The 51,627-nt window shown below is 62.6% G+C and carries 49 protein-coding genes (1 of these 49 running past the window's edge); 13 read left to right on the plus strand and 36 right to left on the minus strand.

Annotated elements, in window-relative coordinates; genetic code table 11:
- Positions 1 to 693: the 5' portion of a glucarate dehydratase family protein gene (locus AWB78_RS24570; RefSeq protein WP_062608590.1), read on the minus strand. The gene continues 582 nt to the left of window position 1, outside the view; the window shows 693 of its 1,275 coding nt (coding positions 1-693); it begins with the start codon at positions 691 to 693; its stop codon lies off the left edge, out of view.
- A gap of 162 nt (positions 694 to 855) precedes the next feature.
- On the opposite strand from AWB78_RS24570, the gene AWB78_RS24575 reads away from it, so the two are divergent.
- Complete coding sequence (locus AWB78_RS24575) at positions 856 to 1,560, plus strand: GntR family transcriptional regulator (protein WP_062608591.1); 705 nt, start codon at positions 856 to 858, stop codon at positions 1,558 to 1,560.
- Positions 1,561 to 1,576: 16 nt separating this feature from the next.
- Here AWB78_RS24575 and AWB78_RS24580 read toward each other — a convergent pair whose 3' ends face one another.
- From AWB78_RS24580 to AWB78_RS24635, 12 genes are all read right to left on the minus strand, one after another.
- A complete protein-coding gene (locus AWB78_RS24580; protein ID WP_062608592.1) occupies positions 1,577 to 2,833 on the minus strand; it encodes an aromatic ring-hydroxylating oxygenase subunit alpha in 1,257 nt (418 codons plus the stop codon).
- A gap of 118 nt (positions 2,834 to 2,951) precedes the next feature.
- Complete coding sequence (locus tag AWB78_RS24585) at positions 2,952 to 3,914, minus strand: LysR substrate-binding domain-containing protein (RefSeq protein ID WP_062608593.1); 963 nt, start codon at positions 3,912 to 3,914, stop codon at positions 2,952 to 2,954.
- 9 nt (positions 3,915 to 3,923) lie between these two features.
- Positions 3,924 to 4,925 carry a LysR family transcriptional regulator gene (locus AWB78_RS24590; RefSeq protein WP_062608594.1) on the minus strand — a complete coding sequence of 334 codons (1,002 nt, stop codon included), beginning with the start codon at positions 4,923 to 4,925 and terminating at the stop codon, positions 3,924 to 3,926.
- A gap of 82 nt (positions 4,926 to 5,007) precedes the next feature.
- The gene (locus AWB78_RS24595; RefSeq protein WP_062608595.1) at positions 5,008 to 5,778 is read right to left on the minus strand and encodes a pyrroline-5-carboxylate reductase; all 771 of its coding nucleotides are present in this window, start codon (positions 5,776 to 5,778) and stop codon (positions 5,008 to 5,010) included.
- A gap of 16 nt (positions 5,779 to 5,794) precedes the next feature.
- Entirely contained in the window at positions 5,795 to 7,288 is a 1,494-nt protein-coding gene (locus tag AWB78_RS24600; RefSeq protein ID WP_062608596.1) for an aldehyde dehydrogenase, read from the minus strand.
- 17 nt (positions 7,289 to 7,305) lie between these two features.
- On the minus strand, positions 7,306 to 8,637 hold the full coding sequence (locus AWB78_RS24605) for an NAD(P)/FAD-dependent oxidoreductase (protein ID WP_062608597.1): 1,332 nt from the start codon (positions 8,635 to 8,637) through the stop codon (positions 7,306 to 7,308).
- Between the two features lie 11 nt (positions 8,638 to 8,648).
- On the minus strand, positions 8,649 to 9,536 hold the full coding sequence (locus AWB78_RS24610) for a dihydrodipicolinate synthase family protein (protein ID WP_062608598.1): 888 nt from the start codon (positions 9,534 to 9,536) through the stop codon (positions 8,649 to 8,651).
- A gap of 49 nt (positions 9,537 to 9,585) precedes the next feature.
- Positions 9,586 to 10,881: a serine hydroxymethyltransferase gene (gene glyA / locus AWB78_RS24615; RefSeq protein ID WP_062608599.1), complete on the minus strand. Its 1,296-nt coding sequence runs from the start codon at positions 10,879 to 10,881 to the stop codon at positions 9,586 to 9,588.
- Positions 10,882 to 10,915: 34 nt separating this feature from the next.
- Positions 10,916 to 11,797, minus strand: coding sequence for a glycine betaine ABC transporter substrate-binding protein (locus AWB78_RS24620; protein WP_062608600.1), 882 nt, complete (start codon positions 11,795 to 11,797; stop codon positions 10,916 to 10,918).
- 54 nt (positions 11,798 to 11,851) lie between these two features.
- A complete protein-coding gene (locus tag AWB78_RS24625; protein ID WP_062608601.1) occupies positions 11,852 to 12,742 on the minus strand; it encodes an ABC transporter permease in 891 nt (296 codons plus the stop codon).
- Positions 12,739 to 14,025 carry a quaternary amine ABC transporter ATP-binding protein gene (locus tag AWB78_RS24630; protein ID WP_062608602.1) on the minus strand — a complete coding sequence of 429 codons (1,287 nt, stop codon included), beginning with the start codon at positions 14,023 to 14,025 and terminating at the stop codon, positions 12,739 to 12,741. Before AWB78_RS24630 ends, AWB78_RS24625 begins: the two co-directional genes overlap by 4 nt.
- Before the next feature lie 399 nt (positions 14,026 to 14,424).
- A complete protein-coding gene (locus tag AWB78_RS24635; RefSeq protein ID WP_062608603.1) occupies positions 14,425 to 15,330 on the minus strand; it encodes a LysR substrate-binding domain-containing protein in 906 nt (301 codons plus the stop codon).
- Between the two features lie 539 nt (positions 15,331 to 15,869).
- On the opposite strand from AWB78_RS24635, the gene AWB78_RS24640 reads away from it, so the two are divergent.
- Positions 15,870 to 17,231: an amino acid permease gene (locus tag AWB78_RS24640; protein ID WP_074173531.1), complete on the plus strand. Its 1,362-nt coding sequence runs from the start codon at positions 15,870 to 15,872 to the stop codon at positions 17,229 to 17,231.
- Positions 17,232 to 17,308: 77 nt separating this feature from the next.
- Here the strand turns inward: AWB78_RS24640 and AWB78_RS24645 are convergent, their stop codons facing one another.
- From AWB78_RS24645 to AWB78_RS24670, 7 genes are all read right to left on the minus strand, one after another.
- Positions 17,309 to 18,217 carry a dihydrodipicolinate synthase family protein gene (locus AWB78_RS24645; protein WP_062608605.1) on the minus strand — a complete coding sequence of 303 codons (909 nt, stop codon included), beginning with the start codon at positions 18,215 to 18,217 and terminating at the stop codon, positions 17,309 to 17,311.
- Positions 18,218 to 18,303: 86 nt separating this feature from the next.
- On the minus strand, positions 18,304 to 19,623 hold the full coding sequence (locus AWB78_RS24650) for an NAD(P)/FAD-dependent oxidoreductase (protein ID WP_062608606.1): 1,320 nt from the start codon (positions 19,621 to 19,623) through the stop codon (positions 18,304 to 18,306).
- A gap of 131 nt (positions 19,624 to 19,754) precedes the next feature.
- Entirely contained in the window at positions 19,755 to 20,075 is a 321-nt protein-coding gene (locus AWB78_RS24655; RefSeq protein WP_062608607.1) for a hypothetical protein, read from the minus strand.
- Positions 20,076 to 20,081: 6 nt separating this feature from the next.
- Positions 20,082 to 20,267 carry a hypothetical protein gene (locus AWB78_RS46720; protein ID WP_157697618.1) on the minus strand — a complete coding sequence of 62 codons (186 nt, stop codon included), beginning with the start codon at positions 20,265 to 20,267 and terminating at the stop codon, positions 20,082 to 20,084.
- A 38-nt stretch (positions 20,268 to 20,305) separates the two neighbouring features.
- Positions 20,306 to 21,667, minus strand: coding sequence for an MFS transporter (locus AWB78_RS24660; protein ID WP_062608608.1), 1,362 nt, complete (start codon positions 21,665 to 21,667; stop codon positions 20,306 to 20,308).
- Between the two features lie 450 nt (positions 21,668 to 22,117).
- Positions 22,118 to 23,617: an aldehyde dehydrogenase gene (locus AWB78_RS24665; protein WP_062608609.1), complete on the minus strand. Its 1,500-nt coding sequence runs from the start codon at positions 23,615 to 23,617 to the stop codon at positions 22,118 to 22,120.
- A gap of 211 nt (positions 23,618 to 23,828) precedes the next feature.
- A complete protein-coding gene (locus AWB78_RS24670) occupies positions 23,829 to 24,611 on the minus strand; it encodes a cytochrome c biogenesis CcdA family protein (protein ID WP_232477852.1) in 783 nt (260 codons plus the stop codon).
- Positions 24,612 to 24,904: 293 nt separating this feature from the next.
- Between AWB78_RS24670 and AWB78_RS24675 the strand changes: the two genes are divergently transcribed.
- Positions 24,905 to 25,480, plus strand: coding sequence for a thioredoxin family protein (locus AWB78_RS24675; RefSeq protein ID WP_062608610.1), 576 nt, complete (start codon positions 24,905 to 24,907; stop codon positions 25,478 to 25,480).
- Between the two features lie 58 nt (positions 25,481 to 25,538).
- On the opposite strand, the gene panS is transcribed toward AWB78_RS24675, so the two are convergent.
- Complete coding sequence (gene panS, locus AWB78_RS24680; protein ID WP_062608611.1) at positions 25,539 to 26,498, minus strand: ketopantoate/pantoate/pantothenate transporter PanS; 960 nt, start codon at positions 26,496 to 26,498, stop codon at positions 25,539 to 25,541.
- Between the two features lie 308 nt (positions 26,499 to 26,806).
- On the opposite strand from panS, the gene AWB78_RS24685 reads away from it, so the two are divergent.
- Together AWB78_RS24685 and AWB78_RS24690 are read left to right on the plus strand one after the other, a co-directional pair.
- Positions 26,807 to 27,316, plus strand: coding sequence for a DUF6622 family protein (locus AWB78_RS24685; RefSeq protein ID WP_062608641.1), 510 nt, complete (start codon positions 26,807 to 26,809; stop codon positions 27,314 to 27,316).
- Positions 27,317 to 27,428: 112 nt separating this feature from the next.
- Positions 27,429 to 28,196: a DUF899 domain-containing protein gene (locus AWB78_RS24690; RefSeq protein WP_062608612.1), complete on the plus strand. Its 768-nt coding sequence runs from the start codon at positions 27,429 to 27,431 to the stop codon at positions 28,194 to 28,196.
- Positions 28,197 to 28,203: 7 nt separating this feature from the next.
- Here the strand turns inward: AWB78_RS24690 and AWB78_RS24695 are convergent, their stop codons facing one another.
- Positions 28,204 to 29,076: an alpha/beta fold hydrolase gene (locus tag AWB78_RS24695; protein ID WP_062608613.1), complete on the minus strand. Its 873-nt coding sequence runs from the start codon at positions 29,074 to 29,076 to the stop codon at positions 28,204 to 28,206.
- A 122-nt stretch (positions 29,077 to 29,198) separates the two neighbouring features.
- On the opposite strand from AWB78_RS24695, the gene AWB78_RS24700 reads away from it, so the two are divergent.
- Positions 29,199 to 29,573, plus strand: coding sequence for an ArsR/SmtB family transcription factor (locus tag AWB78_RS24700; RefSeq protein WP_062608614.1), 375 nt, complete (start codon positions 29,199 to 29,201; stop codon positions 29,571 to 29,573).
- Positions 29,560 to 30,075 (plus strand): SRPBCC family protein, encoded by a 516-nt coding sequence (locus tag AWB78_RS24705; RefSeq protein ID WP_062608615.1) that lies wholly within the window; start codon positions 29,560 to 29,562, stop codon positions 30,073 to 30,075. The genes AWB78_RS24700 and AWB78_RS24705 overlap by 14 nt, the downstream gene beginning before the upstream one ends.
- Before the next feature lie 18 nt (positions 30,076 to 30,093).
- On the opposite strand, the gene poxB is transcribed toward AWB78_RS24705, so the two are convergent.
- The 6 genes from poxB to AWB78_RS24735 form a co-directional block, all read right to left on the minus strand.
- A complete protein-coding gene (poxB, locus tag AWB78_RS24710; protein ID WP_062608642.1) occupies positions 30,094 to 31,815 on the minus strand; it encodes a ubiquinone-dependent pyruvate dehydrogenase in 1,722 nt (573 codons plus the stop codon).
- A 336-nt stretch (positions 31,816 to 32,151) separates the two neighbouring features.
- Positions 32,152 to 32,949, minus strand: a complete 798-nt coding sequence (locus AWB78_RS24715; RefSeq protein WP_062608616.1) for a transporter substrate-binding domain-containing protein — start codon at positions 32,947 to 32,949, stop codon at positions 32,152 to 32,154.
- Between the two features lie 48 nt (positions 32,950 to 32,997).
- The gene (locus tag AWB78_RS24720; RefSeq protein WP_062608617.1) at positions 32,998 to 33,726 is read right to left on the minus strand and encodes an amino acid ABC transporter ATP-binding protein; all 729 of its coding nucleotides are present in this window, start codon (positions 33,724 to 33,726) and stop codon (positions 32,998 to 33,000) included.
- Positions 33,710 to 34,363 (minus strand): amino acid ABC transporter permease, encoded by a 654-nt coding sequence (locus AWB78_RS24725; protein ID WP_062608618.1) that lies wholly within the window; start codon positions 34,361 to 34,363, stop codon positions 33,710 to 33,712. Before AWB78_RS24725 ends, AWB78_RS24720 begins: the two co-directional genes overlap by 17 nt.
- The gene (locus AWB78_RS24730; RefSeq protein WP_062608619.1) at positions 34,360 to 35,106 is read right to left on the minus strand and encodes an amino acid ABC transporter permease; all 747 of its coding nucleotides are present in this window, start codon (positions 35,104 to 35,106) and stop codon (positions 34,360 to 34,362) included. Before AWB78_RS24730 ends, AWB78_RS24725 begins: the two co-directional genes overlap by 4 nt.
- Before the next feature lie 101 nt (positions 35,107 to 35,207).
- Positions 35,208 to 36,053: an NAD-dependent epimerase/dehydratase family protein gene (locus AWB78_RS24735; protein WP_062608620.1), complete on the minus strand. Its 846-nt coding sequence runs from the start codon at positions 36,051 to 36,053 to the stop codon at positions 35,208 to 35,210.
- Positions 36,054 to 36,228: 175 nt separating this feature from the next.
- On the opposite strand from AWB78_RS24735, the gene AWB78_RS24740 reads away from it, so the two are divergent.
- Complete coding sequence (locus AWB78_RS24740) at positions 36,229 to 37,005, plus strand: FadR/GntR family transcriptional regulator (RefSeq protein WP_062608621.1); 777 nt, start codon at positions 36,229 to 36,231, stop codon at positions 37,003 to 37,005.
- Between the two features lie 90 nt (positions 37,006 to 37,095).
- Here AWB78_RS24740 and AWB78_RS24745 read toward each other — a convergent pair whose 3' ends face one another.
- From AWB78_RS24745 to AWB78_RS24755, 3 genes are all read right to left on the minus strand, one after another.
- Entirely contained in the window at positions 37,096 to 38,448 is a 1,353-nt protein-coding gene (locus AWB78_RS24745) for an MFS transporter (RefSeq protein WP_062608622.1), read from the minus strand.
- A gap of 231 nt (positions 38,449 to 38,679) precedes the next feature.
- On the minus strand, positions 38,680 to 39,588 hold the full coding sequence (locus AWB78_RS24750) for an SMP-30/gluconolactonase/LRE family protein (RefSeq protein ID WP_062608623.1): 909 nt from the start codon (positions 39,586 to 39,588) through the stop codon (positions 38,680 to 38,682).
- Positions 39,585 to 40,415, minus strand: coding sequence for an NAD-dependent epimerase/dehydratase family protein (locus tag AWB78_RS24755; protein ID WP_062608624.1), 831 nt, complete (start codon positions 40,413 to 40,415; stop codon positions 39,585 to 39,587). The genes AWB78_RS24750 and AWB78_RS24755 overlap by 4 nt, the downstream gene beginning before the upstream one ends.
- A gap of 194 nt (positions 40,416 to 40,609) precedes the next feature.
- On the opposite strand from AWB78_RS24755, the gene AWB78_RS24760 reads away from it, so the two are divergent.
- The gene (locus AWB78_RS24760; protein ID WP_062608625.1) at positions 40,610 to 41,599 is read left to right on the plus strand and encodes a LacI family DNA-binding transcriptional regulator; all 990 of its coding nucleotides are present in this window, start codon (positions 40,610 to 40,612) and stop codon (positions 41,597 to 41,599) included.
- 76 nt (positions 41,600 to 41,675) lie between these two features.
- Here the strand turns inward: AWB78_RS24760 and AWB78_RS24765 are convergent, their stop codons facing one another.
- The gene (locus AWB78_RS24765; RefSeq protein ID WP_062608626.1) at positions 41,676 to 42,968 is read right to left on the minus strand and encodes an MFS transporter; all 1,293 of its coding nucleotides are present in this window, start codon (positions 42,966 to 42,968) and stop codon (positions 41,676 to 41,678) included.
- A gap of 390 nt (positions 42,969 to 43,358) precedes the next feature.
- Here AWB78_RS24765 and AWB78_RS24770 point away from each other — a divergent pair, with 390 nt between their 5' ends.
- Both AWB78_RS24770 and AWB78_RS24775 read left to right on the plus strand, forming a co-directional pair.
- The gene (locus tag AWB78_RS24770; RefSeq protein WP_062608627.1) at positions 43,359 to 44,231 is read left to right on the plus strand and encodes a DMT family transporter; all 873 of its coding nucleotides are present in this window, start codon (positions 43,359 to 43,361) and stop codon (positions 44,229 to 44,231) included.
- Positions 44,232 to 44,316: 85 nt separating this feature from the next.
- Positions 44,317 to 46,272, plus strand: coding sequence for a methyl-accepting chemotaxis protein (locus tag AWB78_RS24775; RefSeq protein WP_062608628.1), 1,956 nt, complete (start codon positions 44,317 to 44,319; stop codon positions 46,270 to 46,272).
- 12 nt (positions 46,273 to 46,284) lie between these two features.
- Here AWB78_RS24775 and AWB78_RS24780 read toward each other — a convergent pair whose 3' ends face one another.
- From AWB78_RS24780 to AWB78_RS24795, 4 genes are read right to left on the minus strand one after another with little or no spacing between them, the layout of a single operon-like run.
- The gene (locus AWB78_RS24780) at positions 46,285 to 47,094 is read right to left on the minus strand and encodes an SDR family oxidoreductase (RefSeq protein ID WP_062608629.1); all 810 of its coding nucleotides are present in this window, start codon (positions 47,092 to 47,094) and stop codon (positions 46,285 to 46,287) included.
- Positions 47,095 to 47,124: 30 nt separating this feature from the next.
- Positions 47,125 to 48,366 carry an NAD(P)/FAD-dependent oxidoreductase gene (locus AWB78_RS24785; RefSeq protein WP_062608630.1) on the minus strand — a complete coding sequence of 414 codons (1,242 nt, stop codon included), beginning with the start codon at positions 48,364 to 48,366 and terminating at the stop codon, positions 47,125 to 47,127.
- A gap of 4 nt (positions 48,367 to 48,370) precedes the next feature.
- Entirely contained in the window at positions 48,371 to 48,679 is a 309-nt protein-coding gene (locus AWB78_RS24790; RefSeq protein WP_062608631.1) for a non-heme iron oxygenase ferredoxin subunit, read from the minus strand.
- Positions 48,680 to 48,710: 31 nt separating this feature from the next.
- Positions 48,711 to 49,790, minus strand: coding sequence for a fatty acid desaturase family protein (locus tag AWB78_RS24795; protein WP_062608632.1), 1,080 nt, complete (start codon positions 49,788 to 49,790; stop codon positions 48,711 to 48,713).
- A 145-nt stretch (positions 49,791 to 49,935) separates the two neighbouring features.
- Here AWB78_RS24795 and AWB78_RS24800 point away from each other — a divergent pair, with 145 nt between their 5' ends.
- Together AWB78_RS24800 and AWB78_RS24805 are read left to right on the plus strand one after the other, a co-directional pair.
- Positions 49,936 to 50,988 (plus strand): LacI family DNA-binding transcriptional regulator, encoded by a 1,053-nt coding sequence (locus AWB78_RS24800; protein WP_062608633.1) that lies wholly within the window; start codon positions 49,936 to 49,938, stop codon positions 50,986 to 50,988.
- Between the two features lie 100 nt (positions 50,989 to 51,088).
- Positions 51,089 to 51,627 (plus strand): transposase (locus AWB78_RS24805; protein WP_198399248.1); only part of this gene is annotated, 539 nt, incomplete at its 3' end.

The following is a 51,627-nucleotide window of genomic DNA, read 5'->3' on the forward strand; positions in this document are numbered from 1 at the left end:
TTCGAGCGTCCAGTTCGCGTTCGGATCGAGACGCAGCGGCATGCCGGGGAACGCCTTCGCGAGCGCCTGCATGCAGGCGATTTCATGCGCCGGCTCGAACACGCCGCCCTTCAGCTTGATGCTCTGGAAACCGTACAGGTCGATCATGCGCCGCGCCTGCGCGACGATCTGCTCCGGGCTGATGCCCTCGCCCCACGCGTCGGGCGCATACGGCTTGTCGATGTGCTCCGCGTACTTGAAGAAGAGATACGCGCTGTAGGGCACGGCATCGCGCACCTTGCCGCCCAGCAGATCGACGACCGGCGCGCCGACGATCTGCCCTTGCAGGTCGAGCATCGCCACTTCGAGCGTGCTGATGACCTTCGGCGCATTCTTCGCGGCATGCGATCCGGGCGCGAGCTCGAATTCGACGGCGCCGGGCGTCGCCGTGATCGTCGCGCGCACGCGCTCTTCCATCCGGTTCAGATCGAACGGCGAAAGGCCGATCACGAGGTCCTTCGCCTGATCGAGCACGCGCAGCATCGGCTCGTCGCCGTAAGTCTCGGAGATGCCCACGCGCCCGTCGCTCGTCTCCAGCTCGACGATAGCCCGCAGCGCCCACGGCTCATGGATTCCCGCGGCGTTCAGCAGCGGGCCGTCGCGAAAGGCGATCGGGGTGATTCGAACCTGGGTGATGGCAATGTCGCGGGTCATGTCGGCTTCCGGAAGTAGCGAGAATAACCGAATGGTAAAGCACTAATATATTAGTGTGTCAGCCGGGTTAACGCTGACGGCCGCATTCCACGACGGCACGCCAATCGGCCCTCGGCGCGGCTATAGTACTAATGTTTCAGTCGCCTTTCGTTTCGCGCCCATATGAAAAACGCCGCTTCCACCGCCACCGTTCATCGCCTCGACCGGTCCCGTCACGCCGCGCCGCAAGTCTTCGAGCGGCTGCGCGAAATGATCGTCTCGCTCGAACTGGAGCCGGGCACGGTGCTCTCGCGCACCGAACTGGCGACGCGCTACGGCCTGAGCCAGACGCCCGTGCGCGACGCGCTGATGAAGCTCGGCGAGGAAGGACTCGTCGATATCTTTCCGCAGCACGCGACGGTCGTGAGCCAGATCAGCGTGGCGTCGGCGTTGCAGGCGCACTTTCTGCGCCGCTCGATCGAACTGGAAGTCGTGCGCACGCTCGCGCGCGAGCACAGGAAGTCGCTGGTCGCACGGCTGCGCGCGACGATCGCGGAGCAGATGGAATGGCTGGAGCCGAAGGACGTCGAGCAGTTCTCATCGCTCGATCAGGCGTTTCATCGGCAGATGTATGAAGCCGCGGGCGTGCCGCAGCTATGGGACCTGGTGCGCAGGCTGAGCGGCCATATCGACCGGCTGCGCCGTCTGCATCTGCCCGTCGAGGGCAAGACGATGGCCGTGGTGCGCGATCACACCGAGATCGTCGATGCCATCGAAAAAGGCGATCCCGATGCCGCCGATGCCGCGTTGCGCAAGCATCTGTCGGGCACGCTCGGTCAGGTGGACGAGATTCGCGCCCGTCACCCGACCTTTCTGACCGATCACTGAGCGTGCCGCGCCGCCGTCAGACGCCGTGCGCGTTCAGGCGCGCGGCGTACCAGCGCGAGAACTGCTCGACATAGCTCTCCGTGAACGGCGAGAACACGGCCGCCTTGTAGGCCGGATCCTGCGTGCCCTCGTGCGTGATCTCGACGAGATGCTTGTCCTGCGCGTTCGTCGCGACCCACACTTCGGTCAGGTCCTGAATCTGATAATCGACGCCTTCGACGGCATCCGCGTGCACGAGCCACTTCGAGCGCACGAGCGTCTTGTCCGGCGCGAGCGGAATGATGTACGACACCACCGCATGGTCGCTCATCACGTGCGTCCATGAGTTGTGCGTCCAGAGGTGCGTGTCGCCGAGATCGCGCCGCGTGAGATTGCCGAGCAGCTTTTCGCTCGCAACCTTGGTGCTCATCGTCTGCGATTCGCCGTGTCCCGCGATCACGAGCTGCTGCGTCCTGAACTGCGTCACGGCATCTTCTTCCAGCCATTCGACGGTCGCGCTCGTGAAGCCGTCGTTTTCCCAGCTTGCCTGACATGCCGCGTTGCGCGCCTTGTAATCCTCGAGTTCGCGCAGCGATTCTTCCGTGAGATTCTCCGGGCAGAAGCCGAAGTCCTCCGGCAGGAACGATGCCGTCAGCTCAGGATGCGTGCCCGCGCAGTGATAGCACTCGCGATTGTTTTCGATCACGAGCTTCCAGTTGCCGTTCTCGATGATCTCCGATTCGAACGCGATCTTCGTGTTCTGCAGATCGTAGGGCGCGAAGCGCGGCGCCATCGTGTCGTCGAGCTTCGCGATATCGGCGGGCGCTTCATCGGCGAGGCACACGAAAATATGCGTCCCGACGATGCGCGTATGCACCGGCATCAGGCTGCGGCACTTCGGATCGAAATCCTTGCCCATGTGCGCGGCGTGGCGCAGGCTGCCGTCGAGATCGTAGGTCCATTGGTGATACGGGCAAACGAGCATGCCGACGGTGGACTTGCCCGCCTCCTTCAGCCGCGCGCCCCGATGGCGGCAGACGTTGCGATAGGTGCTGATATTTTCGTCGTCGTCGCGAACGATGATGATCGAGGCGCGGCCGATATCGACGGTCGAGACATCGCCCGGCTCGGGCACGTCCGACGTCACGCCGACCAGAATCCAGTGCTTCTGGAAAAAGACCTCGACGTCCTTCTCGAACACATCCTGACGGCCAAACAGCTCGCCCGGCAGGCCATGACCAGGCTCGCGGCTGCGGATCAATTCGCCATGACTTTTGATTTGCACTTCGGACATCGTCGTTCTCCAACGTTCAGGGATATCGGGACTTCGAATGGTCCCGCGCTATCCTGAGTATTGGATCGATGAAAAACAGCGTCAACGCGCTTTATTTTCTGAGACGGATAACTTTGGGTTATGCGTGCGCGCTCGGGTCTGTCAGCCGCGCCGGGCTTGGTGTTGCGCCCTCGCGCAGCCAATTGATCAGACCGTCGATGGCGGGCGTGATGGTGCGCCCGTGCGGCACCACGGCGTAATAGGAATCCGTCGGCTTGAACGACGCCACCGGCAGCCTGACGAGCTCGCCGCTCGCGAGAAAATCCTGAACGAGCCGGCCCCAGCCGAGCGCGATGCCCTGGCCGAAACGCGCGGCCTGGATCGCATCGGTGTAGAGGCTGCAGCGCAGCGCGAAGTTGAGCCGCATCGGACGGAAGCCGACCGCGAGGAACCACTCTTCCCAGCCCATCCAGCCTTCGGTGGTCGAATCCGATTCGATGAGCACCGCGCCCGCCAACTCCTCCAGCGAAGCCGGCTCGGGCCGTGTCTCGAGCCATGACGGCGAGCAGACCGGGAACGTCTCCTCGTCGAAGAGCAAGGTCGCGGTGCCGTCCGGCCAGGTGCCGTTGCCGAAGCGCACGGCGACATCGATTTCCTTGTGCCGCAGGTCCGCCGTGAACATCTGCGTGGAAAGACGCAGTTGCAGATCGGGCTGCGCCGCCTTGAGCGACGCGAGGCGCGGCAACAGCCGGAAGTGCGAGAACGCGGAGGTCGCCGCGAGCACGAGTTCCTGCTGCACGGGGCCGCGCGCGAGGCGGTCGAACACGCTCGCGATCTTCTGCATCGATTCGGCGACCACGCGGTACAACGCCTCGCCTTCATCGGTCAGTTCGATCGCGCGATGCAGCCGGTGAAAGAGCCGCGTGCCGAGCGTCTCTTCGAGGAATCGCACTTGCCGGCTCACCGCCGCCTGCGTGACGCCCAGTTCATGCGCCGCGAGCGTGAAGCTGCCGAGCCGTGCGACGGCCTCGAATTCGACGAGCGCGGTCACCGAGGGAATGAGCCGCCGATAGCCCTTGGTTTTTTCGGTTGCCGGTTTCATGGGCGGCGCTCACTCGACGGCCTTCGTTTGATCCGCGGGCCATCCCTGCATCATCGTGGCGATTTCCTCGTCGAGCCATTGGCGGAACTGCAGATATTCCGGGCGCGACTTCGCATTGCGATGCGTGATCAGATAGTGATGGCGATCGTGGAACACGAGCGCATCGTCGACGGGACGAACCAGCTTTTTCTGCTCGACCTGACGATGCACGAGATGATGCCAGCCGAGCAAGGTGCCCTCGCCCGCTTCGGCCTGCGCGACGAGCAGGCGATAGTCGTTGCTCTCGAGATCGTCGTGCTGATCGAGACGCTCGGAGCCGTCGCCCTGCTGATACCAGTTCTTCCACACGCGCCAGTCGACGTGCTCGCACACCTGCGCGCGCCCGAGCAGCGAAAGGCTCAGCGTGGGATGCGCAAGCAGATCGAGCGGCTTCAGCGTGCGCCCATGGAAATAGCGCTCATGAAACGGAACGCTGCATACCGGATAAACGATGTCGTGAAAGAGCGGCTCGACTTCGTATTCCGCTTCGCGCGGCGGGTTCTTCGTGATGATGACATCCGGCTCCATGAGATCGTCGAGCTCCATGAAGTGCTCGGTCACCATCACATGAAGGCGGATGTTCGGAAAGCGCTGGCGAAACGCGGGCAATCTGAATGAAAGCCAGAGCGCGGAAAACGTATGGGAGATGCAGAGCGTCAGCGCGTGACGGTCGACGCGCCGCACCGCCTGCGCCGCCTCCGCGATGTTCATGATCGACAGATACGACGCGTTGTAGAGAATGCGGCCCGCGTCGGTCAGCGCGATATGCCGGCCGGTGCGCTCGAACAGCGCGACTTCGAGCGTGTCTTCCAGCTCCTTGATCTGCCGGCTCACCGCCGCCTGCGTGACGCACAACACTTCCGCCGCCTGCGTGAAGCTCTCGTAACGCGCTGCGGTGACGAAGCACCGGAGCGCGCGCAAGGATGGCATCTGGGCGAGAAGCCGGTCCGCGAACTGCTGTTTCTTCTGCATGTGAATCACCTTCCAGGGGCTCGCATGCGCCCTTCGGCGCCGGATGCTTGGACTTATCGTTTGTTATACGTATCCCGCGCGCTCATACACGCCCTTGCACGCGGCGCATGATGCCATCGAGCGCCTCCGAGTAATGCGCGTACGTGCCTCGCGCCGACAACTCGCGGTCGAACTGCTCGTTGAGGCCGCCGGGCGTGCTCGCTTGCCCGATCATCGCCGAGAAGGGCTCCGTGCCTTGCGTCGTTTCATGAGCGAGCCCCACATGATAGCCCGACAAAAAGGAACGGGCAGACGCATACGGCAGCCCTTGCCGCACGAGCCACGACGCCTGCTCCTCCAGCAGCGCGAAGAAGCTCGCCATCGTCGCGGTCACGGCGGACAGGGCGTCGAACTGATGTTCGTTGTCGACTTCGACCGCTTCGCCGAGCGGGGCGAAGAGCGCCCGCGCGATGTCGTCGCGCGGGCAGATGGCCGTGCTGCCCTTGCCCGACGCCACCGCCGGAAGCGGCACGGTGCGCACGACCTTGGCCGAGCGGCGCACGAGCGCGCGAATATCGTCGATCGACTTCGCCGCGATGAAGCTGATGACGTGATGCCGCGCATCGAAGGTCAGCTCGCCCAGTACATCCGCTGCGATCTGCGGCAGCACGGCGAGGCACACGACATCCGATGCATCGAGCACCGCCTGATTGCTCGTGCAAACCTCCACGCGTGAATCGAGCGATGCGAGTTGCGCCGCGATCTGCGCATTGCGCGGCGACAACGCAATGCGCTCGAAGGGAACGCCGAAACGGATCATGCCGGTCACGACTGCCTGCGTGATCGCGCCGGTGCCGATGAAGCCTGCGCGCATGGTGCCTCGTCTGTTGTTAGTCGAGCTTCAGCCAGGTCGTCTTCAGCTCGCAATATTGATCGTGCGCGTAGACCGACTTGTCGCGTCCGCCGAAGCCGGACTGCCCGAAGCCGCCGAAAGGCGTCGACAGATCGCCCTCGCCGAAGCAGTTCACGGTCACGGTGCCCGCGCGGATGCGCGCCGCGATCTTGTGCGCCTGGTTCACGTTGTCGGTCCACAGCGATGCCGCGAGGCCGTAGCACGTATCGTTCGCGATGCGCACGGCCTCGTCGACGTCAGCATATTCGATAACGCACAGGACCGGGCCGAAGACCTCGTCGCGCGCGATGCTCATCTCGGGCGTGACGTTGTCGAAGATGGTCGGCTCGACGAACCAGCCGCCCGTTTCCGTCAGCGTCGCATTGCCGCCGCAGGCCACGCGCGCGCCCTCCGCCTTCGCCTTCTCGATGTGGCCGAGCACCTTGCGGTAATGCCCTTCCTCGATGAGCGAGCCGAGCTTGACGTCGGGATCGAGCGGATCGCCGGTTTTCCAGCCATCGAGCACGGCCAGCATCTTTTGCAGCAGTTCGGCCTTCTGGCTCGAATGCACCAGAATGCGCGAGCCGGCGCTGCAGTTCTCGCCCATGTTCCAGAACGCGGCGGCGACGGCCTGCTCCGCGACGGCATCGAGATTCGCGACATCGGGCAAGACGACTTGCGGATTCTTGCCGCCGCATTCGAGCACGACGCGCTTCAGGTTCGTATCGGCGGAATAGCGCAGGAAGCGCTTGCCGGTTTCCGTCGAGCCCGTAAATGCGATGAGATCGACGTCCGCGTGCACGCCGAGCGCCTGCCCCGCGCCTTCGCCGAAACCCGTCACGACGCTGAACACGCCGGGCGGCAAGCCCGCTTCGAGCGCGAGATCGGCGATGCGCAGTGTCGACAGCGAGGTCTGCTCCGCGGGCTTGACGATGACGCTGTTGCCCACCGACAGCGCCGGCCCGATCTTCCACGCGAGCATCAGCGCCGGAAAATTCCACGGCAGCACCGCGCCGACGACGCCGATCGGCTCGCGCGTGATCATGCTCACGACGCTCGCGCCGGACGGCGACAGCGCGTCGTAACGCTTGTCCGTGACCTCGGCATGCCAGCGGATGCACGCCGCCGATTCGGGGATATCGAGGCCCATGCATTCGCTGATCGGCTTGCCCGCTTCGAGCGCTTCGAGGAGCGCGAGCTCGTCGGCGTTGTCGTCGATCAGTTGCGCGAGACGCAGCAGGACCGCCTTGCGCTGCGCGGGCGCGGCCTTCGACCACACGCCCGATTCGAACGCCTCGCGCGCCGCGACGACCGCGCGGTCGATGTCTTTCGCGTCGCACTTCGCGACTTCCGCGAGCACCTTGCCCGTCGACGGATTCAGCGTGCCGAAGGTCTCACCCGACGCGGCATTGCAGCGTTGCCCGGCGATGACGGCGCGGCCGTCCAGCGACAGCTTTTCCGCCATGCGCTGCCATTCCTGATGCGTGCTCATGTCATGTCCTCACAGAGTCAAAGTTCGGCGCCCGCCGAGAATTCCTTCACCCAGATCGCCGCCGATACCGCGACGTCCGCAATCGGCCGGATCGGCAGCGAACGCGGATGCGGCTGTTTCAGCAATTGATTGATCAGATCGTTCGATTGCCCGAGCGCATGTTCCGCGATGAGCTTGCCCGCCGCCGAGCCGCGGCTCAGGCCGAGCCCGTTGCAGCCGACCGCTTCGTACACGCCGTCCTCGCGCTGGCCGAAGAGCGCGCCATTGTTCGTCGACAGGCACAGCGCGCCGCCCCACGTGTATTGCAGCTCGACGTCCTCGAGCATCGGAAAGCGCCGGTCGAACGAGCGCTGATGCAGATGCTTCGCCTTCGCGAGATCGTGCTCCGACACGGAGACATTCGGCCGGAACGCGAAATGGTTGCGCACGCAAAGACGGTTCGTCGCGAGACGGCGCACGGTCGTGCCCATCGGGTCGGCGGGAATCAGTGCCCACGAGTTCGTTCCGCCGAGCCGCGCGATCTCGTCGTCGTTCATCACGCGCGACATCGACGCGAACGTGTACACCGGCAGCAAGCCGTTCGGATGGCCGCCGAAGGTCGCCGCATACGCATTGGTGCACAGCACGACCCGCTTCGCCTCGATTTTTCCGTTCGCGAAGCTCAACAGCTTCGTCTGGCCGCGCGTCTCCATGGCTTTCACCGCGCTCAGCTCGAAGACCGTCACGTTCGACGGCTGCGTGGCCGCGAGACCGCGCATGAGCGCCGCGGGCTGAACCGTGCTGCACCCCGGCGTGAAGAGCGCGCTCTGATAGAAGCGCGTGCCCGTCACTTTCGCGATCGCGGCTTCGTCGAGCCATTCGCAGGGCTCGTCGATGCGCGCGAGTCCGTCCGCGAAGTGCGTCAGCGCCGTGTGCCCCTTCTTGTTCACCGACGCGTGATACTTGCCGTCGTCGCGCCAGTCGCACTCGATGCCGTGCTGTTTGACCGTGTCGCGCACATAGTTGATGCCGTGCCGTTGCATGCGGACATCGGCTTTGTCGGCCTCGACGCTGCGCGAGTAGCTCTCGCTGCTGATGTCGTGCGGCAGATCGACGAAGAAGCCGGAATTGCGCCCCGCCGTGGAGCGCCCGACGCGATCCGCCTCGACGAGCGCCACCGATGCATCCGGCGCAAGCTCCGCGAGCCGCCGCGCCGCGCACAGCCCGGTGATGCCGCCGCCGATCACGACGAAGTCGAAGCGCTGCTCGCCCGTCACGCTGTTCGCGGGCGCGGCGGGCGGCAGGCTTTCCCACCAGCCGTTGACGCCATCCGGTGCGGGAAACCGCACGAAGTCCAGTTTCGAGGCCATGCGCGTGAGTCTTACTGAGCGTTGCGCAGCAGGGGTTGAACGATCCTGGCGAAGGCGCTGCGCTCTTCGTCGTTGAGCGTGCCGAGCGGCGCGCGCGCGTTGCCGACGCGCGTGCTCGCGAGCTCGCAGCCATAACGTACATACTGGATGAACTTGCCGCTGCGTTCCAGCAATTCGAGCACCGGCAGGAGTTGCGTCATGAGCTTGCGGCCGGTGCGGAAATCGCCGCGCTTCACGCACGCGTCGAGCAGATTCGTATGCGCTTCCGGCAGGAAGTTCGATGCGCCCGCGACCCAGCTTCGCACGCCCCACGCGAAGAACTCGAGCGCCTGATCGTCCATGCCGCAGCTGAGAACGAAACGGTCCGGCAGATGCGTCGCGAGATGATGCAGATGCGCGATATCGCCGGTGCTTTCCTTCATCGCCGCGAAGTTCGGGCGGTCGCGCAGTTTGTCGAGGACTTCGTCGCCGATAGCCGTGCCCGTGCGCGCCGGGAAGTTGTACAGCATGATCGGCATGTCGAGCGCGTCGTCGACCTTCAGCAGGTGATCGAGCAGTTCGTCCTGCGTCGGCTGCGCGTAGTAAGGCGCCGCGACCAGCAACGCGTCATAGCCGGCACGTTTCGCTTCTTGTCCCAGACGCAGCACCTCCTTCGTCGTGGTCGCATTGATGCCCGCCGTGAGATACGTCTTGCCGCCGACAGCCGATGCGACCGTATCGAACGTCTTCACGCGCTCTTCGAAGCTGAGCGCATAGTATTCGCCCGTCGTGCCGCCCACGCCCATGCCCGACACGCGGCCCACGAGACTCGCGGCATGCTTGCCGAGCATGTCGTAATCGATTTCGCCATCCGCCTTGAACGGAGTGACGAGCGGAGTATGTACGCCTTCGAAGCTCATGATGATGTCTCTGTTGAATGGGATCGTGTGTGGGCTCGAGCGCGACGCGTCAGACGAGCGCTTCCGTATGCGAATAGATGGGAAACTGGATGCACAGATCGCGCACGCGCGCGCGGACCGAACGTTCGATATGCGCGTCGCCGTTCGGATCGCGTTCGAGCGCGGCCAGCACTTCGAGGATCATCTCCCCGACCTGCTCGAACTGCGCGACGCCGAAGCCGCGCGTCGTCGCGGCGGGCGTGCCGAGACGGATGCCGGACGTCACCGTCGGGTTCTCGGTATCGAACGGAATGCCGTTCTTGTTGCACGTGATGCCCGCGCGTTCCAGCGCCTTCTCCGCCTGCGTGCCGGTGAGGCGCTTGCCGCGCAGATCCACGAGCAGCAGATGGTTGTCCGTGCCGCCCGTCACGAGGCTCAGTTCGCCCGCTTGCAGCACCTTGCCGAGCACTTGCGCGTTGCGCAGCACGCGGTCGATATAGGCGATGAATTCCGGCCGCAGCGCTTCGCCGAACGCGACGGCCTTGCCCGCGATCACATGCATGAGCGGTCCGCCCTGCAGGCCGGGAAACACCGCCGAGTTGATCTTCTTGGCGATGTCGCCGTTGTTCGTGAGGATGAAGCCGCCGCGCGGGCCGCGCAGCGTCTTGTGCGTCGTGGACGTGACGACATCGGCGAACGGCACCGGATTCTGATGCCGCCCCGCCGCGACGATGCCGGCGATATGCGCCATGTCCACCATCAGCAATGCGCCGACGCTGTCCGCGATTTCGCGGAACGCCGCGAAATCGAGCGCACGCGGATACGCCGAATATCCGGCGATGATGAGCTTCGGCCGATGCGCTTCGGCCAGCCGCCTCACTTCGTCGTAATCGATGCGCAGCGTATCCGCGCTCACGCCGTACTGAACCGCGTTGAACCATTTGCCCGACAGCGCCGGACGCGCGCCGTGCGTGAGATGCCCGCCCGCATCGAGCGACATGCCCATCACGGTGTCGCCCGGCTTGACGAGCCCGAGCATCACCGCGCCGTTCGCCTGCGCACCCGAATGCGGCTGCACGTTGGCGAATTCGGCATCGAACAGCGCTTTCACGCGGTCCATCGCCAAGGCCTCGATGCGGTCGACATGTTCGCATCCGCCGTAGTAACGCCGCGACGGATAACCTTCGGCGTACTTGTTCGTCAGCACCGTGCCCTGCGCCTCCATCACCGCCGACGACACGATATTTTCGGATGCAATCAGTTCGATCTGCGTTTGCTGGCGGCGCAACTCCAAAGCGATCTCCGATGCGATCACGGGGTCGTGGCTCTGCAGGCTTTCGCCAAAGAAGCGCGAATACTCGTTCACGGGAAATACTCCGAAGGCGTTGCGATAACTTGCGTCACTGTTCCAGCCAGGCCTTCACCTTGTCCGGATGCGCGTCGACGAATTTCTTCGCGGCCGTGGCGTAGTCGTTGGTCGCATTGCCTTCGAACTCGATCGCTTCGACATCCGCGAGCGTCAGCTTCAAGTGCTTGAAGAAGACATCGGCACGCGGGAATTTCTTCGCGAACTGCTTCGATGCGAACGCATGGACCTGCTCTTCGCCGCCGAGCGTGCCCTTCGGGTCCTTCAGATAACGCATTTGCCATTTCTGGAACAGCCAGTGCGGGCTCCACACCGTGGCGACGATCCATTGCTTCGAACCCTGCGCACGCTGAATCGACGCGAGCATGCCGGCCTCGCTCGATGACTGCAGCTTGTAGCCCGACAGGTCATACGCCTTGATGGTCTTCTCCGACGCCTGCATGAGACCGCCGCCCGGCTCGATGCCCTGGATCACGCCATTGAGCTGCTTCTGCACCTCGGGCTTCTTCAGATCTTCGATCGACGAAAGCTGCGATTCGGGAACGTAGGTCGGCACGGCCCAGCCGTTCTTGCCGCCGGTATAGATGATGCCGACGTCGTCGAGATTGTCCTTGTAGCGCGCCACATACTGGCCATGCGTGACCGGAAGCCAGCCGCCGACCATGATGTCGAGATCGCCGCGCGCCACGCCCTGATACTGGATGCCGATATCCGCCTGAACGAACTGCACCGGCTGCTGGAGCTTGGTTTCGAGCACGTACTTCGCGACGTTGGCGACCGCGAGCACGTCGGCCCAGTTGGTCACGGCGACCTTGATCGGCTCGGCGGACATCGCCGGACTCGCGCCGACCCCGAACGCCACGATGGCCGGCGTCACGATTTTGACGATCAAGGATTTGATGAAGCTGTTTTTCATTTTGGACTCCGTATCTGACGATTCAGTATGAAATTAGGGGCGACGCTGTGTCTTTCAGGTTTGCGCAGTGTTTCCGGCCGGGGCGGATTTCGCCGGCGTGGAGATGACCTTCTTTTTCTTCTTCTTCGACTTCACGCCGAAGCTTTCCGTCAGACGGTCGAGAATGATCGCGAGCAGCACCACGCCGAGACCGCCTTCGAAACCGATGCCGATATCGAGGCGCTGAATGCCGCTCAGCACGTACTCGCCGAGACCACCCGCGCCGATCATCGATGCGACCACCACCATCGACAGCGCCATCATGATGGTCTGGTTCACGCCCGCCATGATGGACGGCAATGCGTTGGGCAACTGGATCTTCCACAGCAGTTGCGCATCCGTGCTGCCGAACGAGCGTCCCGCTTCGAGCAACTCCTCGCGCACTTGCCGGATGCCGAGCGTCGTCAGCCGCACGACGGGCGGCATCGCGAACACGATCGTGGCGATCACCGCGGGCACGCGGCCGAGACCGAACAGAATGACGGCGGGAATCAGGTACACGAACGCGGGCATCGTCTGCATGAAGTCGAGCAGCGATCGCAGGATCACTTCGACGCGCTTGTTACGCGCGCCCCAGATGCCGAGCGGCACGCCGATCACGAGACTGAAGAAGGTCGCCGCGACGACGAGCGCCAGCGTCGACACGGTTTGCGCCCAGAGCCCCATGTAATTGATCACGTAGAGCGCCGCGCCGACGAACACCGCGAACACGACACCCTTTCTCCACAGCGCGAGGGCCATGAGAATCACGAGCATCGCGATGAACGGCACCGCGCTCAGACCATCTTCGAGCAACTTGATGACCGCGCCGAGCCCCGCGGAGAATGCGTCGAAACCGCCGCGAAAATGCGAGAAAAGAAAGTTGACTACGTCTTCGGCGAACTTTCCAAAGATCGATGAATTCATGCTGCCCTCCGCTCCATGACCTGCTTGAGAATCGTGCGGCATGAGACCACGCCCGCGAGTCTGCCTTGTTCATCGGTGACCGGCACGTCGTGCTCCTGGCTGAGCGCGATGGCCGCGAGTTGATGCAGATCCGCGGTGAGCGGAACTGCTGCGACGTCGTGAAGCAACGCGTCCTTGATCGGCCGGCTGCCCGTCTTGTGCAGCGACGCGGGCGTCACGCAACCGTGATAGCGGCCCGTTTCATCGCAGACATAGCCGCACTCCGCGCCGCTGTCGATGAGGCTGTTCAGATAGCGCTCGGACGGTGCGCTCGTGTTGCACGCGATGAGTCCGCGCTCGACCTTCGTCATCAGGCTCGATGCTTCGAGGAAGCGCGACACGTCGACATTGCGGAAGAAGTCGCGCACGTAATCGTCGGCGGGCGACTGGATGAGTTCCGCCGGCGTGCCGACCTGAATCAGACGGCCGTCCTTCATGATGCCGATGCGCCCGCCGATCTTCACCGCTTCTTCGATATCGTGCGAGATGAAGACGATCGTGCGCTGCTCTTCCTTCTGCAAACGCAACAGCTCGTTCTGCATTTCGAAGCGGATGAGCGGATCGAGCGCGGAGAACGCCTCGTCCATCAACAGCACGGAAGGATTGACCGCCAGCGCGCGAGCCAGCCCGACGCGCTGCTGCATGCCGCCGGACAGCTCGCTTGGCAGCAGCTTCTCGTACGAAGCGAGACCGACGCGCGTCAACGCGGCGCGGGCCACTTCATAACGATCCGCTTTCTTCTTGCCCGCGACTTCGAGGCCATAAGCGATGTTGTCGATGACGGTGCGGTTCGGCAGCAGCGCGAAAGACTGGAACACCATCGCCATTTTTTCGCGGCGCACGGCACGCAGGTCGGGCGCGCTCATCGGCGCAATGTCGCGGCCTTCGAGAATCACCTGTCCGGAGGTCGGCTCGATCAGGCGATTGAGCAGACGCACGAGCGTCGATTTGCCCGAGCCGGAGAGGCCCATGATGACGAAGATTTCGCCTGCGTTCACGGCGAGGCTCACATCGTCGACGGCGACCATGTTGCCGGTCTGCGCGAAGATTTCGTTACGGCCGTGGCCTTGATTCAGAAGCTCCTGCGCGCGCTCCGGCTTAGCGCCGAAGATCTTCGAGAGGTTTTTGACCGTAAGGATTTCGGTCTGGGACGCCGCAACCGACTTGGCCGACGATGCGGTTCCCGACTGCGAGGGAACCTGATTCGTGACGTCGTTCGGTGCGAGAGTTAGGTTGGGAATCATCGGGTCATTCCACCTAGCAAGTGAGAAGGGATTTGGCGCTGCCGGAACATTCCGGCGTTCATTTGCGTTGAATGAAGCGTACATGGCTAATTCCGAACACCCACCGACATTTTCTGAGCACTTTTCGATACTTCTGGTAATGCAAGCGCACGTTGCAGAAAGTGTTTAAAAAAAGCGGAATGATGTGTTTCGGCCGCAGAGCCAGCGCTGGCGGGCCTTTGCGGGTGATGGGTTCGCGCGCTGACGATGTCTGCCGCGCGAGCCTTCAGGAGAGGCGCTAGGGAATGCACCTACGCGCGGTCGCCGGGGTGACTTTTTCTGATGGTAAACGCGCAGACGCCGCGAATAAATCGCGGCGTCGATGACATAAAGTTAGCCGTGCGAGACCGAAACCGGCATTCAGACACTGCCGATCAGCCAGTCGCGAAATGTCGCTTCGTCCTTCGTAAGCGCTTTGCCCCGCGGATGAACGAGATGATCATGGCGCCCGGTGACCAGTGCCATGTCCGGGATCGCGCATAGCTCGCCTATTCGAACCGGCGACGTCACAATGAAGTCCCAGCCAAGCCCGATGCCGAGCCCCAGACGCGCCGCCTCGTAGACCAGCCCGGTCTGATTGAAGGTCAGAAAGGGTGCTGGTGTGAAATCGTAAGAAAACTGTGCAAACCAGTCTCTCCAGTCCAGACAATCCCAATCGCTGGAGTCGAGATGGATCAGCGGAGACTGTGCGAGTTCGCTGACGTTTTCCGGAATCGACTCCGTATAGTGACTTGGGCTGTAGATGGGATAGACGATTTCAGGAAAAAGCTGAACCGTTTCGAGTGACTTCCATTCACCGTCGCCATACAGGATTCCAAACGCATAATCAGTGCAACGCTTTTCGTTGATGGAGTTGGTTGAACTGACATCGATCGAAATCTGAGGGTATTCGCGAGCGAAGGTCGCTAACCGCGGAAGCAGCCAGTAATGTGCAACCGCGTGAGTGCAGATCACCGAGATCGAACTGTTCCGGTCGTCGTGCCGGACGCGTGAGATGGTGTGCTGGATTCTTGAAAGAAGTGGTCGAAGGTCATCGAACAGCCGTTGACCTGACTCACTGAGACTGAGTGCGCGAGTATGCCGCTCGAAAAGCGAGCACCCAAGCAAGGTTTCCAGTGTGCGGATCTGCTTGCTCGCTGCGCTCTGTGTGATGGACAGCTCGTTTGCCGCCCTCGTGAAGCTGCCGAGACGAGCCACCGCCTCGAAACACATCAGTGTCTCCAGAGGCGGAAGCGTCGCCAGACGACGCGCGTTGAAGCTGCTCATCCAACCCTGTCCTTATAGAGCGGCGACGCCGGATCAGGCGTGTTTCGCCACCGACCAATTGTTTTGAATCACCGGGGAATAGCTCGGGACGCAATGCCTCGTGCACGCGGTCGCGTGAAGGCAAATGAGTGTCGCCATGCCGCAAGAAGCTCCCGAATAATGACGCTACACAGCTCGCCTGGACTAGGACGTTTTCGCCAATCTTCGTGAACAAGCTCGCCAGTGCGCGAGACGTTCGCGCCATAGACGATTTATTCCGCGTCGGAATGCACGAGTCGATAAATTCGCTTGTGACAGTGTTCCGTCGTCGATACGCTGATTCCCGCGTCGAATGCCGTCACGCCGTGCGTTCCAGCTGAGACCACCAGATAGAAGAACGACATGAGTCGTTGTGCACGCATCGATCGATAAGGAACCGCGAAAGACGGCAAAGGAAATCGAAGCAATAACGGAGACAGGCTATGACACCTACACCCGGCAGCGGTGTACGCAGCAATGCAGCGAGGGCAGCAACACAAGCGCGTGATTCCGGCAGTTCCATCGATAGTTCTCAGAGCGGAAGCAACCTCGGACACGGACTGCGGCAACGACATGTCGTCATGTTGTCGATCGGCGGCAGCATCGGTGCCGGCCTGTTCGTCGGCTCGGGACATGCCATTGCGGAGGCCGGACCGGCAGCCATTCTGGCGTATGTCTTCGCCAGCATTCTCGTGGTCCTCGTGATGCGCATGCTGGGCGAAATGGCGTGCGCCATGCCGGACTCGGGTTCTTTTTCGACGTATGCCTCGAAAGCCATCGGACCCTGGGCGGGCTTCACGATCGGATGGATGTACTGGTGGTTCTGGGTGCTGCTGGTTCCGCTGGAAGCTACCGCGGCCGCCAACATTCTGAATAGCTGGTTCCCTCAACTTGCAGTCTGGCAGTACTGCGTGCTCGTGACGGTGCTTCTTACCGCCACCAACCTCTTCAGCGTGAAGAATTACGGCGAACTCGAATTCTGGTTTGCGCTCATCAAGGTCGTGGCAATCAGTGCCTTCGTGATTCTCGGCATCATTGCGCTGGCGGGCGGCTTGCCGAATGTCCATCTCACGCCACTCGCGACCATGACCGGGCACGAAGGGTTTCTTCCTCGCGGATTCGCACCGGTCGTCGGCGCGTTGCTCACGACGATGTTCACCTTTCTCGGCACCGAAGTCGTCACGATAGCCGCGGCCGAATCCGAGAACCCGGCGAAAGAAATCGCGCATGCCATCACATCGGTCGTGTGGAGAATCTCGCTCTTCTATATCGGCTCGATCGCCATCATCATTTCGGTCGTACCGTGGAATGATCCCGCGCTGACAAGCATCGGCTCCTATCAGGCCGTGCTCGAAGTCTTTCATGTGCCGCATGCGAAGTTGATCATCGACACGCTGATTCTCGTGGCCGTCGCAAGCTGCCTGAATAGCGCGCTCTATACGGCATCGCGCATGTTGTTCTCGCTCGGCACGCGTGGACAGGCGCCCTCGCTAGTGACATCGACGACCCGGGCGGGCGTGCCTGCGAATGCAGTGCTGGCTTCCACCGTCGTCGCTTTCGCCGGATGTGCCGCGAACTACATTGCACCCAAGTATGTTTTCGACACGCTTCTGGCCACGACAGGCGCCATTGCATTGCTGGTGTATTTCATCATCGCGCTCAGTCAGATTCGCCTCCGCGCCCGGCTCGTTCGCGAGGGCTCTCTCAAGGTCCGCATGTGGGGTCATCCGTATCTTTCGATGGTCGCGATTCTTTTGATTGCGGGCGCATTCGTCGTGATGGTGAACGCTCCGGATCATCGGCAGGAAGTGGTTTTGACGCTCGGGTCGTCGGCGGTGCTCGCACTGATTGGCTGGCGTCTTCAGAAGCGGCGAGCAGGATAAGCGTCGTGAGTCACTCTGCGCCCGATCTATTCCGTCTGGAGATCCATGACGGATCTCGGGCGCAGAGCATTTCCTTCTTACTTGCCGGCGGTGACCGATTTCACTTCTTCCTTGAGCGCGGTCACGATCTGCTTCAACGCCTGCTTTTGCTCGTCGTCGAGCGGCTGCAACGGTGTGCGCAATCCGCCGGTACGCAGCCCGGCCAACTCGCATCCCTGCTTGATCGATTGAACGAACTTGCCCGCGTCCTCGAGGAAATCCATCAAAGGCATCATCGCGGACATGATGCGGCGGCCCTTGTCGAAATCCTTCTCGACCACGCATGCTTCATACAGCGCGATATGTTCCTCGGGCAGGAAGTTGGAGCCCGCGCATACCCAGCTGCGAGCACCCCACGCAAAGAACTCGAGCGCCTGATCGTCCCAGCCGCAAGAGAGATTGATACTCGGAAAGTGCCGCGCGAGCATGTGCAGCTGACCCGTGCTGCCCGAGCTCTCCTTGATGGCGACGAAGTTCTTCGACTTCGCAACGACCGTTTCGAAGAACGTTCGTCCCATCAGCGCATTCGTGCGACCGGGATAGTTATAGAGCATCGCTGGCAGGCCCGCTGCCTGATCCACCGCGAGCGCATGGATGGCGTTCTCTTCCTCGGTCGGCAACGCGTACGGAGGCGAGCTGACGAGGATCGCGTCGGCTCCTATCGACTTCGCCGCCTTTGCGTACTCGACCGAATCCTCAGTGCGAATCGCGCCCGTTCCGACAATGAGCGGCACCCGCGAACCGATGATTTTTTTGGCCAGCGATGCCAGATCGAATCGCTCCTGCGGCGTGTGCGAATAGTATTCGCCGGTGGAACCGCCAATGATGATGCCATGGACCTTCGACGCGATCAGATGCTCCATGACCTCGGCAAATGCTTCGTTATCGATGGAACCATCGCTCGACAAGGGCGTGATCGCGGGAGTGTAAATGCCTTCGAATTTCATGTTCCAGCCTCTGCTATAAAAAGGGACGAGTGATGATCTGCATGCTCTACAAACTGCTTCGCTACTGATGACTGAGAGAACCGCGCTTAACTCTCGAGACCGGCCATCTGCTGCCCCCACCATAGCGTTGCGTTCACGCCCAGTGAGAGAAATGGTTCCGGCGGAGCCGTCTTGGGTCCCGGCGACTTCAGCAAGTGCTCGACGAGCGCGTTGCTCTTTCCCGCGATCCAGTTGGCCAGAAGCGTTCCGGTCACGGTTCCTCTCGTGATACCCAGACCGTTACAACACAGCGCGCCATAGACGTTGGGGCCCAGCTGGCCAAAGAAGCCTTCGTGATTCTGCGAAAGCGCCAACGATCCGCTCCATGTGTAATCGAAGCCGACATCGGGCAGCATCGGAAACCTTCGCTGGAAGGACAATGCATGCCGCTTCGCCATCCGGGCCAGGTACTGTTGCTTTGGCCGGCCATCGGGATTGAAGCTGAAGCTGTTACGAATCAGAATTCGATTGTCATGCGTACGCCGCACCGTGCTGCCGAACGGGTCCGCCGGAATGACGCCCCAGAATTCCTTGCCGCCCAAAGCCTCCTGCTCTTGCGCCGACAAAGGTCGGGTGAGGCTCGCGTACAGGAAAACCGGCAGCATGGATCGTCTGAGGAAACCGAACCTCATGCCGAACGCGTTGTTGGCGAGTATGAGCTTGTCGGTGACGATCTGCCCTTGGGCATGTCCCAGCACGACCTTCTTGCCGTACTCCACTTCGGTAATTGGCGTGCGCTCGTACAGCGTGACGTTGGCAGGCAGACTGTCAGCAAGACCTTTGACCAGCGCGGACGGCTGCACGAGGATCGTTCCGGGCGTGTAGAGCGCGCGTTTGTAGAAGCGTGTGCCGATGTGCGCGGGCAAGTCACTGCCCTCGATCATCTCGTATTGCTGACCGAGCTTGTCGAGGCCACGGCGATAGGCATCGAGCACGGCGACGCCGCGGCTTTCGACTGCGGCCTGATACTTCCCGGAGGCTCGCATCGCACAGTCGATACCGTGCTCTTCGACGATATTGCGAAGTATCGACTGCCCCAGCAGATTGAGCTGGAGCGTCGTCCTCGCCGTCTCGATGTCTCCGATATAGTCGTCCGCGCCGATATCGTGCGGAAGATCGATGGCGAAGCCTGCATTTCGCCCGGCAGTACCAAAACCCACCTCCTGCGCTTCCACCAGGACGATCTCTTGATCGGGGAAATTCAGCGCGAGCTGCCGGGCAGCGGCCAGGCCGGTATATCCGGCACCGACTACCGTCCATCGAGCGTTCTTTTTCCCTGAGTGCGACGGCCGGGGTGTGCGGGGACCGCTAAGGTGATACCAGCCACACGCGGAATCATCCGCAGGCGTTGAAGTGACCTTCTGCATTCTCGATTCCAAGGGTTGATTCCGGTCCGCACGACTTCGATTCGGGCCGGCATGAGAAACGGCTTATGCACAGCGCCATCGGGCATTCGAGCGAACGTTCAGACGATCGACGTCCGCACCGAACTGGCGTTTCAAAAACTGAGAGTCTGTTTTGAATCCCTTCCGCCGAACGGATCGCGCGCCTCAGGAGTCCGGGAAGCGAACATCGGTTCAGAAAACATTTCGTGCTCTTGTACTATTTTTAACGCATCTCCAACGGCAAACCTTGTCTCCAGAATCGGCTCGTCGAAGGCTAATTTTTTTCCCGAGAAGCGGCGTTGCTGTTTCGAGAAGTATCTTGGACACAACGATATCGAAATGGGCTCTACGTCACCAACGATATTTTGTTGGGGCGTAGCGCGACTTTTCGTTATGAAAGCGATGATGGCGCCGCACCCGCCGACGCCATCCATACAGCATTACATTCCGTTCGAGCTCACTTCGTCTTCGAACGGAAAGTGCCGGTCCATCCAGTCGTAGTGCCTGCCGGCTTCCGCCCAGGGCCAGTTGCGGCTGGTCTCGCCAGCGTTGACGGTCTGTTCAGTGCCGCGGTCGCGCCCGGAAGAAGCCTGACCCTTCATATCGATACAGTGTTCGCGTTGCAATTGCCTCTCCTTTAATGAATCGAGCCATGTGCGAGCTGCTAATGAGTAAAACCGGCCGCCGTCTCCGAGAGGCTCTTGCCTTTGGTCTCGGGCGCGAGCCACTGTGACAATGCCGCGCCCAGACCCGCAATGCCGGCAGCGATCAGCATGGTCCCCGAGGGACCGATGTGGGTCATCGACCAGGGCAGAAGGAACGTGCCCAGACCCGCTCCGACCCGGCTGACGGCAGCCGCGAAGCCTGTTCCGATGCAGCGCACCTCGGTAGGGAAAACCTCTCCGGGATAGATGCCGGTCAACGTGTTGTATCCGGCGTTGAAAAAGGAGAAGACGAGGAACAGCACGAGCACTGCCGCCGGCGGCGCGCCGGTCCACAGACCGATCATCGCGAGGACGACGGTGCACAGCCATTGCGGCGGCACGGTCAGCGTGCGGCGGCCGAGCTTTTCGATCAACAGAACCGTCACGACGACGCCAGCCAAAGCAACCGCGGAGAGACCGATCCCGCCGGCGAGCCCGCCCCCGAGGCCGTATTTCTGAAGCACGCTGTCTGCGAATGTGCCGATCGCGAAGTACGGCGTCACGGCGCAGAACCAGAACATCGACATGAACAGCGTCGCTCGCCAGTATTGCGGCGAGAAGAGCATCCCGAACTTCACACCGGTGACGGCGGTGCATTCGCGCTCGACGTCGGCTGCGTCCGCGGCGCTCTCCATGTACCGGCGGGCAATCGCGCGTGCCTCGCCGGCGCGCTTCTGGTTCCACAGCCAGCGCGGCGACTCGGGCAGTCCGAAGCGGGCAACAAACAGGATCGCCGCGATGAATGAGCTCGTGCCCAGGATGAACCGCCAGCCCAGGTGGGTCGATTCGTTCAGCCAGAAACCGACAGCGAAGGCGATCATGAATCCGGCATACCAGGCAATCTGAGTCAAACCCATCATCCGTCCTCGCAGGCGCGAGGGTGCGAATTCCGACATGAGCGGCCAGCCAACGGAATATTCAGCGCCGATCGCGACGCCCATCATGAGGCGCACGATGAACAGCTCCAGCGGGGAGCTGACGAAGAATTGCATCGCGGAAGAGATGAGGAAGAGACCCATGTCCGCCATGAAAAGCGGTTTGCGGCCGTACTTGTCGGCGGCCCAGCCGCCCAGTGGAGAACCGAACAGGATGCCGAACAATGCGCCGGCGGCGATCAGACCTTCCCAGAACGTCGAGACGCCGAGTTCGGCGGTTAGCCTGGCACTCACGGGGCCGACTATCCCAAGGATATAGCCGTCGAGAAACATCCCGCCTGTAAGGACGAAAATCATCCTCATCATGAAGCGTCGTTTGAACGCCAGGGATGTCTCGGCCTCGGCGATATCGCCAAAGCTCGTGAGAGTATTGTTCTGCAATGACATAGTAGCTCCTCCTGTTTTCATTCAGCCGGCATCTGTGGGATGCCCGGCTCGTGCGCTCGTGCTGCAGCGCCGAATGGTCTCTACGCGAGTCCCTTATTCCCGCGCGATCGTTGCGGCAAGGCGATGGGCTCTATTTATTTGATACGCGCGAAGCATAGGTGCACGACATCTAATGACATCGGACCTTCATCGAGTTAAATCCGGTATGCAGAAGTTATCGACTCGATAAGACGAGTCGAATCGTGTCGCGATCACATGTCGCACGAACGGCAGGGTTTCGTTGTCAACTGATTGCGATGCAGCGCTTTGGAACTGCATCGCTTGTCGATGATCGGACGGGACTTTCCGTCCCGTACCGCTATTTGAAGTCAGACAGGCATCTGTCGGCTAGAACGTTTCCGACGTATCGACGGAATGCCGCCTGATGCGCAGGCCAGTGCACCCACGCACTTACGCTTCATCCGTTTCGTCATCGTTCAGATCGAGCCAGATGGTCTTGAGCTGCGTGTACTGGTCGTGTGCATGCAGAGAGTTATCGCGACCGCCGAAGCCCGATTGCTTATAGCCGCCGAACGGGGTCGTAATGTCGCCCTCACCGAAGGAGTTCACCGTCACGGTGCCTGCGCGAATGGCACGCGCGGCACGCAATGCCCGCTTGCCATTGCCGGCGAACACGGACGCGCACAGGCCATATTCGGTGTCGTTCGCGACGTCGATGGCTTCCTTCAAGCTATCCACCGTGATCACCGACAGGATCGGCCCGAAGATTTCCTCGCGCGCGAGCTTCGCGTCGTTGCTCGCAACGTCGACGATGGTCGGATGCACATAGCGCCCTTCACTCGTCTGACCGCCGAAAAGCACATTGTTATCGTCAGAGAGATAGGACTGAACCTTCTCGTAGTGCGACTTCGAAACCAGCGGCCCGACCCGGTTAGCGGGATCGAGCGGGTCGCCCACGCGCCATTGCGCGGCGAGCGTCACCATCTTGTCGAGCAGCGCAGCCTTGATGTCGCGATGCACGATCAACCTTGTAATCGCCGAGCAGTTCTCGCCCATGTTCCAGAGCGCGCCATTGACGACATGCTCCGCCACGGCATCGAGATTCGTTACGTCGGGCATCACGATGCAGGGGTTTTTCCCGCCCATCTCGAGCACGACTTCCTTCAGATTGCTTTCCGATGAGTAGGAAAGGAATCGCCGCCCGGTAGCAGTCGAGCCGGTGAACGACACCATGTCGATGTCGGGATGGCGGCCGATCGACTCGCCCACCGACCGGCCGCTGCCGGTCACGACATTGAACACGCCGGCAGGAATGCCTGCTTCGAGCGCGAGTTCGGCGACGCGCATCGTAGTCAGCGAGGTTTCGACGGCGGGCTTCACGACGAGGGAGCAACCTGCCGCGAGAGACGGGCCGATTTTCCATGCCAGCATCAGCAGCGGGAAATTCCACGGCAACACCAGACCCACGACGCCGACCGGTTCACGCACGATCATCGAGATGTGATTGTCCGATGCCGGAGAGACCTGGTCGTAGATCTTGTCGATTGCCTCGGCATGCCAGCGCAGCACATTGACCGTTTCGGGAACATCGACCGTCTGACAGTCGAAAATGGTCTTGCCCGCATCGAGACTTTCCATCACCGACAACTCGAGCGTGCTTTTCTCGATGAGATCCGCGAGACGGAGAATGGCGTGCTTGCGTTCAGCGGGGTGCAGCTTCGACCAGCGGCCGTCGTTGAATGCAGTGCGCGCGCTTGCGACAGCCAGATCGACATCGGCCTTGGAACAGGCCGGCAGGTCCGCGAGGCGCTCGCCGGTGGCGGGATTGGTGGTCGTGAACGTTTCGCCCGACAGCGCACCGCAGAGCTTGCCGTCGATGATCGCAGAAGTCGGCAGTTTCAGGTCGTGGGCGATCCGGTGATACTCGCTCGCGGACAGAAAATCGGTCATACGGTCTCCATTGATATAAGTATTCGACACCAGCCCGACAACACGGCCGTTCTCGAAGTCAGAAATAAATCGACACGTTCACACTTTTCCAGGCGAGGCATCGCGTCACAAACGATATCGAACTGCAAATACTGTCGCCAACGATATTTTCTTGGACGAAACCAGTACTTTTGGTTATGGACGAGCTCCGACTCGGCGGCTGACGATGCGATTACAACTGCTGCGGACGGACGATATGCGCGCCCTGCCGTTCTTCGCGCGCAGCCTGCGTCTGTTTCAGCACACCGACGAGCCGGCTTTCGATGCCGTTCGTCGGCGCACTTGGCACGTAGGCGAGGATGCGGGTGTCGAGACCTGTCGCGATCGCGGCCACGGTCAGCACGATGAGCGCGCCCATCGCGCGGCGCAGATGCTCGCCCACGCCGAGCGAACGCTTGAGCCTATCCAGCGCGCGCTTGCCGAGACTCGACGCCACCGCAAGCGAACTCGCGGCCCCCGCGGCATACGCGGCGAGCGCTGCTGCCGTGTGCCAGCTCGCGCCATGCAAGGCCGCGCCCGTGAGAATCACGCCGAGGATCGGGCCAGCGCACGGCGCCCACAGGAGACCGGTCGCCGCGCCGAGCAGCATCGATGAGGCGATGCGGCGCGTCGTGCCCTGCGCCTGCGAATGCGCGACGAAGCGATCCGCGAGCGCCGACAACGGACGCGTGAAGCGCTCGGCGATCGACGGAAACAGCAGCGCCGCGCCGAAGAGCGCGAGCGTGGCGAGCGCGATCCAGCGCCCGTACTGGCTCAATTGCGCGGCACCCGCGAGACCGGCGACACCGATGCCGGTCACGAGCGCGAACGTGCCTGCGAGTCCGGCGAGAAGCGGCAGCCGATCGGTGACGAAAGCCTTGTCCGAACGCGCGAACACGAACGGCACGACCGGCAGGATGCAGGGACTCAGCACGGTGAACACGCCGCCGAGAAATGCGATGACGATGAGTGACATGAGATGGGTCTTCCATGGAATGCGGTTGGACGAGCCGGCAACGGATGCCGGGGCGATGTGCGTATTGCAGCGCGTTCGTGTATCGCAGAAATTTCCGGAACGGCGCCGCGTGCAACGCCGTGTATCGGCTCTGCCGGCGGATACATGGCGATACGAACGGCCGGCTTTGTATCGCCGTGTATCTGGCGCGCGTGCCGATACAGAGCGATTCACATTGGGCCCAAGCGGGACACGCGCGCGATACATCCGCGCGTTTCAATACGCTCCAACGTCGACTCAAAGGAGAACCCGTCATGTTCGATCGACTCAAGATCGCCGCCGTCGTCACCGCGATGGTTGCAGCGTCAGGCGCCGTTGCGGGGCTTGCGGCTTTTACATCAGCCGGGAATGTGTCCAGTGCCGCTACGGCGCAGCAGAGCGGCATGCAGGCGCCGGATTTCGCGGGCATCGATAACTGGATCAACAGCGCGCCGCTGGATCTCGAGCAGTTGCGCGGCAAGGTCGTGCTCGTCGATTTCTGGACGTTCGATTGCATCAACTGCGCGCATACGCTGCCGCATGTGAAGGACTGGTATGCGCGCTATCGCGACAAGGGACTCGTGGTCGTCGGCGTGCATACGCCCGAGTACGCGTTCGAACGGGATATCGGCAATCTGAAGAAGGCGGTCGCGAAATACGGAATCGAATATCCGGTCGCGCAGGACAATCGATACGCGACGTGGAACGCGTACAACAATCAATACTGGCCCGCGTTCTATCTCATCGATCAGAACGGGAAGATCGTGTATAGCCACTTCGGCGAAGGGCGATATGCGCAGACGGAGGAAGCGATTCGCGGCCTGCTCGGCTTAAGTGGAACGCAGCGTTGAAAAAAAAAGCGCGCCCGCGGTGGGCGCGCCTTTGCGTTCGATTGCTCGATGCGACCGCTCAGCCTTGCCGCACGACAGCGCCGTGCGCGTCGGCGTCGCGCGTCGAGCCTTTCGCCGGGCGTCCCGCCCAGTAGCCCGCGAGCATCGATCCCGACAGGTTGTGCCACACCGAGAACAGCGCGCCCGGCAACGCGGCGATCGGCGTGAAGTACAGCTTGCCGAGCGTCGCGGCGAGGCCCGAATTCTGCATGCCGACTTCGATCGCGAGGGTGCGGCACACGGCTTCATCGAAGCCGAGCAGACGCCCGCCCCAGTATCCGCCCAGCAAGCCGATGCCGTTATGCAGCACCACGCCGATCGCGACGACCATGCCGACGGACGCGATGCTCTTCTGCGTGCCGCCCACGACCGCCGCGATGATCAGCAGGATCGACACCATCGACACGAGCGGCAGCGCCCATTCGACCTTGCGCACGAGCTTGCCGAAGAAATGATTCACGACGAGGCCGATCACGATCGGCAGCGCGACGATCTGCACGATGCTCATCAGCATGCCGTGCACATCGACGGCGATCGACGCATCCACATAAAGGCGCGTGAGCAGTGGCGTCGCGAACACGCCGACGAGCGTCGACAGCGCGCTGATCGTCACGGACAGCGCGACGTCGCCACGCGCGAGATAGATCATCACGTTCGACGCCGTGCCGCTCGCGACGCTGCCGACGAGCACCATGCCCGCCATCAGATCGGGCGGCATGCGCAATGCCTTCGCGATGACCCATGCGGCGAGCGGCATCACGAGGTAATGCAGGACGATGCCCGCGACTACGGGCGCGGGCCGCGTGAAGACGCGCCGGAAATCGTCGATGGAGAGCGTGACGCCCATCGACAGCATGATGATCGTGAGAAGCGTCGTGACGTGCGGCGCGATGCACGTCACGGATGAGGGCGCGCAATAGGCGGCGACGGAGGCCAGTACGGCCCAGAGCGGGAATAAGCGGGTGATGCGGGCAAGCATGAAAGGCAATCCTCGAATGTCGTAGCGTGTCGTGTGTTTCAGCGAAAGCGGCGGCGCGGGATGACCGGACGGTCGCGGACGACTGAAGCTTGCCTTCGTGGGGCGGATGCCGGCGCGCGTGCCGGAGCGCGCGGGTCACGCGCGTGTCCGGCCGTACGGCGGGCTGGCGCGGCATTTTACCCGCTGCGGCAAGCCAATTCGGGAGGCGCTTAATTTTTATGAAACGTGTTGTTCCGGTTCACGACTCATTCGGAGCTAATTCTGCGGCGTCAAGATGCGCATCAAACAACCGAACCAAGGAGATGATCATGACGCCGATCGCCATCATTCAAGGCACGCCGACGTGGGTATGGGTGCTGCTCGCATTTCTTGTCTATCGCGGATGCAAGGCGTTGCAGGCCAGCACGACGCCGATTTCCAAACTCGCGATCGTGCCGCTGATTTTCGCGGGCATGGGCATCGCGCATCTGGCATCGGCGCCGCTCGCGGGCTGGGCCGCCACCGCCATGTGGGTCGTCGCGCTTGGCGCCGGCGTCGTGGGCGGCGTCTTCACGGCGAGCCGCACGCGCTTCATCGTCGATCCGATTGCGCGTACCGTGATGCTGCCGGGCTCTTTCGTGCCCCTGCTGCTGATCGCCGCCACCTTCATCGCGAAGTTCTGGCTCGGCTTCGAGATGGCGACCGTGGCGAATATGTCTGCGCTTGCGAGTTACGTCGTGATCGATGCGGCCGTGTCGGGCATCGTTGCGGGCATGTTCGCCGGCCGGTTCTTCACCTACTGGAAGACGATGCACGCGCTCCGTGCATCATGGGCCTGAACGCGGGCCGAAATACCGTCACACTTGTTACTCCCGTTCATCCGCTTTCGGGTCCAGACTAACTCACGGCAAACATCGTTCGAGAGTCCACACTCAGGAGGTTGCAAAAGCCATGACTACATCAGACGAAATGCGCACACCGCCGGTCGTGTCGAAAGAGGAATGGGAAGCGGCGCGCGCGGCGTTGCTCGTGAAGGAAAAGGCTCACACCCGCGCACGCGACGCGCTCGCCGCCGAGCGCCGCCGCATGCCGTGGATGACCGTGCAAACGGACTATGTGTTCGAAGGCCCTGACGGCAAGATCGGCTTGCTCGATCTGTTCGAGGGCCGGCGTCAATTGATCGTCTATCGCGCGTTCTACGAGCCCGGCGTGTTCGGCTGGCCCGAGCACGCGTGCCGCGGCTGTTCGATGGTCGCCGATCAGGTCGCGCATGTCTCGCATCTGAACGCGCGCGACACGACGCTCGTGTTCGTGTCGCGTGCGCCGCAACAGGACATCGCGCAACTGAAGCAACGCATGGGCTGGGACATTCCGTGGTTCACGCTGACGGATCGCTTCGATGCCGACTTCGGCGTCGACGAATGGCACGGCACCAACGTGTTCTTCCGCGATGGCGACCGTGTGTTTCGCACGTACTTCCTCAACAATCGCGGCGATGAACAGATGGGCAATACATGGAACTATCTCGACATCACGCCACTCGGCAGGCAGGAGCTTTGGGAAGACTCGCCCGAAGGCTATCCGCAGACACCGACCTATAAATGGTGGAACTGGCATGACAGCTATGTCGCGGATGCGCCGCCCGACAAGAAGTGGGTCGAGGTGTCGGACGCGGGCGAGGCGGCGTTCCGGGCAGAGAGTGCGAAGAACAAATCGTGAAGTCGAGTTATCGTTTCTGACCGCCACCTCGTTCGAGCGCGCCCATGAACGTCAGCCATTCGCCGACGATCGCCTCGGGCGCGTCTTCCTGCATCAGATGTCCCGAACCAGGCACGCGCGTGAAGCGTGAACCAGGCATCAGCGACGCCAGTTCGACACCGCGCTCGACCGGAATCCATTCGTCTTCCTCGCCCCAAAGAATTGACACCGGGCACGTCAATTCGCCATAGCGCGGTTGAACCTCATCCGTATATCGCTGATCCATCTGCGCGATCTGCCGATAGAACGCGGCCTGCCCTCGTTCGCCGGTCCACGGCCGCGTGTAGATGCGCAACGTCTCCTCCGGCAAGCGCCGATGCGCCGCGCCTTGCAGATAAGCATCGAGCATCGCCTGATGCATGTACGGCGGCACACCCGCGAACGCGGCTTCATGCTGCCGCACATGGCGCACGAAGGGCGATCCCCACGGCGCGACAGCGACCGGATCGACGAGCATCAGCGAACGATACGCACAGTCGTTCAACAGCGCGGCTCTGAGCGATGTCGCGCCGCCGAAATCATGCGCGAGCACATCGGGCAATGCGCCGTTCCAGCCGGCGCTCCAGTGCGCGATCAGCGCGGCCAGCACGCGATTCTGCACGCCGAGCGACACCTCCTGTCCATCGCGCATGTCCGATGCGCCATAGCCGAGAAGATCGAAGTAATGCACGCGCCGCGAACGTGCCGCGATCGGTGCGATGCGTCGCCATACCTGCGATGAAAACGGCGTGCCATGCACCATCACGAGCGGCGCACCCTCGCCGATCACGCCATAACGCACCGATTGGTCCTCGAATTCGAACGCGTGATCGAGGAGCAATGCATCTTTCGTTTCACTCATGGCGTATCCCTTGAATGTCGATACGTGAGGATAAAGCACGTCGCCGAAGACCGCACTTGACCGTCGCGGTCCGATCTTCTATATTCCTGATTGGCTATATAACCGGATGGTCATTGAATCGCATGCGCGAAGACGACTTGAATCAGGTGTTCGCGGCCCTCGCCGATCCCACGCGCCGCGCGATCGTCGCGCGACTCGCGAACGGCGAAGCCACCGTGAATGAACTGGCCGAGCCGTTCGAGATGACGCAGCCGTCCATCTCCAAGCATCTCAAGGTGCTGGAGCGCGCGGGCTTGATCTCGCGCTCGCGCGCCGCGCAGACGCGCCCTTGCCGTCTCGAGCCCGCCACGCTGAGCGAAGCCGCGAACTGGATCGAAGCGTATCGCTCCTTGTGGGAAGCCAGTTTCGACAGGCTCGATGCGTTCCTGAAAACGACCGCGAAGACGAAGCCGAAGAAGCCATCGACATCGAAAGGAAGAAAACATGCCGCAAAATAATGCTACGGCCGCCAGCAGCGTGGCCTTCGAAATGAACCGCGTATTCGACGCGCCTCGCGAACGCGTGTGGCAGGCATGGAGCGAGGCGGACCAGATCGCGCGATGGTGGGGGCCGAAAGGCTGCACGCTGGACCTGCATCGCTTCGAGTTCCGTCCGGGCGGCTTCTTTCATTACGCGATGAAGTTCGCCGGCGCGCCCGCCATGTGGGGCCGCTTCAATTACCGCGATATCGTGGCGCGCGAGCGCATCGTCTGGCTCAACTCATTCGCGAACGAAAACTGCGGCATCGCACGCGCGCCGTTCAGCGATGTGTGCCCGCTGGAAATCGAGAACGTCGTGACGTTCAGCGACGAGAACGGCAAGACGATGGTCGCGCTGCGTGCCACGCCGTTCGGCGCGAGCGAGCAGGAGCAGCGCTATTTCGATGAACTGCGCCCGTCGCTCGAACAAGGCTACGGCGGAACACTCGACCAGCTCGCCGGCTTCCTGCGCGGCGCGTGAAGCGCCGCGCGTACGTGCTCAACGCAGGTTCGTGCGCGCGAGTTCGACGATTTCATCGCCGCGGCCACTCAAAACGGCGCGCAGCATGTAAAGGCTGAAGCCCTTCGCCTGCGACAGCTCGATGGTCGGCGGCATCGCGAGTTCATGCTTGGACGTGACGACATCGACGACCGCCGGCCCCTTGTGCGCGAACGCTTCCCGCAACGCGTTCTCGAGTTGCTCCGACTCCTCCACACGCACCGACCAGATGCCCGCGCCCTTCGCGATCTGCGAGAAGTCGGTCTTGCTGAGATCGACATTGGTGTCGAGATAGCCGCCCGCCTTCAGCTCCATCGAAACGAAGCCGAGCAGGCTGTTGTTGAACACGACGACCTTGATCGGCAAGTCGAGCTGCACGGCCGAGAGCAGATCGCCGAGCAGCATCGACAGACCGCCATCGCCCGATAGCGACACCACCTGCCGCTGCGGATGCGCGGCCTGCGCACCGAGCGCCTGCGGCATCGCATTGGCCATCGATCCATGATTGAACGAGCCGTGCAACTGGCGCTTGCCGTTCATCGTCAGATAGCGCGCGGCCCAGAGCGTCGGCGTGCCGACGTCCACCGTGAAGATCGCGTCCTCTGCGGCGATTTCATCGACGAGCTTCGTCAGGTATTGCGGATGAATCGGACGTCCCGGCGCGGATGGCGTCGCGAGATCGTCGAGGTCCTTGCGAGCGCTCGCGTAATGCCTGAGCGCGTTGTCGAGGAAGCGCCGCTCGTCCTTGCGCTGAAGCTTCGGCATCAGCGCGGCCAGGGTTTCCTTGATCGTGCCGACGAGCCCCATTTCAAGGGGCGCGCGGCGTCCCAGTTGCGAGCCGCGCCAGTCGATCTGCACGATCTTCGCCTGCGGCGGATAGAACGGCCGATAGGGAAAGTCACAGCCGAGCAGCAGCAGCGTGTCGCAGGACATCATCGCGTGATAGCCCGAACTGAAGCCGATGAGCCCCGTCATGCCGACATCGAACGGATTGTCGTACTCGATGAACTGCTTGCCGCGCAGCGCATGCACGATGGGCGCGCCGAGCGTATCGGCGAGCGTGACCACTTCGTCGTGCGAACCCGCGACGCCGCTGCCGCACATGATCGTCACCGCTTCGCAGCCGTTCAGCAGCGCCGCGAGCTTGTCGAGATCCGCGTCGGACGGCACGATCGCGCCCGGCGCGCTCGCGGTCCAGCGCGGCTCCACGCCTGGGCCCTCGCTCAAGGCGACATCGCCGGGCAAGACGATCACCGCGACGCCGCGCTGATCGATCGCCGCGCGCATCGCGCGTTCGAGCACGCGCGGAAACTGCGACGCATTCGACACCAGTTCCACGAAGTGGCTGCACTCCCTGAACAATTCCTGCGGATGCGTTTCCTGGAAGTAGCCGAGACCGATTTCCGTCGACGGGATATGCGCGGCGATGGCGAGCACCGGTTGATGATTGCGGTGGCAATCGTAGAGGCCGTTGATCAGATGCAGGTTGCCCGGCCCGCAACTGCCCGCGCACACGGCGAGCTTGCCTGTCGCGGCAGCGTCCGCGCCGGCCGCGAACGCGGCGGCCTCTTCGTGGCGCGTATGCATCCAGCGGATCGAGCCCACGCGGTCGAGACTGAAAGCGAGCCCGTTCAGGCTGTCTCCGGTGACGCCCCAGATGCGCTCGACGCCCGCGGCCGCAAGCGTCTTCGCCAGATAATCCGCAATCGTGTTCTTGGCCATGATGGTCCCTTTGCTGAAGAGAAGGCGTCCAGTGAATGGCGGAATCGCGCAGCGGAGCGTCACGCGGCGCACGCGCGATGGTTCAATGCATGCAGAATTCAAAACGCAGAGGCAGTGTACGCCGGGGCATCGAGGCTTGTCGTAAACCATGCCGACACCGCTCGGCCAACGCACGGGCGCGCTCGGTACATGGCGTCCGCGCGGGCGCCCTCAAAGGCATTTCGAATGCATTATTCCGGATGGCATTCGGTATGCAGCATGCAAACGACAAGCGGGGCCGGGTCGTCTTTCGACCCGGCCCCGCTTGCATGTGATGATACTCGGCAGCGTGGACGCTCAAGCGCCCTTGCGCACGCTCTCCGGCAGATCACGTCCGTGATACTTCTTGTAGATCGTGTTCAGATTGCCGTTCTTCATGTTCGTGCCGACCCAGTTGTTCACCCACTCCTTCAGGCGCGGCTGTTCCTTGTTCATCGCAATGCCGAGATCGAAGGTCTTCTGCTCGAACTTCATCTCGATGTTGCGCTGGGGCGCACGATCCTGCATTTCCTTCAGGTTCGAAGGCGTGCTCGAGAAGATGTCGACCTGGCCCGTGACCATCGACGTGATGAGCGTCGCGTCGTCCTCATAGCGCTGGATTTGCGCGCCCTTCGCCTGTTGCGTCGTGAGCGTGTCGTTCACCGTGGCGCGCGTGAGGCCGATGGTCTTGCCGTCGAGATCCGTGTAGCTCTTTACGTTGGCCGTCTTCACGCCGCCGACGATGATCGAGATCACCGCATACGGGTTCGAGAAATCGACCACCTTCGCGCGCTCCGGCGTGACCGACAGCGAAGAGATCACGAGGTCCGCGCGCTTGGCCTGCAGCGTCGGAATACGCGCGGCGTTGGTGATCTGCACGAGTTCGAGCTTCACGCCGAGATCCTTCGCGAGCGCCGTGGCCGTATCGACATCGGAGCCCGCGGGCTTGAGGTTCTGGTCCGCATAGCTGAAGAGCGGCGTGCCGATCGCCACCGCGACGCGCACGACGCCCGCCTTCTTGATGTCGTCGAGTTCATCGGCCAGTGCGCTGTGAGCCACGCCAGCCATCATCAGGGTTGCGAGGGCCGCGCGTGCAAGGATTGTTTTCGCTTTCATTCAAGTCTCCGTCGTTATTGATGTTGCAATGGATCGATGTCGCGGCTATCAAAGTCCGTTATCGAGAAATGCGCGCAGTTCGGGCGTGCGAGGCGCGTCGAGCATGCTGCCGTCGCCCACTTCCCATACCTTGCCCTGATGCATGTAGATGATGCGATCCGCCACGCGCTTCGCGAAGGCCATCTCGTGCGTGACGAGCAGCATCGTCATGCCGTCCGCGGCGAGGTCTTCCATCACGCGCAGCACTTCGCCCGTCAGTTGTGGATCGAGCGCCGAGGTCACTTCGTCGAACAGCATCACCTTCGGCGACATCGCGAGCGAGCGCGCAATCGCCACGCGCTGCTGCTGTCCGCCGGATAGCTGCTCGGGATAGGCGCCGGCCTTCTGCCCGAGACCGACCTGCTCCAGCACGTTCGTCGCGATGCGCCGCGCTTCGTCGCGCGACATCTTCTTCACATGACGCAGCGCGAGCATGATGTTCTCTTCCACCGTCAGATGCGGAAAGAGGTTATAGCTTTGAAATACGATGCCCACTTCACGGCGCAACAGATGCAGATCGACCTTCGGATCATCGACGCGAATCCCGCATACTTCGATCTGTCCTTGATCGATCGTCTCGAGTCTGTCGATGCAGCGCAATGCCGTGCTCTTGCCCGAGCCGCTCGCGCCGATCACCGCGATCATCTCGCCCTTGTTGACTTCGAAGGACACGCCCTTCAGAACGTGATTGGAGCCGAAGCTCTTATGAATATCGCCGACCTTAACGATTGCTGACATTGAGCTTGTTCTCCATCGATTGGCTCCAGCGCGAAAGCGGATAGCACAGGACGAAATAGAAAGCGCCGACCAGTCCGAAGATGAGGAACGGCTGGAAGATCGAGTTGTTGATGATCTGACCTGCGCGCGTCAGTTCGACGAAGCCGATCACCGAAGCAAGCGACGTCATCTTGATGAGCTGCACGAGAAAGCCGACGGTCGGCGGCAACGCAAGGCGCATCGCCTGCGGGACGATCACGAGGCGCAGCGTTTGCCAGCGCGTGAGCGACAGACACTCCGACGCTTCCCATTGCGGCTTCGGCATCGCTTCGATACAGCCGCGCCAGATATCGCCGAGATAGGCGCTCGAATACACCATCAAGGCAAGCCCCGCCGCGACGAGCGCGGGCACCTGAAAGCCATAGACCGACAAGCCGAAGTACACGATGAACAGCAGGATCAGCAGCGGAATGCCCTGAATCGCTTCGATATAGACGAGCGCCGTGCGCGCAAGCCATGCGCGCGGCGAGATGCGCGCGAGCATCACGCCGAATCCGCCGATGCCGCCCAGCACGAATGCGAGCGCCGAAAGCACCAGCGTCCAGCCGATCGATTGCACCAGATAAACCAGGTGCGATGATGTGAATCCAGCACTCATGCCGCACCTCCGGGAATGACGGTATCGATGCGCTGCGGATCGGGCGGCGTCTTGCCCGCGCGTTTGGCGGCGAGACGAATCGCGCGGCGGCGCTTGAAAAGATGCTCGCCCACGGCCCACGCAACGAGCTTGATGATCAGCGACAACACGAGATACAACGCAGCGACCACGATGTACGTTTCGAGCGAGCGGTACGTATCGGACTGCACCGTATTCGCGACCGCCGTGAGTTCTTCCGCCGAGATTTGCGAGGCAACGGCGGAGGCCTGCATCATCAAGAGAAACTGGCTCGTCAACGCGGGATACACCTTTTCGATCGACGGCTGCAGCATCACGTGCCAGCCGATGCGCCACTTCGGAAGCCCGAGGCATTCGGCAGCTTCGATCTGTCCGCGCGGCACCGATTCCAGTCCGGCGCGAATGATCTCGGCCGCGTATGCGCCGATGTTGATGGTCATCGCGAGCGCGGCGGCCGCGAAGGTCGGCATGCGCAAGCCGATGCTCGCGAGACCGAAATACAGCAGAAAGATCTGCACGAGGAACGGCGTGTTGCGCACGGCCTCGATATAGATGATGCAGATGCGCGTGAGCACCGGCACCTTCGCGCGCTTGGCGAACGCGACCAGCATGCCGAGAATCAGGCCGAAGAACACGGCCACGCACGTCATCTTGAGCGTGAGCCACGCGCCCAGAAGGAACGTCGGCCAGTACGGCAACAGCGATGAGAAATCGAGAGAAAACATGGCGGCGTATGTCCCCTGAAGTTTGAGCGCCCTACTCAATGCACCGGCACGGGATGTATGACGACATACTACAAATCCCGTGATACTGCATTCTGCATGCATTAAACCGGGTCGAACGGGCCTGTGACCGTGAAGGTGCCGCCCTGCAACACGGCCACCGGGTCGGTGGGCGCGGGCGGCGGCGTCGCTTCGACTTTTTCGCGGAACTGCTCGGACGAGTCGCGCGGCACGAAGCCGAGATGCGCGGCGCAGCGGTTGTCCCACCACGTGTGCGCGTTCGCGGACATGCCGAAGACGATCGTGTGACCCACGTCCGGCGTGAAGAGGCTGCGGCGCAACAGGTCGTGGAAATCGTCGTAGCTCATCCAGCTCGCCATCATGCGGCGGTCCTTCGGCTCCGGGAACACCGAGCCGATGCGGATGCTCACGGTCTCGATGCCGTAACGGTCGAAGTACATCTGCGCCATGTCTTCGCCGAACGACTTCGACAGGCCGTAGTAGCCATCGGGACGCTTGCGCGCGGTGGCATCGATTCGCTCGTCCTGCCGATAGAAGCCCGTCACGTGATTCGAGCTCGCAAACACGATGCGCTTCACGCCTTGACGCCGAGCCGCTTCGTAGAGATTGAACACGCCCTTGATGTTGGCTTCGAGTATCTCCTCGAACGGGCGCTCGACCGACACGCCGCCGAGATGGACGATCGCATCGCAATCCTTCGCGAGCGCGTCGACTGTGAGGCGGTCCGCGAGATCGCAAGGCACGATTTCTTCATGAGGCGCGGCGTCGCCGGGCAAGACGCCCGGAAGATCGGAGATGCGCACGTGCCGCGCGAACTCGGCGACGCGATGCCGGATCGCCTGTCCGATTCCACCCGCGGCGCCCGTCAGCAGCAGGCGATCGAATTGCGCGGCGTTCTCGGAGGACGGCGTGCTGTTTTGTTGTTCCATCGAGTTGTGTCTCCTGTCGACCGGCGCTTTGAACGCCGGTCTCGTTCGAAGCTGTCGTGGCTAGGGATAACCCTGCACGCATCTTCTTGTACGTTGTCATATCACCGCATCACGCATAACATCATTTGCCGAACGATTTGTCAATGTGTGTAAAACCCACTCCAATGAGAACGCCGTGACGCTATCGCCCGATCTTCATGCCGACACGCCCTCCGCCTCTTCCACGGACGCATCCATCGCGTTGCCGGGAATTCGACGCAGCCTCACCGCGCAACTCGTGGACGCGTTGCGCGCGCAAATCGATTCGAAGGAACTGAAGGCCGGCGGCCGTCTTCCGACCGAAGCGGAAATGGTGCAGCGTTTCGGCGTGAGCCGCACGGTGGTCAGAGAAGCGCTATCGCGTCTGCAAGCCGCGGGACTCGTGGAGACGCGGCATGGCATCGGTACGTTTGTTTGCGAAGCGGGCGCGTCATCGCTATTGCAGCTCGATCCCGCCGATGTGGCCGGCTCCATCGATGCGCTGGCCATCCTCGAATTGCGCATCAGCCTGGAGACGGAGAGCGCGGGACTCGCCGCCATGCGCTGCGATGCCGCCCGTCTCGCAACGATGCGCTCCGCGCTCGCCGACTTCGCGCACAGCGTGGACGACGCAGCCGATACCGTATCGCCCGATCTGCGCTTTCACATGGAGATCGCGCATGCAACCGGCAATCGGTATTTCGTCGAGATCATGGAGCATCTCGGTACACGCATGATCCCGCGCACGCGCATCACGGCGACGCCGATTCCACGCGATCGATACGCGGAGTATCTGATGCGCGTGAACCGCGAGCATGAGCAGATCGCGGATGCGATCGAGCGCGGCGATGCCGATTCGGCACGCACCGCGATGCGGCTGCATCTGATCAATAGCCGGGAGAGATTGCGCAGGGCGCAGGCTGCGTCTGAATGAATGTTGAATGCAGAATGCTTAATGCATAGCAAGGACCGCATAGCAAGGACCGCGTATCGCGACGGTCCTTGCCACGATGCTGCTGAGGCTTCAACGAGCCGCCATGTTCGGCTCGCCATCCCCGTCGATATCATGCGCGCCGGGAATCGTCTCCAGCGCGGAATCATGATGCAGCAGCAACACCGCCGCCACGCCGACCATGCCCGCACCCGAGAGACACAGCAGGCCCGCGCCGAAGCTGCCCGTGCTGTCCTTGATCCAGCCCATCACGTAAGGACCGAAGAAGCCCGCGAGATTGCCGAGCGAATTGATCGCGGCGATACCGCCTGCCGCGGCCGCGCCCGACAGGAACGACGCCGGCAATGTCCAGATCACCGGCAGGCAGCCGAAGATGCCGAAGCCCGCGATCGACAGCGCGATCATCTTCAGCACCGGGTTGTCGAGACCCGCCGATGCCGCGATGCCGCCCGCCGCCACCATCAACGCAATCGCGACGTGCCAGCGGCGCTCGAGCTTGCGGTCCGAATGACGGCCCCACAGCACCATGCCGATCACGCCCACGGCATAGGGCAATGACGTGACGAAGCCGGTCTGCAGGTTGGTCAGGCCGAACGCCTTCACGATCTGCGGCAGGAAGAAGCTCAGGCCATAGTTGGTTGCATTCGCGCCGAAATAGATCAACGCGATCGCCAGCACGCGCGGATTGAAAATGGCTTCCTTCACGCTGAACGAATGCACGGCTTCACGATGCGCCCGCTCGTGCGCCTGACGATTCACGAGCCAGTCGCGCTCTTCCTTCGCGAGCCAGTGCGCATCGACGGGCTTGTCGGTCAGATAGAAGTACACGACGAACGCGAGCAACAGCGCAGGCAATGCTTCGATCAGATAGAGCCATTGCCAGCCCTGCATGCCGCCCAGGCCGTCCATCTGCAGCAGCGCGCCGGAGATCGGGCCGCCGATCACGGTGGACAGCGGAATCGCCGCCATGAAGTAGCCGACGACGCGGCCGCGATACTTCGCCGGGAACCACAAGGTCAGCAGAAAGATGATGCCGGGAAAGAAGCCCGCTTCCGCGACGCCGAGCAGAATGCGCAAGCCATAGAACACATAGGCGTTCGACAGTCCCGTCGCTTGCGCGATGTGCGGAATGTAGGCCATCGCCGCAGCGAGAATGCCCCACGTGAACATGATGCGCGCGATCCAGCGACGCGCGCCGAATCGTTCGAGCAGCAGGTTGGACGGAACCTCGAAAAAGAAATAGGCGATAAAGAAAATACCGGCGCCGAAGCCGAACATGCTTGCGGTGAAACCGAGCGCCTTGTTCATCTGCAAGGCCGCAAAGCCCACATTGACGCGGTCCAGATACGCGATGAAGTAACACAAGATCAGGAACGGCACGAGGCGAACCATCACCCGTTTCATGGTGCGAGCTTCAAGGTCCATCTATGTCTCCTCCGAATTAGAGAATCGGTAGTTCGCTAGTACTTGAGGTACTTGCGGAGACTACTCTTTCAGGAGGAACTACAGCATTGGTGTTTGACCTTGGTATCGGTTCCGGAGCGGTACGTGTCTATCTTTTCGATGCGCGCCAACGCGGTGCATCGACCCGTGGGAATCCCAAACTGTGCGAAAAAATTGCGAACGGGACGAACGAATCGTCCCGTTCAGTGAAGATTATGCGACCGGTAACACAGCCGCATAGTCCGGTTCCGGTAAGCCTTGCACACCCGGGTTCAATGCGAACACATAACCGTCGTCATCAGTGGCATTCGTTGCCGGACGAATTGTCGTGACATAGAGCGTCTTCAGGTCGCTGCCGCCGAACGCGCACATCGACGGCTTGCTCGCGGGCAGTGCGATCTCGCGATCGAGCTTGCCTTGCGGAGTGAAGCGCAGCAGGCGCCCCGCGTCGTTCGCGCAGGTCCAGTAGCAGCCGTCGGCATCGACCGCGGCGCCATCGGGGCGGCCCGCGTAATCGTGGAGATCGGCGAACACGCGTTGCGCGCCCGGCGTGCCGCTGTCGGGGTCGAAGTCGAATGCCCAGACGAGACGCCGCTGCGGATGCGAGTCGGACAGATACATCGTCCTCCCATCGGGCGACCACGCGAGGCCGTTCTGGGTGATCAACCCTTCGACGACGGGCGCTGACAACACGCCGTTCTCATCGAAACGATAGAGCGCGCCCACTGAACTCGCTAGCGACATGTCCTGCACCATCGTGCCCGCCCAGAAGCGCCCTTGCCGGTCGCAACGGCCATCGTTGAAGCGCATGCCCGTCGCGGGAAACGCGGGCGCGGCGAGCTTGATGGCGCGCGGCTCGCTCGCCTCGGAGAGCGACATGCCGAACATCCCGCTCTCCATGCCGGCGACGACACGCCCCGCCGCATCGAACGCGAAGCACGCGACCTGTTCGGCGAACGCCCATTCCGTACGGCGCGCGCTTGCGATCTCGAGCCGCACGATGCGCCGCGCCGGGATATCGACCCAGTAGAGCGCGCCCTCCTGCGCACGCCATACCGGACATTCGCCGACCGTCGCGCGCCCGCCCGCGTCGAGCCGCTCCGCGTGAATCGCTGCGCTCATCGCTTGCGCTCCATCGGCTCGCCGAGCACGAACGGGCCGCCCTGGAAGCGCTGCGCGGGATCGTCGCGATCGGCGGTCGGCGCGGTAACGGGAAAGAGTCCGTTGAATTGCGTGGAACTGTCCTGCGGATTGAAGCCGATGAAGCCCGCCTTCGAGTTGTCCCACCACTTCACCGGATTGTCCGACACGCCGTACACCACCGCATGACCGACACGGTTCGCGAACAACGAGCAGCGCACCAGTTCGATGAAATCGCGATAGCTCAGATACGTGACGAGCATGCGCGGATTCTTGGGCTCCTCGAACGACGACCCGATGCGCAGGTTCACCGTCTCGATGCCGAAGCGGTCGAAGTAATAGCGCGACAGCGATTCGCCGAAGCACTTCGTCACGCCATAGAGACTGTCCGGGCGATGCGGCGAGTCCGCGTCGAGCACTTCGGTGACGGGATGAAAGCCGATTGCATGGTTCGAGCTCGCGAACACGATGCGCTTCACGCCGTAGCGGCGCGCCGCTTCGTAGAGGTTGTACGTGCCGCGAATATTCGCTTCGATGAGATCGTCGAAGGGCGCGTCGATCGAGATGCCGCCGAGATGCACGATCGCATCGACGCCCTCGACGAGACGCATCACCTTCTCGCGGTCCGCGAGATCGACGGCGCTCACTTCTTCATGGCTCGCGGCATCGTCGAGCGGTGCGATGTCGGAGAGACGCACGACATCGGCCCATTGCGCGAGCGCGCCGCGCAACTGACGGCCCAGATTGCCGGCCGCGCCGGTCAGAAGCAGACGCTTGAACGGCTTGCCCGCTGCGTTTGGCTGATTCATGGAGACTCCTGTCGAATTCGTGTAGTGCGTTGCAAGAAGGGAGAAAACGTTTTCGGGACTGTAGCGACCGGCTGGGTGCGCTGTCAATTGCCGTTTGGCATGCAAAAGGCCGCATGCAAAATGCGTAATGCACTGTCATTGTTTCCCGATTTTCTGCGACAATCCGTTAACATTACGAAAACGTTACCCTCCGAATGAAGAAAATTTCCCCGACCATTCGCGACGTCGCCGCCGCAGCGGGCGTGTCGGTCGCGACGGTATCCAAGTACATCAACGGTGCGCAGCGCTTCTCCGCGCCCGTCGAAGCCAAGCTCAAGGAAGCGATCGATTCGCTCGGCTATCGTTCGAACCCGCTCGCGCGTTCGATGATCACGGGCAAGACGCGCACCATCGGCCTCACGATCCTCGACATCAGCAATCCGCACTTCACGCACGTCGTGAAGGGTGCGAACCGCATCGCGCTGCGGCACGACTACACGCTCCTGCTCGTCGACATCGACGAGAACCAGGCGCGCGAACGTCCGCTCATCGAAGCGCTCGCGCAGCGCGTGGACGGCCTGCTCGTGAGCTCGCGCCTCCCCGACGAAAACGCGCAGTGGATGCTCGATCTCGACAAGCCCGTGGTCCTCTTGCGAAATGCCGAACTGCCCATTCCGAGCGTCGGCATCAACAGCCGTCTTGCTACTTACATGCTCGCGCGTCACCTGCTCGATCTCGGGCATCGCCGCATCGCGTATCTCGGCTTCGAGCACGCGCGCATCAACGACGAACGGATTCGCGGCGCGCGCGAGTGTCTTGCCGAAGCGGGCCTCGAACTCGACATTTACGAAGCCCACGCGCCGACGTCCCTCGCGGGCGAACAGGCTTGCTCGCGCGTGATGCTCGGACCGAAGCGGCCGCAAGCGGTGATCTGCTACAACGACCTGATCGCGCTCGGCTTCATGAAAGAAGCCGCGTCGCTCGGCATTCGCGTGCCGCAGGACGTGTCGGTGACCGGCATCGACAACGTGCCTTACGGCGCGTATGCCGCACCGGGCCTCACCACCGTCGACATTCAAAGCGAGAAGATGGGCGAACTCGCGATGCAGAAACTCATCGACGCCCTCGCCGGTCATCCGGACCCGGGCAACTCCATGTTCGAGCCGCGACTCATCGTGCGCGAATCGACTGCTGCCGCCGCATGACGCGCGCCGCGCCGCCTGCATGTTGCGAGTGCTGGCGGCGCGGCGCATGACGATGCGGATCATCCGTTGATACGTATTACGCGGCGAGCTTCGCCGGCTTCATCTTCGGCGTGAGCATGTGCATGATCGCGAAGGCGATGAGATACGCCGATGCGCCGATCGCGAACAGCACCCAGTAGTGACCCGTGCGCTGCAGCACCTGGCCGATCACTTCCGAGAACAGCACGCCGCCGATCGAGCCGGCCATGCCGCCGATACCGACCACCGCGCCCACCGCACGGCGCGGGAACAGATCCGATGCCGTCGTGAAGAGGTTCGCCGACCAGCCCTGATGCGCCGCTGCCGCGAGACCGACGATCGCCACCGCGACCCACAGATTCTCGGCTTGCGATACGAACGCGATCGGCAGCACGGCACATGCGCAGATCAGCATCGCGGTCTTGCGCGCCGCATTCACGGTCCAGCCCGCACGCAGCAGCGCCGACGAAACCCAGCCGCCGCCGATACTGCCGATGGTGGTGATCGCATAGATCACGACGAGCGGCAAGCCGATGTGCTGCATGTCCATGCCGCGCGATTCATTGAGCCACTTCGGCAGCCAGAACAGATAGAACCACCACACCGGATCGGTCAGGAACTTGCCGACGATGAACGCCCACGTCTCGCGCTTCTTGATGAGTTCCTTGAAGCCCGGCGCGCCTGCTTTCGCGTGAGCGGCAGCGTCGGCGGCGTTGGTTTCGTCGCCTTCGTCGGCGATTTCGTCGTCATGCGCGCGGCCGTCCGGCTGGCGATACATCACGAACCACACGACGAGCCACACGAGACCGATCGCGCCGACCATCACGAACGCCGAGCGCCAGCCGAAGGCGACCGCGAGCGCCGGAATCAGCGCCGGTGCGAACACCGCGCCGATGTTCGCGCCGGAGTTGAAGATGCCGGTCGCGAGTGCGCGCTCGCGGCGCGGGAACCATTCCGCGGTCGTCTTGATCGCGGCCGGGAAGTTGCCGCCCTCGCCGATGCCGAGCAGCGCGCGGACCATCGCGAAGCCCATCACCGAGCCGACGGCCGCGTGCAGCATCGCGGCGATGCTCCACACGAACATCGCGAGCGCATAGGAGATGCGCGTGCCGAGCCAGTCGACGATGCGCCCGAAGCAAAGGAGACCGATCGCGTAAAACGCCGAGAACGCGATCACGATGCGGCCGTACTGCACCTGCGTCCAGCCGATGTCGTGCTGCAGCATCGGAGCGAGCAGACCGAGGATCTGCCGGTCCATGTAGTTGATGACCGTGGCAAAGAAGAGCAGCGCGCACACGGTCCAGCGATAACGGCTGGCGGTACGCACGGCGCCGGCAACGACAGTGTTCATGAAAGTCTCCGGACGCGGCGGCGCTCGTCGTGCCGCGTTTTTTGTTGCGTGAAACGGCGACGAGCGCCGTGGGCGTGGCCTTGAGGTGAAGCTGCAATGCCGGCCTGGTTTTGGAAAACGTTTTTCGAAGAATAGTGGGTTTGCTGGCGGGTGGCTATCCTAGTATTTGCCCTAATGAGGCTAAAGCAGCGTGAAATCTAGGCCAGAAGTGCATTTCGAGCCGATGCTTACCAAGCTAGAAGGAAGTTAATCGTTTTCTGCCATCATTCCTTGCCCCGCGCGCCCCATGGTTCTTTGCATTACGCGTTTTGAATGCCATTCGGCGTTTTGCATGCGGTCGCGCCTGTATGATCGAACCCCAACGAACAACAACGACAAAACCGCCTTCTCATGCCAGCTCGTCTGACGGGGTTCATCTATCTGCTCGTCACCGCCACCGGCTGGGCGCTGAATTGGCCCGCCATGAAAGTCCTGCTCCGCGAGTGGCCGCCGCTCTTTTCGCGCGGCGTCGCGGGCATCGCCGCCGCCGTATTGCTCGGTGTCATCGCACGGTTCGCCGGCGAGAACACGCACGTGCCGCGCGCGCTCGTGCCGAGGCTGCTGCTCGCGTCGGCGATCAACGTCTTCGCGTGGATGGGCTTCTCCACGCTATCGATGAAATGGCTCTCGGTCGGCGAAGGCGCGCTGCTCGTCTACACGATGCCGATCTGGGCGATGCTGCTCGCATGGCCCATTGCGAAGCGCAAGCCGTCGATCGCGGGCTTTTGCGCGCTCGCGCTCGGTCTTGCGGGGGTCGTCGTGCTGCTCTCGGCGCATGGGCTGTCCTTCGATGCAGGCAAACTCGCCGGCATCGCATTCGCGCTTGCAGCCGCGGTACTGTTCGCGCTCGGCACCGTCATCACGCACGGGCCGATGCCCATTGCACCGATCACGCTCGTCGCCTGGCAGGTCGGCATCGGCTGCGCCCCGATGATCGTGCTCGGCCTCTTCATCGAGCATCCGGTGTTTTCCGCGCTCAAACTCGATGGCTGGGTCGTGCTCGTCTACATGAGCCTCGTGCCGATGGCCGTCTGCTATCTCGCGTGGTTCGCGACGCTGCGCCACCTGCCCGCCGATGTCGCGTCCATCGGCATGCTGCTCGTGCCGATCATGGGCATCGTCGCGGCGGCGCTCGCGCTGGGCGAGCCGCTCGGCACCCGCGAGGCGATCGCGATGGCGCTCACGCTGTCGGGCGTTGCGCTGGCGATGAGACAACGCCGATGACGCATCGCCGTGGGAAGAATTAAAGATCTTTTAAGTATCTGCCGATAAGAGTCGCTGTCACTCTTTTATCGATCAGTCATACCCCATGCTTCGTAATGCCCTGGCCCGCATGAATGTCGGGACCAAATTCGCCGTGCTCGCGTGCGCGCTCACGGCAGTCGTCGTTGCCTTCTTCACCATCGCCGTCACGAAAAGCGCGGGCGAGCAAGTGGACACGCATGCGCTCGCGCGCGTCGAAAGCGAGAATCGCTCGATCGCGACGATGATCGGCCTCTTCGACAAGGCCGTGAGTGCCGAAGTCACCCGCTTCATGACGATCTTCGCGCATCGCCTGCCTGCCACGTTCGCACTCGACGAGACGCGCACCGTGAACATCGGCGGCATCGCGACGCCGACCCTTCTCGCAGGCGACACGCCGCTGAACAACGACTTCACGATCCCCGATGCTTTCCTCGAGGAAAGCGGCGCGATCGCGACGATCTTCGCCCGCACCGGCGACGATTTCGTGCGCGTGACCACATCGCTCAAGAAGCAGGACGGCGCGCGCGCGATCGGCACGCTGCTCGATCGCAAAGGCCCCGCATACGCGCCGATGATGGCGGGCAAGCCGTATATCGGCATCGCGGCGCTCTTCGGCAAGCAGTACATCACCGAGTACAGGCCTGTCACGGATGCATCGGGCCGCGTGATCGGCGCGCTCTTCGTGGGCGTCGACGTGACGTCCGAATTCGCCGCGCTGCAGGATACGATCGCGAAGCTCGTGATCGGCGCGAGCGGCTATCACTTCGTCATCGATGCATCGGGCGGCGCCAATCGCGGCAAGCTGCTCGTGCATCCCGGCTCGAAAGGCGAACTCGCCGATGAACGCGTGGCCCCGTTCAGGCAGATGCTCGACGCGCACGAAGGCGCGCTCGTGTTCGACGGCGCGGACATCGCGGGCGCGGATGCGCGCGTGCATGGCGGCACGAAGGAGATCGTCTACATGACGGTGCCGCAGTGGCAATGGATGATCGGCGGCATCGCTTATCGCGACGAACTGCTCGCGGATGTCCACCAGAGCCGCAACCGCTTTCTCGTTCTCGGGCTTGTCGTGGTGGCGCTGCTCGTCGGCGTGCTGCTCTATGCGGTCACGAAGCTCGTCGGCCGCCCCATCGACGACGTGACGTGCGCCTCCGAGCGCATCGCCGCCGGCGATCTCACGGTACGCATCGACAGTGCGCGCGAGGACGATATCGGCCGCCTGATGCGTGCGATCGACGGCATCGCGCGCGGGCTCGCGGGCATCGTCGCGCAAGTGCGCAGCGCGTCGGCCGACATGAACGAAGGCACCGCGCGCATCGCGTCGGGCAGCAGCGATATCGCGACGCGCATCGCCACGCAAGCGGCGAGCGTCGAGGAAACCGCCGCAAGCATGGAAGAGATCACGTCGACCGTGCAGCAGAACGCGGCGAATACCGCGCAGGCGGGCACGCTCGTCGCGTCGGCATCGGATGCGGCACGCGCGGGCGGTCATGCCGTCGGACGCGTGGTCGAAACGATGGGCGAGATCGATGCATCGGCGCGACGTATCGCCGACATCACCGCTACCATCGAAGGCATCGCGTTCCAGACCAATATTCTCGCGTTGAATGCAGCCGTCGAAGCGGCGCGCGCAGGCGAGCACGGCAAGGGCTTCGCGGTGGTCGCATCGGAAGTGCGCGCGCTCGCGCAGCGCAGCGCGGGCGCCGTGAAGGAGATCGAGGTGTTGATCGCCGAGTCCGCGCAGAAAGTCTCGCACGGCTACAAGATCGCCGGGGAAGCGCGCGACACGATGAGCGGCATCGTCGAGCGGGTCTCGCGCGTGAACGCGATCGTCGGTGAAATCGGCGTCGCGTCGCGCGAGCAGGCGAGCGGCATCGAGCAGGTGAACAGCGCGGTCATGCTGATCGGCGAAGCGACGCAGCAGAACGCGACGCTCGTCGGTGAAGCCGAGCACTCCACCGCCGAGCTGCGCGATCAGGCCGAGCGTCTCGCGCGCGCCGTCAGCATGTTCCGCGTCTGATTCATCGTTGGCTCATAGCGGTTCCTGTGGATGAGGCGCGTCGTCGTAGGCGCCCCATACGGATTGATCGAAGTTGATCATCGAGCCCGTCATCAGGCCCGACTCCGCGCTCGCGAGATAAGCCACTGCACGCGCCGCTTCGTTCGTGTTGATCAATCGCCCGAATGGTTGCGCGGCTGCGGCGCGTTCGAGCCAGTCATCGTCGGCGCCATGATGCGTGCGCTGGATGCGGTCCTCGCCTTCACTCGCCATCCAGCCCAGATTCAAACCGTTCACGCGGATACGGTTGCGCAGGAGCGCGTAGGCCGTGTTCTGCGTGAGCGTCGCGAGTGCGCCCTTCGACGCACAATAGGCGGCGATGAACGGCTGCCCCGCCATCGCCGACATCGAGCAGATGTTGACGATCGCGCCTTCCGTCTGCTCGCGCTTCATGATGCGGATCGTGTCCTGCATCAGAAAGAACGGCGCGCGCACGTTCGTCGCGAACATGCGATCGAAGAGCTCGGGATCGGTGTCGAGAATCGTGCCGCGATCGGTCGTCGCGGCCGCATTGACGAGCACGTCGATGCGCCCGAACTGCTCGTCCGCCGCGGCGATCACCGCACGGCAATCCTCCACGCGCGACAAATCCGCCGTGACGAAGCGTACTTGCGCCCCGCTCGCTTCGGCAAGCTCGCGCGCCTTCTTCTCGCCCTTGTCCTTCGAGCGCGCACAGATCACGATGCCGTGCGCGCCGCGCTCCGCAAAGAGCGCCGCCACCGCCGCGCCCAGACCTTGCGCCCCGCCCGTGATGACGGCGACCTTGCCTTCGAACTGACTCATCGCTCTTCTCCTCGTCGTCTGCGCCTGCCGCTACAGCAAGGCCTTCAGCTTGATCGTTGCATCGCTAAGCAATTCCGCCGCCGGCGACAGTCCACGCTCGACGAGCATGCGCGCGAGCTTCATATCCTTTGCGATGGCGCGCACGGTGCCGAAGCCGCTCGCGCCGACGAGCTTGCCGTGCGTATCGAATTGAAAGTCGATCGAACCGTCATCGGCGAGCAGGCGCTTGACCGTGCGCACGCCGAGCGACGGCTCGCCCGCTACCTGCAATTGATGGTCATATTGATCGGACCAGAACCAGGGCACTTCGTCATAAGGATCGTTCCCGCCGAGCATGTTGCGCGCCGCGACGCGCGCCTGAGTCTCGGCGTTGTGCCATGTCTCCTGCCGGATCGGCGCGCCGGTGAGGCGGCTCGGATGAATGGCGATGTCGCCCGCCGCGAAGATGCCCGGCGCGGACGTTTCGAGTTCGCGATTCACGACCACCCCGCGATTCACCGCGAGCCCCGCATCACGCGCGAGTTCGTCCGCAGGCTCGATGCCGATACCGACGATCACGCATTGCGCGGCGATCGAGCCGCCATCGGACAGCGAGATGCGAAGCGTATCGTTCGCCGTGCGCTCGATCGCAAGCGGCGTGATGCCGACGCGCACATCCACGCCATTGCGCTCATGCAGCCGCTGCACCTCTTCCGCGATGGCCGCGGGCACCGCGCGCCCCAGCAAGCGCGGCGCGCCTTCGATCACGCACACGCCGCAGCCGCGTTTGCGCGCGGACGCGGCGGCCTCCAGCCCGATGAAGCCGCCACCTACGATCAGCACGCGCGCGTCTGGCACGAGCCTCGACGCGATCAGTGCGGCATCGTCGAGCGTGCGCAATGTGCTAACGCCTTCGAGCGTCGCGCCCGCGATGTTCAGGCGCCGCACGTGCCCCCCGGTGGCGAGCAGAAGCGCTTCGTATTCGATGCGACTGCCATCGTCAAGACGCACTTCGCGTCGGTCCGGAGCGATCGCCTCGACACGCCCGATCACATGCTCGATGCGATCCGTCTGCCACGCATCGCGCGTGCGCAAGTGGCACTGCGTCGCATCATGCTCGCCGGTGAGCAATTGCTTGGATAGCGGCGGGCGCTCGTAAGGCAGATGCGTCTCTGCGCCGATCATGACGATGCGCCCTTGCCAGCCGAATTCGCGCAGCGCGAGCGCCGCCCGCCCGCCGACATGCCCCGCGCCGACGATCACCATCGCGCGTTCGCGTGCGTCCCGGGTCATGGCGTCAGACCTCGATGAAAATGCGCCCGCCCTCGACTTTCGCGGGGTACGTCTTCAACTTTTCGCATACGGGCGCACACAGGGGCCGGCCGTCCCGGACGTCGAAGCGTCCGTTGTGCTTCGGACATTCGATCACGTGATCCATCACGAGCCCGTCGCTGAGATGAACGTGCTCGTGCGTGCAGAGGCCGTCGCTGGCGTACACCGCATCGTTCACGCGGTAGATCGCGAAGGTGCGGCCATCGTGATCGAAACGCATCACGTCTTCGTCATCGATATCGTCCATCGCGGCTGCGTCGATCCATTGCGTCATGGCGAGTCGTCTCCTTATCGTTGATTCGCTTTCATGCTTGCGTCGCCGCGGGCATGGGCCGCTCGACGTGATATGACGGATCGCGCGTCTGCCGCACGAGCGCCGGAATGATCTCCGCATACGCCGCGATGGTGCTTGCGTAAGGTGGCGGCATGTCGTGCTTCACCGTTTCGTGCAGACGCGGCAACGCGTGATAAGGCACCATCGGAAACATATGATGCTCGACGTGATAGTTCATGTTCAGATATAGAAACCGGAACACGGGATTCATCATCACGGTGCGGCAGTTCTTGCGATGATCGAGTACGTTCTCGGGCATGCCCGCATGCTGCGTGATGCCGAAGAAGAGATAGAGCCACGCGCCGTAGAGGCTCGGCAAGCCGATATAGAGCAGCGGCAAGATCGAATGAAAGAAGAAGCACGCGGCGAACACCATGGCATAGATCGCGAGCGTCACGCGCGCCTCCAGTATCACCTTCGGCCATTCGGACTGGGGCACGTAGGTCTTCTCTTCTTCGCCGATATTGCCGAACGCCGATGTAACGATCTTCGGCACTTCGCCCGCCGCGTGCTTCAACGCAAACACATTGAGCGCGATGCTCAGCCAGTCGGTGGGCAGCGGCACGGCGATTTCACGATCGCGTCCGACGACGAGCGTATCCGTGTGATGACGCGCGTGACTCCAGCGCCAGATCGTCGGCCGCCGAAACACCTGAAACGACGCCACCTGATAAAGCACCTTGTTCATCCACGAGGTCTTGAATGCGGTGCCGTGCCCGCTCTCGTGCCAGCGCGAATCCGCCGGGCTGCAGTAGAGCGTGCCATAGAGAAGAAAGGCGGGAATTGCCCAGAGCGAATGCGCCTGCCATGCAAACCATGCAAGCACGCCGCTCGCAATGATCGCCGCGTACCAGAGCAAGGTGTCGCGTATCGCGCGCGCGTCGCTGCGCTGCATCAGGCTCTTCATCACGGGACGCGGCACAGCGCTCTTGTACCAGTCCGCGTTGACGAGACCGGCCGCCTTGGCGCGTTCGCCCGCGCCGCCGATCAATCCGTAATCGCGATGCCGGTCACGCACACCCGCGCTCTGGAATTGCTCTGATTCCATCATGTCACCTCATCCGATGATTGATATTGCATCATTCGTCATTGTTGGATCGATGATAGAAGCGGCGCATTCGCCGCGCAATGTTCGCGCGCATTTGCTATCTTTAGGCATCATCGCGTGAATTGAAAAACCATCATTTACATCAGAGATGAGCAAGCGTCCCACACTTCAATCGGTGGCCGAGGCTGCGGGCGTGAGTCCTGCCACGGTCGATCGCGTGTTCAATGGCCGTTTGAGCGTGCGTGAGGGCACGGCTTTGCGCGTGATCGAAGCGGCGGAGCGCATCGGCTATCACGGTGCGGGACTGATGCGCGACCGCTTGCGTGCGCAGCGCGGCGAGCGTGATGAGCGGCATACGCTCGGGTTCTGTCTGCAAAAGCGGGCCGATCCGTTCTATCAGACGTTTGCGCGCATCCTGACCGATGCAGCCGCGCGTCACGAGCCCGAGCATTGCACGGCCGTCATCGAGTACATGGATGAGCTCGACCCGGCTTCCATCGCGCGCACGCTGCTTTCGCTCGGCGAGCAAGCCGATGCGCTCGGCGTCGTCGCGGTGGATCATCCACATGTCACAGCCGCGATCGAAACGCTTCACGGACAGGGCAAGCCAACCGTCACGTTGCTCTCGGATCTGAGTGCCCCATTGCGTGCGGGATATATCGGCGTGGATCCGCGCAAGAGCGGGCGCACGGCTGCGTGGGCCGTGAGCCGGCTCGCGCGTCGCGACGAAGGCACGGTCGGCGTGTTCGTCGGAACCCCTCGCTATCTCGGTCAGGAAAGCTGCGAGATCAGCTTTCGCTCCTACTTGCGCGAACATGCGCCCGGACTGCGCGTGCTCGATACGCAAATCAACCTGGAGGACAAGCAACTCGCGTATGAAGCAACGCTCGCGATGCTCGCGCGTCATGCCGATCTCGCCGGCCTCTATATTCCCGGCGGCGGCGTGGGCGGCGTCATTCGCGCACTGCGCGAAGAAGCGGCGGGACGTCGCATCGTGACGGTTTGCAGCGATCTCATGCCGGACCGGTACGAGGCGCTCGTCGAAGGCGTCATCGATCTCGTCATCGATACGCCGCTTCAGCGCATCGCCGAAACGGCCATACAGGCGATGCTGCGAGCACTGCAGGCACTGCCGGGCGAATCCGCGCAAGCGAGCCAGTATCCGCTGCCGGCACAGCTTTACACGCCGGAGAACGTCTGAGAGCGGCGAAGGCTAACCGTCGTCTAATTCTTCAGGCCTAGGAGCGTGCGCGGCAGAAATCTGATGTCATCCGGCCGAGCGGAGAAGACGTTGTTAGCAGATGCCAACAAGTTATCTCCCATACGAGCCGCAGCAGCAGATGTTGCTGCCCCACGCGCTGCAAGACTGGCTGCCGGAAGGGCACCTGGCTTATTACATCAGCGACACGGTGGATTCGCTCGACCTGTCAAGCTTCCATGCGCGGTATGCGGGCGGCGGCCCGCGCAATCAACCCTTTCATCCGGCGATGATGGTGAAGGTGCTCGTCTACGGCTATGCGACCGGGGTGTTTTCGTCGCGCAAGCTGGCCAGGAAGCTGCATGAAGATATCGCGTTCCGGGTCCTCGCCGCGGGCAACTATCCGGCGCATCGCACGCTTTGCGACTTTCGCGCCTTTCACTTGAAGGAACTGTCGGAGCTGTTTGTGCAAGTGGTGAAGCTGGCGAAGGAATGCGGACTGGTCAAGCTCGGGACGATTGCCGTTGACGGCACGAAGATCAAGGCCAATGCGTCGCGTCATAAGGCGATGAGTTACGAGCGGATGAAGAAAGCCGAGCTGGAACTCAAAGAACAGATCGATGCGCTGCTGGCCAAGGCGAA

Source organism: Caballeronia calidae (genome assembly GCF_900044055.2).
Classification (GTDB): domain Bacteria; phylum Pseudomonadota; class Gammaproteobacteria; order Burkholderiales; family Burkholderiaceae; genus Caballeronia; species Caballeronia calidae.

Coding starts and splice junctions, on each gene's coding strand:
- AWB78_RS24575 (WP_062608591.1), top strand. CDS start 856: ATGAAAAACGCCGCTTCCACCGCCACCGTTCATCGCCTCGACCGGTCC.
- AWB78_RS24580 (WP_062608592.1), bottom strand. CDS start 2,833: ATGTCCGAAGTGCAAATCAAAAGTCATGGCGAATTGATCCGCAGCCGC.
- AWB78_RS24585 (WP_062608593.1), bottom strand. CDS start 3,914: ATGAAACCGGCAACCGAAAAAACCAAGGGCTATCGGCGGCTCATTCCC.
- AWB78_RS24590 (WP_062608594.1), bottom strand. CDS start 4,925: ATGCAGAAGAAACAGCAGTTCGCGGACCGGCTTCTCGCCCAGATGCCA.
- AWB78_RS24595 (WP_062608595.1), bottom strand. CDS start 5,778: ATGCGCGCAGGCTTCATCGGCACCGGCGCGATCACGCAGGCAGTCGTG.
- AWB78_RS24600 (WP_062608596.1), bottom strand. CDS start 7,288: ATGAGCACGCATCAGGAATGGCAGCGCATGGCGGAAAAGCTGTCGCTG.
- AWB78_RS24605 (WP_062608597.1), bottom strand. CDS start 8,637: ATGGCCTCGAAACTGGACTTCGTGCGGTTTCCCGCACCGGATGGCGTC.
- AWB78_RS24610 (WP_062608598.1), bottom strand. CDS start 9,536: ATGAGCTTCGAAGGCGTACATACTCCGCTCGTCACTCCGTTCAAGGCG.
- AWB78_RS24620 (WP_062608600.1), bottom strand. CDS start 11,797: ATGAAAAACAGCTTCATCAAATCCTTGATCGTCAAAATCGTGACGCCG.
- AWB78_RS24625 (WP_062608601.1), bottom strand. CDS start 12,742: ATGAATTCATCGATCTTTGGAAAGTTCGCCGAAGACGTAGTCAACTTT.
- AWB78_RS24630 (WP_062608602.1), bottom strand. CDS start 14,025: ATGATTCCCAACCTAACTCTCGCACCGAACGACGTCACGAATCAGGTT.
- AWB78_RS24635 (WP_062608603.1), bottom strand. CDS start 15,330: ATGAGCAGCTTCAACGCGCGTCGTCTGGCGACGCTTCCGCCTCTGGAG.
- AWB78_RS24645 (WP_062608605.1), bottom strand. CDS start 18,217: ATGAAATTCGAAGGCATTTACACTCCCGCGATCACGCCCTTGTCGAGC.
- AWB78_RS24650 (WP_062608606.1), bottom strand. CDS start 19,623: ATGCAGAAGGTCACTTCAACGCCTGCGGATGATTCCGCGTGTGGCTGG.
- AWB78_RS24655 (WP_062608607.1), bottom strand. CDS start 20,075: ATGGATGGCGTCGGCGGGTGCGGCGCCATCATCGCTTTCATAACGAAA.
- AWB78_RS24660 (WP_062608608.1), bottom strand. CDS start 21,667: ATGTCATTGCAGAACAATACTCTCACGAGCTTTGGCGATATCGCCGAG.
- AWB78_RS24665 (WP_062608609.1), bottom strand. CDS start 23,617: ATGACCGATTTTCTGTCCGCGAGCGAGTATCACCGGATCGCCCACGAC.
- AWB78_RS24670 (WP_232477852.1), bottom strand. CDS start 24,611: ATGTCACTCATCGTCATCGCATTTCTCGGCGGCGTGTTCACCGTGCTG.
- AWB78_RS24675 (WP_062608610.1), top strand. CDS start 24,905: ATGTTCGATCGACTCAAGATCGCCGCCGTCGTCACCGCGATGGTTGCA.
- panS (WP_062608611.1), bottom strand. CDS start 26,498: ATGCTTGCCCGCATCACCCGCTTATTCCCGCTCTGGGCCGTACTGGCC.
- AWB78_RS24685 (WP_062608641.1), top strand. CDS start 26,807: ATGACGCCGATCGCCATCATTCAAGGCACGCCGACGTGGGTATGGGTG.
- AWB78_RS24690 (WP_062608612.1), top strand. CDS start 27,429: ATGACTACATCAGACGAAATGCGCACACCGCCGGTCGTGTCGAAAGAG.
- AWB78_RS24695 (WP_062608613.1), bottom strand. CDS start 29,076: ATGAGTGAAACGAAAGATGCATTGCTCCTCGATCACGCGTTCGAATTC.
- AWB78_RS24700 (WP_062608614.1), top strand. CDS start 29,199: ATGCGCGAAGACGACTTGAATCAGGTGTTCGCGGCCCTCGCCGATCCC.
- AWB78_RS24705 (WP_062608615.1), top strand. CDS start 29,560: ATGCCGCAAAATAATGCTACGGCCGCCAGCAGCGTGGCCTTCGAAATG.
- poxB (WP_062608642.1), bottom strand. CDS start 31,815: ATGGCCAAGAACACGATTGCGGATTATCTGGCGAAGACGCTTGCGGCC.
- AWB78_RS24715 (WP_062608616.1), bottom strand. CDS start 32,949: ATGAAAGCGAAAACAATCCTTGCACGCGCGGCCCTCGCAACCCTGATG.
- AWB78_RS24720 (WP_062608617.1), bottom strand. CDS start 33,726: ATGTCAGCAATCGTTAAGGTCGGCGATATTCATAAGAGCTTCGGCTCC.
- AWB78_RS24725 (WP_062608618.1), bottom strand. CDS start 34,363: ATGAGTGCTGGATTCACATCATCGCACCTGGTTTATCTGGTGCAATCG.
- AWB78_RS24730 (WP_062608619.1), bottom strand. CDS start 35,106: ATGTTTTCTCTCGATTTCTCATCGCTGTTGCCGTACTGGCCGACGTTC.
- AWB78_RS24735 (WP_062608620.1), bottom strand. CDS start 36,053: ATGGAACAACAAAACAGCACGCCGTCCTCCGAGAACGCCGCGCAATTC.
- AWB78_RS24745 (WP_062608622.1), bottom strand. CDS start 38,448: ATGGACCTTGAAGCTCGCACCATGAAACGGGTGATGGTTCGCCTCGTG.
- AWB78_RS24750 (WP_062608623.1), bottom strand. CDS start 39,588: ATGAGCGCAGCGATTCACGCGGAGCGGCTCGACGCGGGCGGGCGCGCG.
- AWB78_RS24755 (WP_062608624.1), bottom strand. CDS start 40,415: ATGAATCAGCCAAACGCAGCGGGCAAGCCGTTCAAGCGTCTGCTTCTG.
- AWB78_RS24760 (WP_062608625.1), top strand. CDS start 40,610: ATGAAGAAAATTTCCCCGACCATTCGCGACGTCGCCGCCGCAGCGGGC.
- AWB78_RS24765 (WP_062608626.1), bottom strand. CDS start 42,968: ATGAACACTGTCGTTGCCGGCGCCGTGCGTACCGCCAGCCGTTATCGC.
- AWB78_RS24770 (WP_062608627.1), top strand. CDS start 43,359: ATGCCAGCTCGTCTGACGGGGTTCATCTATCTGCTCGTCACCGCCACC.
- AWB78_RS24775 (WP_062608628.1), top strand. CDS start 44,317: ATGCTTCGTAATGCCCTGGCCCGCATGAATGTCGGGACCAAATTCGCC.
- AWB78_RS24780 (WP_062608629.1), bottom strand. CDS start 47,094: ATGAGTCAGTTCGAAGGCAAGGTCGCCGTCATCACGGGCGGGGCGCAA.
- AWB78_RS24785 (WP_062608630.1), bottom strand. CDS start 48,366: ATGACCCGGGACGCACGCGAACGCGCGATGGTGATCGTCGGCGCGGGG.
- AWB78_RS24790 (WP_062608631.1), bottom strand. CDS start 48,679: ATGACGCAATGGATCGACGCAGCCGCGATGGACGATATCGATGACGAA.
- AWB78_RS24795 (WP_062608632.1), bottom strand. CDS start 49,790: ATGATGGAATCAGAGCAATTCCAGAGCGCGGGTGTGCGTGACCGGCAT.
- AWB78_RS24800 (WP_062608633.1), top strand. CDS start 49,936: ATGAGCAAGCGTCCCACACTTCAATCGGTGGCCGAGGCTGCGGGCGTG.